A 44,749-nucleotide genomic window follows, 5' to 3' on the forward strand; every position below is an offset into this window, starting at 1 on the left:
GGGTGTCGCGGGTGATGCCCAACTCGATCATCACCTCCACCGGTGCGGTGCGCGCCCAGGTGGCGAAACCGGCATAGCTGCGCATCCCTGCCGCCACCGCCAGAATCGCCATCGCCAACAGCGCCGATAACCGATAGCGGCGCCCACGCCGATCGCGTGGATCAGGCACCGACGCCAGCACATCCATCAACGGGAAACCCAGCGCCACCGACCCGTTGACTACCGTCCAGCGTTGCAGGGTTTCCGAAATCGGTGCGGCAGGAGATACTTGGACAGCAGGCAGAGCGACTCCGGTGACGGGCTTGTGTGAGAGCTGGATCGTTACACAGTCGCTCGTGCTCCCGTCTTCGAAGCCCCAAGAACCCCAGTCGAATTCACTCGACATCGACGCAGGTAACGACTCCGTCAACGACGTTGCCGGAGCCCTGCGGTGCGTGCCTGGTCCGACATCGGTAGCGGTTCGGGCCATCCCGCCTTGCCACGGAATCCGAGGAGGCGAGGTTCGGGCCGTCCGGGTTGGGGGCTTGTCGGCTGATAGAGTCGGGTGTCGGAGTCGGCGGTCGAAGGGGAGGGCATGGCACGCGGGATCGTGGGGGGCGTTCTGGCGGCGGCGGTCGTAGCTGTTGTCGCGGCTTGTGGTGGGACGACCGAGGGGTCGCCATCGACCAGTTCCAGCGCCGCGGAAGCTCCGTTGTTCAACCCGTGCACCGGGATTCCCGATGATGTGCTGCGGTCGGCGGGGGTTGATCCGGCGACGGAGGAGAGCGGGATCGCGGGGGTGCATCAGCACGGGTGGGAGATCTGCGGTTGGAGGGGGAAAAAGTACACGATTACGGTGTATTCGACGGGGCGGTCTGTGGCGGAGTTCGAGAAGAAGCCCGGCAATGTCGACTTCCGGGACGTCACGGTTGCCGGACGCGAGGGGCGGCAGTTCAAGGTAGAGGGGGCTTCCAAGGACCTGCACTGCGATGTCCTGTTCCCTGCGTCGCAGGGCGGAGTCCTGCAACTATCGGTCTCGAACAGGGTTGGACTGGATGGTCTCGAAGAACCGTGTTCGGTTCTGTATCGGGTGGGCGAGTTGATCGTTCCGGTCTTTCCACGTTGACGAGAGGAGGGGGAAGTCGATGAGTGAGGGTGACCGGTCGCAGTGGCAGCGTTTCTCTGAACAAGCAAGGGCGGGGGAGCTTTATCTTGACGATGAGGCGGCGGCTCTACAAGCTTTGGCAGCTTGCAACCGTCGCATTGATGATCTACAGGGGTTGGCCGATCTCGCCAAGCGGTGCCAGAATGTTTCCGGCTTCGGCGATTTCGATATGGCGGATGTGCTCGCCGGAAAGTTCCGTAAGCAGGCGATAGGCACCGACAGCTCGATTGATGCGATCATCGCGAAAGACGTCGAAGTCGTGAAGGACATGCGCGACATCATGGCCATCTCCATCGCGCGTCTCCGGGGCCAGGACTACACGAATTCAGCGGCGATCACCGCGATCATCGATTCCGTGGGGGAGTAGATCGTGACGGGCATGAACGGCGGCATGTTCAGTTGGAGCGCAGGGGATATGGGCTCAGCCATGCTGGAGAGCCTGACCGACTGGATCGCTGGGGAAGAGCGGGAGCCGGGCATCAAGCCGGGCGACATTCAGGGGCGATTCAACCGGCAGCGAGACGACGTCCGCGGCAAAGCGGATGACACCGGTTTCGAGGGTGCGTTCCATCCGAAGGAAGTGCTGAGACAAGACGAGTTCGAGAAAGACGATGTCGCCACACTGCGCACCAAGGTCGACGCGATCGATCTGACAGCCGTCGGCAACCTGATCACCGCCTGGCAGGCAGTCGGCGATCGCGCTCGCGAATCGCTCGGCACCTTCACCGCCGCTATCACCCGGTTGACCGAGGACGGAGTGTGGCAAGGCGCGTCGGCCGATGCCGCCGTCGCGGGTGTGCGCGATTACGCCTCCCACGGTGCGCAACTGCCGAACGCCGCGGCGCTCACCAGCAACAAACTCGCCGAACTCAAAACAGGATTGGAACCGACGAAGCTGCTGGTCCCGCACGCGCCGGACGATCGGTCCTTCACCGACAACGCGCGTTCGTGGATCGCCGGCCGCGGCTGGCGCAGCAACTCCGAAGCGCAGGACACCGCGAAGACCGAGGCACTGCGGGTGCTGACGACGGTGTTCGCTCCGGTCGTCCGGGAATCCGACACGAACGTGCCGGTGCTTCCGCAACCGTACAACCCGGTGCAGCCCGGTGATCAACCGCCGATAACCGGACCCGGCCCTGGACCGGGCGGCCCTGGTCCAGGGCCCGGTGGCCCCGGCCCGGGCGGCACGCCAACGGAATCCAAACCGGAGGCCCCGACCGTGGATCCGGACGACTCGGATCAGACGAATCCGAGCGGAACCAACTCGACCTCGACCGATCCGGCATCCACGAATCCGGCGTCGACAACTCCGGCCTCTACTCCCACGACGAATCCGGCGGGCTTGCCCGATCGTCCCGGGCCTGGCCCGGGAACCCCGGGTCCGCCAGGTCCGGGCGGGACGCCCGCTGTGCCCTCGCCCGGTCGGTCCATCCGCGGGGTGCCGGTCACGGCCACCACCGGCGTTCCGGCCTCGGCGGCGAGTCCGGCGACTCGCGCGGCGATGAGCGGTTTGGGCGGTCTCGGAGCTCCCGGCGCGCGCGGCGGCCGATCCGAGGACGAGTCGAGCAAGGGTGTGCCCGACTACCTGATCAACCAGGAACACGGCGAGGAACTGACGGGACTGAAGGACCTGCCGAGGGCGGTGCCCCCGGTGATCGGGGAGTGACAGGAATCGCTGTTCGTCTGTGCACGAGCGTTTTTCGACAGGACGCACCGCCACGGATGACGCGGCCGAATGGGGCGAGATCATGAAAACCGTGCGACAGTGGCGGTTCACCGCGCTCGAATTCCGGACGCTGTGGGAATCCACGGGCCGCGACGTGTTGCCTTATCCGTTGCGCCACTGGTTCACCACCCGCTACCGCTCGGACAGCCTGCGCTTGCGGCAGGCGGCCGCGCTGGCGGTGCGACCGCAGCTCGACGACGACCTGGTGCGGGCGGTGCACGTGCTGTTCGCACCCGAAGCGCGCATCGAGCTGGCGGGGTATCTCGGCGCAGGCCGGGACCGTGAGCTGCGAGCCCACGCCGGCGTGCACGACGAGCACGGCGCGCTTGCCGTGCAGGAGCACAGCGTCGACGGGTATGGCGACGTGACGCTGACGTTCCTGCCCGCCGCCCGGGTGGCACGTGCAGTCGTCGATGTGCTGCCGGAATACCCTGCGGGACAGCGTGAACCGATGACGATTCCGGTCGAAGAGCTGGAGGGTCCGCTTCCCGCGGTGCGCGACGCGTGGCGGCCGACGCCGCGCGAGGAGTTCGCGAAGTTCTTCGCCAGGCCCGTCCGCGCGAGCGTGCACGTCGGCGTCTACCCGTTGGGCAGCGCCGACAACCGGCACATCAAGGGCCGCAAAGACTTCCAGATCACGGACTTCGAAGGCGACGGCCGCTACGTCACCTTCGGCTCCCGTATGGTCATCGCCAAACCCACTACCCGCGAACGCATCACGGCGACGATGCACGAGATGATCGGCCGCACCGTCGAAGAAGTCCGCGCGGGTGACCACCCGCCCCGCTGACTCCCGACGCGGGAGCCGACGGCGCTCACCTGAAGGCGGCCGCCGCGCCCGTCCTATCCCAGGTAAGGATGGCCAGGGCGGGCACGGTCTCCCGCCGTTACTCGCGTGACAGCATGGCGACGGCTTCGCGCTCGAGGTCGACGTACGGCTCGCCGCTGACGTCGACGGCCACTCGATGCAGCGTGCCACCGGTGAACTCCCACGGGGAGGTTCCGGGGTAGTCGTCGGTGACGGCCTCCGCGCTGTCGCGGCCCGCGTTCAGGCCTTCTCCCGCGATGCTGAACTTGCCCGGCTGGGTCCTGATCCGACCCTCGCCGACCTTGCGCTCGCCGTAGTAGAGGGTGAGGGTGCCTCGCGCCGTGCCGGGCGGATCCTCGCTCTCCTTGTCGAAGGAGGCGGCGAGGATGAGGTTATCACCGGTCGGCAGGTCCTCGTCGGCGCTGATCCGCTGCTCGTCGCTGCCGAGGAAGTTGTAGACGTAGTGCAGCCGGTTGTTCTTGATGTACATGGCATGTCCGCCGAACCGGCCACCGTGGGAGAACAGCACCCCGGCCGCGCCAGGGCCGGGCAGGTCGACGAGCGCGCCGATCGAATACGAGCGGTTGCGGATGTTGACCGCGACCGACTCGGGCACCTCGGCGCCGCCGGGACGGTACACGTAGCGGTTGCGCGGCGGCGCGAGCTGGGGGCGCTGGGTGGTCAGGATCTCGACGCCGGAGCGGTCGTCGAGCGGGAACGCCTGGTTGGCGCCTGCCTCGTAGAACCACAGGCCGATGAGTTCGGCGAGCTTGCCGGGTTCCTCGGCGGCGAGGTCGTGCAGCTCGGCGCGGTCCACGTCGGTGCGATACAGCTCCCAGGTGTCATCGGGGAAGTGGCTCCACCCGCTGAGGGTCGGGTGGGTGGTGACCGCTTTCCAGCCGTCGTGCCAGATGCCACGGCCGCCGAGCATCGAATAGAACTGGGTGTGTTTGGCGGTCGGGATGGTGGCCGCGTCGAAGCTGTAGCGCATGCTCACCCCCTGAATCGGCGTCTGGGCGTGGCCTTTCACCGTGTCCGGGAGCTCCACGCCGAGGCAGTCCAGCAAGGTCGGCACCAGGTCGACGGCGTGGTGGTACTGGTCGCGGGTCTCGCCGTGCGCCTTGATCCCGGCGGGCCAGGAGATGAGGCACGGATCGCAGGTGCCGCCGTTGAACGAGTACCGCTTCCACATCTTGAACGGGGTGTTGAACGCCATCGCCCACCCGTTCGGGTAGTGGTTGTAGGTCTTGGGGCTGCCCAGCTCGTCCAGTTTGGTCATGTTCTCGGCCAGGTCGTCCGGAACGCTGTTGGCGATCTTGTTCTCGTTGACCGAGCCGTCCGGTCCGCCCTCGCCGCTGGCCCCGTTGTCGGAGACCAGGACGATGATGGTGTTGTCCAGCTGCTCGATCTTCTCCAGGTAGGCGAGCAGGCGGCCGATCTGGTCGTCACAGTGCGAGAGGAAGCCCGCGTACACCTCGGCCATGCGGGCGAACAGGCGCTTCTCGTCGCTGGAGAGGCTGTCCCAGGGGCGGGTGTAGTCCAGCGGCGGGAACGGCTGACCGTCGGGCCCGCTGCGGGTCTCGGGGGTGCCGATCGGGTTGAGCGGCGGCAGCTCGGTGTTCTGCGGGACCAGTCCCATCTCCTTCTGCCTGGCCAGGGTCTGCTCACGCATCGCCTCGTAGCCCGCGTCGAACCGGCCGCGGTAGCGCTCGATCCATTCGCGCGGCACGTGGTGCGGAGCGTGCGCGCAGCCCGGCGCGTAGTAGAGGAAGACCGGACGTTCGGGCGCGATCGCCTTGACGTCGTCGATGTACTGGATGGCCCGGTCGGTGATGTCGACGCTGAAGTGGTAGCCCTGCTCGGGCGTGGCAGGCTGCTCGACGGGGTGATTGTCGTGCACCAGGTCCGGATACCACTGGTTGGTTTCCGCGCCGAGGAAGCCGTAGAAGCGCTCGAAACCGCGGCCGACCGGCCAGTTTCGCTTGGTGGACGCCAAATTCATCTCGTCCTCGGCACACAGATGCCACTTGCCGACCATGGCCGTGCTGTAGCCCCGCTCGACGAGGATTTCGGCAAGGGTGGCGCACTCCGGCGGGATGTGGCCATTGGCGCCGGGGAAGCCGACCGCGCACTCGCTGATGCAGGCCATGCCGTTGGTGGTGTGGTTGCGGCCGGTGAGCAGACAGGAGCGGGTCGGTGAGCACAGCGCGGTGGTGTGCCACTGGCTGTAGCGCAGCCCGTTCGCGGCGATCCGGTCGATGTTCGGTGTCTCGATCGGTCCGCCGTAACAGCCCATGGCGCCGAAACCGACGTCGTCGAGCACGATGTACAGCACATTCGGCGAACCGGGCGGGGCCGTCGGCTGCTCGTACGGGCCCCAGTCCGGGATCGAGTCGCGGATGTCGAGGTTGACCACACCGCGGAAAGGAATTGCCATGGTGTTCTCCTCAGCAATAGGCCGCCCCCGCACGAACGTAGGTAGCCGCGAAGACGATCGCCTCACCCGCGACGGGTGATAAGCGATGACGCCTCCCGGTGTCCGGTGCGACGCTTCAGAACACGGTCGCCCAGTCGTTCCCGATACTGACGACCAGCCAGCCGTTCGCGTCGGCCAGCTCGAGTGCCTGTTCGGCTCCCGCCACATAGTCGAACTCGCGGTCGGGGTCGTCGTGGCCCACCAGCATCCGTAGCGACGGCCGGTCCGGCTGACCGGTGAATTGCAGCATCGGGATGTCCCCGTTGGTGTTCCCAGCCGCCAGCAGCGGGCGCCGACCGATCCGGCTCCAGATCCGCACCGGCTTCTGCGGGCCATCGTCCAGGACATCCAGCTCGGCTTTGCGGACGACCGCGCCGGCTTCCCAGGCCAACGAGACGCTGCTGCCGATGACACGCTCGCGGGGAATGCCGTAGACCTCCCGGCTGATCGGTCGCATGAAGTCGCGGCCCCCGCCCGAGGCGATGTAGTTGGCGAACCCCTTGGCCGCCAAGAAGCCGAGCAGCTCGATCATCGGTGCATAGCCGCATGCCAGGTAAGCGCGGCCGAGGGTGGGGTGCCGGGCCGTACGCAGGAACCGATCGGCCAGGGATTCGAACTCCTCCACTGTCACACCGCTGAACGCGGCAAGCACACCGGAAGCGAGTACGCCCACCTCGCTGTCATCGCCGTGATAGTGCCTGGTGATCACGCCGCCCAGCCAGTCGTAGTTCTGTGTGTAGGCCGCCTGCCACGGCTGACGCGTGCGCAATGCCGGGTCCTGATCGGCCATGGCGACCAAGCGGCGCAGGATGAAATCGAGCTGGATGGGCATCGGCTTCTCGCACCACAGCGTGCCGTCGTTGTCGAAGACCGCGATCCGGTCCTCGGGCGGTACCGCGTCGGGCCCGCCCGTCACCCGGCCGACGAAATCCAGGATGGCCTGTTTGACGTCACCGTCACGCCAGCTTGGGAGAGGGTCGGCGGCCGAGACCGGGGTCTCGCGGTGTCCCGAGGCGTGCGCGACATCTTTCCGGTGCGCTGCCATGCACCGACTCCTTCCCTCCGTCCGACGGCTCTGCCCGCGACCCTCCCTCGATCGTGTGGCGGGCACATCACCCGCAGCGGGCGAGGCGCCCGGCGAAAGCGCGAATGATCACCTGCGCTCTCACCCTTGCCGGATGAGGAATTGCGCCGCCGCGGAGGTCAGACTCCGAGCAGAGGCCGGAGACCCTCGTCGAGCCATACCGTGGCGACAAGCTCACGAATCGGCAACCGCTGCACACACGAAGGAGGTCGCATGGATTCCGTGGACCTCTCGACCATCGCGGTCTTGCTGCTCGCCTTCGCGATGGCCTCCCGCAGACTCTCCGTCTTCATCACACCCGCCATCTTCTTCACCACCGCCGGACTGATCGCAGGACCCGTCTTCGGACTCATCGAACTCGACGTCGGTTCCTCGACGCTGAAGCTGCTCGTCGAGGTCACCTTGACGCTGGTGCTGTTCTCCGACGCGTCCCGGATCTCGCTGCCCCGGCTTCGCGGCGAGCACACCGTGCCGATGCGATTGCTGGCGGTCGGCCTGCCGCTGACCATCGCCGCGGGCACACTCACCGGGTTCGCGGTGCTGCCGGGCGTAGGCGTTGCCGAAGCGCTCGTGCTCGCGGTCATGGTCGCGTGCACCGACGCGGCACTCGGGCAAGCCGTGGTGACCGACGAGCGACTACCGTCCCGGATCCGGCAGGGACTCAATGTCGAGAGCGGGCTCAACGACGGACTGTGCGTGCCACTGTTCTTCATCGCCCTCGGATTGGCTCAGGCAGAAGAGGGCGCGCTCACCGCGCACGGCGCGGTCCAGATGATCCTCGAGGAGATCGGCTACGGGATCGCCGGTGGCGTCGTCGCGGGAGTGCTCGGTGCGTACACACTGCGGATCGGCTCGAAACGCGGCTGGATCGAGCCGTACTGGTTGCAGATCCTCACCGTCGCCACCGCACTGCTGAGCGCAGGCATCGCCGTCACTCTGCACGGCAGCATGTTCATCGCCGCATTCGTCGGCGGCCTGCTCTTCGGCACGCTCCGCGGCGACGTCGGCGGGCCGGTCACCGATCTGGTCGATCAAAGCGGCGAATTTCTCGACGCCGTCACCTTCCTCGTCTTCGGCGCCGCGATCCTCGGCCCCGTCCTGGACCAGCTGACCTGGCGGCTCGCGCTGTACGCGGTACTGAGTCTGACCGTCGTACGCATGCTGCCGGTGGCGCTGTCCCTGCTCGGAACCGGAGCGCGGCGGCAGACGACGCTGTTCGTCGGGTGGTTCGGCCCGCGCGGCTTGGCCACCATCGTCTTCGGCGTGCTGCTGATCCAAGAAGCGGACCTGCTGAACGAGCAGACGCTGCTGCTCGCCGCCGTCACCACCATCGGCGTGTCCGTCTACGCCCACGGCCTGACAGCCACCCCGCTGACCAACCGCTACGTCCAGTGGTACCGATCCCATCCCGACGAACGGCAACCACGTATGGAGAGCGTGCCTGCCGCGTCGCACCGCTGGCGAACACCCCGCCGAGCGGCACGATAGGCACACGCCGGGTCGGCTGAGTACCGTTTTTCAGTGTGGCGCACGCGCACCGAGGTGGTCTGTGGGATTCGGGCGGCGGCCCAGCCGGATGTGCACCCGCCACGCCCTGCCGCGGGATCCGACCAGGGGACCCCGATTCTGAATGGGATTGCATCGTCGTGCATAATCATTTGCAGACGGGCGCGGGTCGCCTGACCTGCGCGCCGGCGCGACCGGCCGGGGCCGCCGAACGCGGCGGCCCGAGACACATCCGCACGAAACCGAGGAGCACACAGACATGTCCGAGCGCGTCGTACTCGCCTATTCCGGTGGGCTTGACACCTCCGTCGCGATCAGCTGGATCGGCAAGGAGACCGGCGCCGAGGTCGTGGCCGTCGCCATCGACCTGGGCCAGGGCGGCGAGGACATGAACGTGGTGCGTCAGCGCGCGCTGGACTGTGGCGCCGTCGAGGCGATCGTGGTCGACGCCCGCGACGAGTTCGCCGACGAGTACTGCCTGCCCACCATCCAGGCCAACGCCCTGTACATGGGTCAGTACCCGCTCGTTTCCGCCATCAGCCGGCCGCTGATCGTCAAGCACCTGGTGGAGGCGGCCAAGTTCCACGGCGCCACCACCGTCGCGCACGGTTGCACCGGCAAGGGCAACGACCAGGTGCGTTTCGAGGTCGGCATCGGCGCGCTCGCCCCCGACCTGAACGTGATCGCCCCGGTCCGCGACTACGCGTGGACCCGCGAGAAGGCCATCGCCTTCGCCGAGGAGAACAGCCTCCCGATCAACGTCACCAAGAAGTCGCCGTTCTCCATCGACCAGAACGTGTGGGGCCGCGCCGTCGAGACCGGCTTCCTCGAGGACCTGTGGAACGCGCCGACCAAGGATGTCTACGACTACACCGCGGACCCGACCGTCAACTTCGAGGCGCCGGACGAACTGATCGTCACCTTCGACAAGGGTGTTCCGGTGGCCATCGACGGCCGCCCGGTGAGCGTGCTCGAGGCGATCGTCGAGCTGAACCACCGTGCGGGCCGCCAGGGCGTCGGCCGCCTGGACATGGTCGAGGACCGCCTCGTCGGCATCAAGAGCCGCGAGATCTACGAGGCGCCCGGCGCCCTCGCGCTGATCACCGCGCACCAGGCGCTGGAGAACGTCACCATCGAGCGCGAGCTGGGCCGCTACAAGCGCCAGGTGGAGCAGCGCTGGGGCGAGCTGGCCTACGACGGCCTCTGGTTCTCCCCGCTCAAGCGCGCGCTGGATGCCTTCGTGCAGGACACCCAGCAGCACGTCTCCGGCGAGATCCGGATGGTCCTGCACGGCGGCTCCGCCGTGGTCAACGGCCGCCGCTCCGAGCAGTCGCTCTACGACTTCAACCTGGCGACCTACGACGAGGGCGACACCTTCGACCAGTCGCTGGCCAAGGGCTTCGTGCAGATCCACGGCCTGTCGTCGAAGGTCGCCGCGCGGCGCGACCTGAACCAGAAGTAGGAATCGGGCCCGGTCCCGGGTCGGTGCCCGCACCGATCCGGGATTCGGCGTGTGCCCGTACCTCTCGCGCCGACGGCCGTGGTTACGGTAGTCATCGGCGGAACCTGCCGCGCGTCCTGTCCGCAAGCGCGGCTCGAGCACACCCACGCACTTTCGACCGAGGAGACGGCACACCGATGACAGAGGGCGGCAGCACACGATGACACAGGGCGGCAGCACGAACACCGGGGCCCTCTGGGGCGGACGTTTTGCGTCCGGACCGGCGGAGGCGATGGCGGCGCTGAGCAAGTCGACCCACTTCGACTGGGCGCTGGCTCCCTACGACATCCGCGCGTCCAAAGCGCACGCCCGGGTGCTGCACAAGGCGGGACTGCTGTCGGAGACCGACCTCGCCGGGATGCTGACCGGGCTCGACCAGCTGGCCGCCGACGTCGCGTCCGGCGCCTTCGGCCCCGCGGAATCCGACGAGGACGTGCACGGCGCGCTCGAACGCGGGCTGATCGAGCGCGTCGGCGCCGAACTCGGCGGGCGGCTGCGCGCGGGGCGCTCGCGCAACGACCAGGTGGCGACGCTGTTCCGGATGTGGCTGCGCGACGGCGTGCGCCGGATCGCGGCGGGCGTGCTCGACGTGGTCGACGCGCTCGTCGCGCAGGCCGCCGCCCATCCGGACGCGGTGATGCCGGGCAAGACGCACTTGCAGGCCGCGCAACCCGTGCTGCTCGCGCACCACCTGCTCGCGCACGCGCATCCGCTGCTGCGCGACATCGACCGGCTCCGCGATTTCGATCGCCGGGCCGCGGTGTCGCCGTACGGGTCCGGCGCGCTGGCCGGTTCCTCGCTCGGCCTCGACCCCGAGGCGATCGCCGCCGAGCTGGATTTCGCTGCGGCCGCGGCCAATTCGATCGACGCCACCTCCGCGCGCGATTTCGCCGCAGAGGCCGCCTTCGTGCTCGCCATGATCGGCGTCGACCTGAGCCGCATGGCCGAAGAGGTGATCATCTGGAGCACACCGGAATTCGGCTACATCACACTCGCCGACGCGTGGTCGACCGGCTCGTCGATCATGCCGCAGAAGAAGAACCCGGACGTCTCCGAGCTCACCCGCGGTAAGGCGGGGCGCCTGATCGGCAACCTCACGGGTCTGCTCGCCACCTTGAAGGCCCAGCCGCTGGCCTACAACCGCGACCTGCAAGAGGACAAGGAGCCGCTGTTCGATTCGGTGGCCCAGCTCGAGCTGCTGCTGCCCGCCATCGCGGGCCTGGTCTCCACCCTCACCTTCCACACCGACCGGATGGCCGAACTCGCCCCCGCCGGTTTCACCCTCGCCACCGACATCGCGGAATGGCTGGTGCGCCAGGGTGTTCCGTTCCGCGTCGCGCACGAGGCGGCGGGCGCCTGCGTCCGCGCCGCGGAAAGCCGCGGCGTCGGTCTCGACGAACTCACCGACGAGGAATTCGCCGCCATCGACCCGGCGCTCACCCCCCAGGTCCGCGAGGTCCTCACGGTCCAGGGCTCCATCGCCTCCCGCAACGCCCGCGGCGGCACGGCGGGCACCCAGGTCGCCGTGCAGCTCGACGAGATTCGCGCGTCGGCGGCGACAGCCCGCACCTGGCTGAACTGAGCTTGCGACCGGCGGTCGATCGGCACGCGGCCGACCGGCCGCCGGTCCGCGATAGCGGCGGGCATCCTGAGCGGGCCGCCGCCATCGCTGTTCAGAGGAAATCGGCTGTGTCGAGCTCGAAATCGAACGGGGCCGGAAGGTGTAGCGGCGCACCGAATTTGGCGACGGCCTGTTGGGTGTACTGGCCCCGTTCGGGTGCCAAGAAGACAGTTACCTCGCCGTGATGGCGGTCGACCAAGAGGTACACCGGAATCGCCGCCTGTGCGTAGGCATCGCGCTTCTCGACACGGTCGACCTCGGCATCGCGATCGCGGCCGGACGTGATCTCGAGGATCAGCACGACACCGGACGCATCCGCCCATGGCGGCTCGGCACGGAAATAGCCGCGTGGCGCAACCGCTCCGTCGACTCGGGCGCGGCCCTCGCGGTACGCGGGGATGCGCAGGCCACGCTCGTGAAAGAACTCGAGTCCGGTCGAACCGACGATCTGGTTGCGAATCGTCGCGGCGAACTCGTCGTGCTCGCCGTCGGGAACGGGTACCGCGTAGATCCTTCCGTTGATCAGTTCGACCGACACCTCCTCCGACGATGCACGCTCCAGTACCTCGAACTCCGCGAGGCTCACGTCGGCGTCCTGGATACCCATGAGCCCAGGGTAACGGGGTGGTGGGCGGTCGGAGCGCGACTCGTGCCCGGCGATGGTCGCCACGGGGACTCCTCTCGATGGGGATTGTTCTGTCTCGGAGTTGGACGAGGCGCGCGGTCGGCGGGTTCCCGCCACCTGCACGACACGCGGAGTGTTCTCACGAAGAGGTCGTGTTCGGCGACGACGCCCGTGTGATCATGCCGCCAGTACGTTGTCTGCCAGCCTCGAAGGTTTCGTGTCGGAGCGGTTCAGTCGGCGGGGGCGAATGCGCCGTCGACGCGGAGCGGAACGGCTTCGCCGGCGTCCACCTCACCGGCGATGGTGACGTCTTCGGCGAAGCCTCCATCGCGGAGTTCGCGACCGGACGAGCACTCCGCCAGGGCGGCGGCGATATCACTGGTGGCTTCGAAAGCTGCTCTGGCGATGGCCGATTCGGGTGACAGCGGTCCCGCGCCTGCGGCCTCCAACGCGGAGACGACGGCTCCGGGCCCCAGTAGGTCTTCGATGCTCGGTCGCAACGCGTCGCGTCCAGGCCACCGTTCACCTGCGGCTATCACGGAGACCGGCTGATCCACTGTGCCCCAACCCTGTCGGCGCATCCATCGGGCGACCGCGGACGCGTTGCGCAGCGATGCGGCGAGCACCGGAATTCCGGTGACGGCAGCGGAAATGGCCGAACCGTTGGGAGAAGGGAGGACCAGTCGCGGCACCGGTGGGGCGCGGCGCAGCGCCGCGGGCGATAGTGACCACGGCCGCTGCTCGGTGACTGCGCGGCGGCCGACGGCGAGCACCGCGTCATGGGCTGCGGCGAAGGCCGCCGCGCGCTCGTCGCGCCGGCGAAACGGATAGACCCGAGTGCCCGCGTCGACCGCGACGCTGACCGACGTGGTGAACGACAGTACGTCGACGACGACCACGCACGCACTCCTCGGCGCCAGCGCGACCGCCCCCGCCTCACCCCATTCGCAGCGCACACCGAAGCGCTGCTGCCCGAACCATTCCTCTCCTACCACCGACCGTTCATATCAGAGATCCACGGTGGGCGCCGTACGGCCGCAGCTGCCCGCACCTGGCTGAATTGAACGGAGGCCCGGCTGATCGCCCCCGATCGTGCGAAGCCCGCGACCGACTGGTCGCTCGACGGCGCGGATCGGATCGTGCGGGCCCCGCAATCGGGAGTCCACCTGGCGTGCCGTGCGTCCGGAAAGGCGCAGTCTCGCCGGGCCCGGCTCGCGATCAGCGAGACGAGGCGCAGCAGCTGAGCGGCCAGACCGGGAATCGCATCGGGACCGCGGAGCCGACCGGCTTGGTAGGTGAGTAGTTCGTGCCCCGCACTCGGAGATCCACCTGGCGTGCCGGCGGCCGCGCCGTCGCTCAGTGGGCTCGGCTCTCGATCAGGGAAGCGAGGTGCGGCAGGGGAGCGGCTAGATCGGGAATCGCGTCGAGATCGTCGAGCCGACCGGTTCGGTAGGTGAGCAGTTCGTGCCCACAGTTGGTCGTCCATCCGGCGCGTCGTGCGGCTGCGCTGTCGCTCAGCAGGCTCGGCTCTCGATCAGGGAGGCGAGGTGCAGCAAGGGAGCGGCCAGGTCGGAGATCGCGTCGGGATCCTCGAGCCGACCGGTTCGGTAGGTGAGCAGTTCGTGCCCCGCGAGGCTCCAGCGGGGAATGACGCCCGCGAGGTGGGCGGCGATGACCGGGGGGCCGACGAGCAGGCGAGCATAGTTCGCGTCGACGGCCATCACCCGGAAGCGATCGTCGAATTCGCGGTGGCCGGTCGTGATGGGCGCGTCGCAGAACAGCGCGCTTCCGGGCTGGGAGAGCGCCGCGACATCGACGACGGCGACCGGAGGATAGGGGCGTTCCAGCAGCATCGCCACCACGACGTACCGGTGGGTGGTGGTGGAGACGATCTCGCCGGTCCAGGCGTTGGTCTGGAAGCAGTAGTCGGCGACCGTGACCTGGCGCCCGCCGAGCTCACCGGTGAGCGTCACGCCGAGCCCTTCGGGATCGTGGCCGGGCAGCCGCGCCGTCCACGACTCGTGCGGAGAGTGCGCGAACCGCCACCCGTGCCGCGTCGCCCACTGATCGAACGTTTGACCAGCAGCCCGCCTGGTACGCGCGCGCAGCGGCAGCAATACCCCGAAAACCGCCGTCAGCAGCACGGCGACGAACACGATGAGACCGATCCGGAACGCTTCCACCACAGGTCATCACATCCCTCGGACGACGGATCTCCCCATTGTCCGCCGAATCACTAGGCTGCCGCCATGACCTTGCTGTTGCTCGCCCTGGCGATCGCGTCCGAGGTGACCGCGACCGTCTCCCTGAAGTTCTCCGAGGGATTCACCAAGCTCGTCCCTTCCATCGTGGTCGTCATCGGGTACGGCGCGGCGTTCTTCTTCCTCTCCCAGGCGCTGAAGCGTGGCATGCCCATCGGCGTCGCCTACGGCATCTGGTCCGCGGTCGGCGTCGCCGCCATCGCCGTCATCGGCGTCCTCTTCCTGAACGAACGACTCACCCTCACCCAAATCGGCGGCATCGCCCTCGTCATCCTCGGCGTCCTGGCCCTCGAACTCGGCGGCGCCCACTGACCTCGCAGTACTCGCCGACGCTTCGCAGCGCCTACCCCCGCTGCGGAGTGTGCGAACGCTCTGCGACCGGGCGGGTCAGTCCTGAACGCGCACTGTGTAACCCGCGTCGGTGAGGGCGCCGAGGACGGCGTTGCGGTGGGCCGGGCCGCGGGTCTCGAGGGTGAGCGCGACTTCGACTTCGTCGACGGCGAGCCAGGTACCGGTGCGGGAGTGCACCACGTCGACCACACTCGCGCCTGTTTCGCCGATCACGGTGAGCAGCCGGGAGAGTCCGCCGGGGCGATCCGAGATCGTCACGCGCAGCGCGAGATAGCGGCCGGCGGCGCTCAGACCGTGGTTGACGATCCGGGTCAGCAGCAGCGGATCGATGTTGCCGCCGGAGAGCACCGCGCAGACCGGTCCGCGCAGGTCGAGTTCGGTTGGGGCGTAACTCATCAGCGCGGCGACGGCGGCCGCGCCCGCCGGTTCCACGATCAGCTTCGCACGTTCCAGGCAGAGCAGCAGCGCCTCGGACAGCGACTCCTCGTCGACGGTGACGATGCGCGGCGCGTACGCGGCGACGTGCGCGAACGGCACCTCACCCGGCAGGCCCACCGCGATGCCGTCGGCCATGGTCGACATCCGCTCCGCCCGTACCGGTTTGCCCGCCGCCAGCGAATCCGGCCATGCCGCGGCCTCGGCGGCCTGCACGCCGATCACCCGCACCTCCGGCGCCAGCCGGTGCAGGGCTATCGTGATCCCGGCGAGCAGTCCGCCGCCGCCGGTCGGCACGAGCACCGTGCCCACCCGCGGGAGTTGCTCCAGAATCTCCAGTCCCACCGTCGCCTGTCCGGCCACGATATCCGGGTGGTCGAAAGGATGGATCAGCGTCGCCCCGGTCCGCGCAGCGAAATCCAGTGCGGCGTCCAGTGATTCGTCGATGGTCTCGCCGACCTGCCGCACCTGCGCGCCATAGGCCTTGGTGGCGGCCAGTTTCGGCAGCGAAGCGCCGATCGGCATGAACACCGTGCTCTCGATGCCGAGTGTGGCGGCCGCCCAAGCGACGCCCTGCGCGTGATTGCCCGCACTGGCCGCGACGACACCGCGGGCCCGGTCCGCCGACGGCAGGTTCGCGATCCGGTTGTAGGCGCCCCGCGGCTTGAACGAGCCTGTCCGCTGGAGGTTCTCGCATTTCAGCCAGACATCCGCGCCCGCACGCTCGGACAGCACCCGCGAGGCCACCACCGGCGTGCGCCGGATCACCGGCGCCAGCAGCGCCGCGGCCGATTCGATCCGCTCCAGCCCGATCAGATCCATGGGCTCATGCTGCCATCACGGGCGGATACATCCCACGACTTCGCACGGTATCGGGCAGCCAAGGCGCGCTCAGTTCGCTTTCTTCGCGAGATTGTGGGCCAGTGCGCCGAGCCGGGCCAGGCGTGCGTCGCCGAGCGGGGTGAGCTTGCCGCCGAGCCGGTTGGTGACGAACCCGAGCGACATTCCGGTGGACGGGTCCGCGAAGGCACCCGAACCGCCGAGCCCGAAATGGCCGAACGCCGAGATCGGCGCGGCTTTGGAGGGCATCATCGGCACGCCGTGGAAACCGAGACCCCACGGGATGCGGAAGGCGAGCACGTAGTCGGGCGTGAAGACTTGACGCTCCCGCATCTGATCGATGGTCTCCGCGCCGAGCAGCCGGTAGCCGTCGAGGCTGCCGCCGATCGCCAGCGCGCCGTACAGCCTGGCCAGCGCCCGCGCCGAGAAGACCCCGTTCACGCCCGGCATCACCGAATCGTGCAGCCGCGGATCCTCCATCAGCTCGGCGAAACCGCTCGGCGTCGTGTCCACGGCGGCGGCGAGGCGGCGGCTGCGCCCCATGATCCGCGCGCCGAGCTCCCAGCTCATTCCGGCGACCGTCAGTTTCGGGAAGTTGACGGCGATGCGCGTCCGCTCGGATTCCGGTACGCGGAACCACAGTTCCTCGGCGCCGAGCGGTTCGGCGATCTCGGTGCGCAGCAGGTCGGTGAAATCCGCACCCGCGACACGCTGGACCAGCTCGGCGACCAGGTGACCGAAGCTGATGCCGTGATAACCGCTGGTCGTGCGGTGCCGGGGATCGGGCGTGGCGGCGGCGAGCGCCGCGGTGACCGCGGCGTCGTCGAAGAAGCGCTCCGGCGGGCCGGGCAGCAGATTGCGCAGCCGGTGCAGGCCTGCGCGGTGACTCAGCAGCGCGCGCACGGTGATGTGTTCCTTGCCCGCCGCGGCGAATTCGGGCCAGTACTCGGCGACGGCGTGGTCGTAGTCGAGCAGTCCGCGTTCGGCGAGACGATGCAGCAGCGTGGCGGCGACGCCCTTGCCGGTGGAGTACGCCACGGCCAGGGTGTCGTGCTGCCACGGCAGACCCGGTCGCGCGAACCCGGCCCAGACGTCGACCACCGGCTCGCCGTGCAGGTAGACCGTCAGCGCGCCACCGCCGTCGCTCGGACTACGGAAGAGCCGGTCGAATTCGGCGACCAGGCCGACGAAGCGACGATCCACGAACTGCGTTGTCGGAGGTGTCGGCATCGAAGGTTCCTTTTCTGTCCCTCTCAGACTAGAGGCGGACAGATTCGACCCCGCCGGTTCCAGGCCTCGGGAACCGGCGGGGGAGAGGGGAACGTCAGGCCGCCAGGGCGGCGGTGCGCAGCGCGCGGAGGGTGTGGGCGGGTTCGGCGACATCGATGACGAGCCGGGTGAACTCGGAGCCCCTGAGCTCGACGCGCACGCCGCTGCCGTCGAAGCGGGTGTCCCAGAACTCCTTGCGGCCCTTGCCCCGGAAGGTGCCCGCCGCGATCACGCCGGGGAAGAAGGTGCCCGGCGCCCGCACCCACGGCGGCCGCAGGTCGACCTCCGCCGGGGCGACTTCGATGACGTCGCGCAGGTCGAAGGTGAGCTGGTCGCGCAGTGCCAGCAGTTTGTGCCCGCCCTGCACCCGGACCGTCACCGTCGTTCCCGTGACCTCGATCTCCACCATCGCGCACCTCGCAATCGCCCCCCGGACTTTCGTACATTCCCCAGCATGGAGTCCGCCCCTGGACTGAGGCTGTGCCGATCCTGTGATTTCCCCAAGCTTCCGGACGGGCTAGTGAGATGCCGCTACATAGATATGCGCATTGAAACATGGATGCGCGATATTCGAGGCGGAGACCGGTACGAGCCTGTCCGGCGCTCGAAAACCGGCAAGGACCGGGAGGAGGCCCGCAGCCGAATCGCGCTCGATGCCGGGTAAGAAGCCCTCGTCGAGCGACACTAACTGTGCATGATCGTTCATTTGCGGCAGCGGACCACACCCGCGGGCGCACACGGGTTGTCGGCCGATGTCCGGGATTGGCGTAGACGCTGGCTCGTGGCGTCCGGCTTCCCGGCACGGTTGGCCGAGGCAGTGAGCTCCGATCCTGGGTTCGATATGCACGCGTTGCTACAGCTTGTCGACCTGGGCTGCCCGCCCGAGCTGGCGGTGCGCATTCTGGCACCGATGCCCGAGCAGGAGACGCTACTGTGAGCACCGTGAACCCCACGACCTCCGGCGTGGCGCGCAGACAGGACGACGAGCAGTGGCTGGCTGATCTGACCGACAACGGCCCCGCCGGTCGTCATGCGGTGGCGCGGCTGCGCGAGGTGTTGCTGCGGGCCACCCGGCATCAGGTGTGGCGGCTGCGTGATCTGCTGCCAGGGGTTGGAGCAGGCGATCTGGAGGACTTGGCGCAGCAGTGTGCCAACGACGCCGTGGTCTCCGTTCTTCGCCGGCTCCCGACGTTCGAGGGGCGCAGTCGTTTCACCACGTGGGTCTACAAGTTCGGGGTGCATCACGCCGGTGTGGCGGTTCGCCGCCAGGCATGGCGGCACCGGGAAATCCTGCTGCCGGACGCGCTGACCTCGCTCGCCGACAGGTCACCGACCCCGGAAACCGTGGTGGGCGCCACCGAGCTCGCCCGCGCCGTCGAGGCCGCGATCGCCCGGGACCTCACCCCGCACCAGCGGCGCATCCTGCTGGCGCTGGTGGTCGAGCAGGTGCCGATCGATGTGCTGGCCGACCGTTTGGGCAGCACCCGCAATGCCCTCTACAAAACGTTGCACGATGCCCGCCGTCGGCTGCGATCCGCGCTCATCGCCAGCGGACATCTCGATATCAGCCCCGACCGGAGCATCTCATGACCGACCCGAAACCGGCTTCGAGCGCCGAAACGATCGCCGGCTTGTTGGCCGACACCAGCCCGTACCTGTCCTGCGACGACTGCTTCGCGATGCTCGACGAGTACGTCGAGCGCCGCCTCGCCGACCCTCGCTACGAGGATCTCGCCATGCAGGTGCACCTGGCCGGGTGCGGCGCCTGCGCCGAAGAGGCACAAGCCCTGCGCGAATTGCTCGACCAGTACCCCGACTCGTCGGAGTAGCAGCACGAACACCGCGAGGCGAAATCTTTTCCTCCGCCGGTAAGACCTTGGCAGCCGCGGCCACTAACAGATGTGGACCGGTTCAGGTCGGCAAGCAGCTCGGTGCACCCGCATCAGGGCCCCGACCAACCGGATTCATCGGCTCCCGCATCACCTTCCAAGGAGAAAAGATGACTGTGCACACCGATCGCACCCGGCCCGCGCCCTCCCTCACCGATCCCGGCTACCAGGCGTTCTGGGCGCTGCGTCTCGGTTTCGGCGTCCTGCCCATCTTGTTCGGCCTCGACAAGTTCGCCAACATCCTCACCGACGACTGGACCCGCTACCTCGCCGAGTTCTTCGACAAGCTCGTGCCCGGCGATGCGCACACGGCGATGAACCTCGTCGGCGTCGTCGAGATCGTCGCGGGCATCGCCGTCCTCGTACTCCCGCGCCTGGGTGCGCCGCTGGTCGCGGCATGGCTGGGCCTCATCATCGTCGACCTGCTGCTCGTCGGAGGGTACGGCGACATCGCCCTGCGCGACTTCGGGCTGATTGCCGCCGCACTCGTCCTGACCCGCCTGGCATGGGCCTACCCGAACGGACTGCCCACGCGGCAACCCTGAAACCCACGACGAAAAGGCCCAGCCCGCGGAATCGCCGGGCTGGGCCGAGACGTGAATCAGTGCGCGGACCGACGCCCCGCGTGGTGTGCCGCGTCGGCGATCTCCAGCACGTCCGCCAACCACGGCGTGTAACTCGCCGGATCGTCCGTCAGCGCGGCGCGCAGTTCCTCCGGCTGGATCCAGGCGTACGCGGCCACCTCGGCGGGATCGGGCCGTGGCATGCCCGCGTCCAGCAGGCCGACGATCACGTGATCCCACTCGTGCTCGACGCGGCCGGTGACGCTGTCCTGCGCCTGATAGCGGAAGACGCCGACCTCGGTGAGCGTAGTGGCCAGCCCCAGCTCCTCGGCGAGCCGGACCGCGGCCGCGGCCAGCACCGGTTCGCCAGGCGCGGGATGCCCGCAGCAGGTATTGGCCCACAGCAGGGGAAAGCGGGTCTTCACGGCGGCCCGCTGCTGGAGCAGGACCCGGCCCGCCGAGTCGAAGAGCAACACGGAGAACGCGCGATGGAGTCGCCCGGGCGCTTGGTGCGCCTCCGAGACCGGGCACGCGCCGACCGCGCGGCCCGCCTCGTCCACGAGCTCGACGGGCAGGGCCTCGCGGTCGGTCAGCGGCTGGGCGAGGGTCTCGGTCACCTCCCCACCTTATCGGCGGCGATGAGCAGGTATTGGAAGCTGCCCTCCCGGTAGGCGGTGAGGAACGGCTTCTCCACACCCGTCGCGAGCTCGGACTTCGTGCGCAGATCCCAGTACGGGATGGTGGCCGCCGTGAGGTCGACCACGTCGATCGGCACCAGGCCGTTCTCGGCCATCGCGCGGAAGTACTCGCTGCGCGGATGGATCATGCAGCCGTAGTGCGCGTCGATCCAGCTGACCGAGGAGGAGCGCCCTCCGGTCACGTCGTTGGAGCAGCCGGTGATGCAGACGTAGCGCCCGCCGGGCTCCAGCAACCGGGAGAACTCGCGGAACAGATCGAACAGGTCGACGTACATGGTCGTCTCGTTGGTCCAGATCCCGCGCATCACGCCGCTGTCGAAGCCGGTGTCGAGCATGTTGCGGAAATGGAACCGCACCTTGTCCGCGACGCCGCGGTGCTGCGCCTGGTCGTTGGCGAAGCCGACCTGGTATTCGGAGATGGTCACGCCGTCCACCTGGCAGCCGAAGCGCTGGTTGGCCATGAAACTGGTGCCGCCGCGGCCGGATCCGCCGTCCATCAGCCGGTCGCCGGGGCGGACGTCGCCGAGGTGGTCGAGCAGCAGGTCGGCCTGCGCGGTCTCGAGCCGGTGCAGTTCCTCGACGATCCGTTCCTGACGGGTGTTCTCGGGGCCCTCCAGTACCGAGAGATCGGGATCGCCGATGCCGTAGTGGTGGTGGTAGAGCCCGTCGACCTCGCCGAGCACGGTGTTGACCCGGTCGTCGTTGGGGTTGTTGTTCCAGTACGCCGCAACGGATTTCTGATAGTTGGTGCGCAGCACGGCCTCGGCCTGGGGGTTGAGCATGGTCATGCGTGATCATCCTCTCTCGTTGCGGTACTGGCTATTCGGCATCTTTGTAGCGACGGCTGTCGGCATGCCAGGCGCGATTGCCGCCCATCCACGCCCACAGACCGACGAGGAAGCGGCGCAGTTCCGGCGAACCGCCGGCGGCCAGCGGCGCGGCCTCGCGTTCGAAGCGGTGCACGAGTTCGTCGTGGACCGCCGCGGTGTGCAGCACCGCCTCCCTGCGGGAACATCGCTCCTCGGCGGCGAGCACCGTGGGGAGGTTGAATTCCCTTCCGTTGGAAAGGTCTTCGCGTGCCATCGAATACAGATCGTTGACCATCTGGGCGGCCAGCGCCGCGGTTGTCGTGACGCGCCGCACGGCGGGATGGGTGTATTCCGCAGCGGGGACCTCGTAACCGCCGAGTGTGTCGATGGGCGCCATGCACGGCAGGAAGCTGTGTGGCTGGCGGTTGGTGAGGTATTCCCAGACCGGTGGCATCCGGCCCGCGCCTCGCCAGCCCGCCTCGGCACCCAGCGCGATGAACCAGCCGCCGATCTCGGTGCGCAGCCTGGCCAGTTGCGCCGGGGTGGAGTACTGGGCCAGGTGCTCGAACGAGGTGCGGAAGGCCCGCAGGATCGGATCGGCCTGCAACGCCCGCTCCAATTGCGGGGCGTAGCGCGCGGGCAGATGAGCGGGATCCATGACGGCCATGCAGAGTTCGAGCCGCGGGCCCAGCTCGGCTTCCGGACTGGACGGGGTGCCGTCCGGTGCGCGGTCGTCGGCGTCCGGCTCACAGTAGTAGTCGTCCACTGACCATTCCGAGACCGCGCATTTGGCCGCGGCCAGCAGCTGGTCGGCGTTGGAACAGTCGGGGTGGGCGAGCATGATGAGCCGTCCGAAGTCGGCCTTGCGCAACTCGTCGAGCCTGCCCTCGTAGAGCCCGATGTCCTCGGCCCACGCCAGCAGGCCCTCGTTCACCGCCTCCGCCAGCGCGGGATCGTCGCGCAGCGGCGGCGGACAGTACAGCGGCGGAATGCGTGATCCGCTGCCTACCTGTGTCGAGGCGGTGCCGAGCCCGGACGGGCCCGGTGGCGCGCTCGGCGGCGTGGGCGGCGCGTCCGCGGCGGGCCGTACCGCCGTGGACGCTGTACCCAATCCGGTGGGCCCCGAGGGAATTCGGGTGCGCAGCGACCCCGTCGCGGCCTCCGCTCCGGCGAGAGTGACATCCCCGTTGCTCTCCGGTGCGGCGACCCGGTCGGCGACCGGCACCGCCGGGCCGGACGGAATCGGCGGGCCGGACGGAATCGGCGGGCGTCGCGACTCCGCCGGACCGGCCCCCTGCGCCGGGCCGACGGAGGTCGCGACGTTCCCCTCCGGCGGGCTTGCCGGGGGCTCGACGACGCCGTCCGTGACCGGAGCGGCGCCGGGTTGGGACGGGCCGATCGTCACGGCCTCCGGCGCCAGATACGGCGTGGTCGGTTCGGCGGCGTGATCGGCAGGCGCGGGCAGCCGCAGTGCGGCGGCCCCCAAGCCCCGCGGGCCGAGCAGCCGGACCGGCGTCGGGCCGGCCGCTCGTGAGGGCGGACTCGAATCATTGGGCGGCGCGGGAGCTTCCGTTGCCGCATCGGTGAACAGGTCGGCGGGCGCCGGGCTGTCCGGGTTGGTGAGCAGCGCCGCGATGTCGGCCGCCAGCTCGTGCGTGGCGGCGGGCGCGGCGGCGCGGGAGAGCACCGACATCGGTCATCACCCCGGCTAGTCCGCCTGCCGTGCGACCAGGACATTGTCGAGCACCCCGAGGGCGTCCGGGACCAGCACGGCGGCCGAGTAGTAGCAGCTGACCAGGTACGAGATGATCGACTGGTCGTCGATGCCCTTGAAGCGCACGTTCAGACTCGGCTCGAATTCGTCCGGAATCCCGGTCTGGTGCAGTCCGATCACGCCCTGGTCCTTTTCGCCGAGGCGCATGGCGAGGATCGAGGTGGTCCCGTTCTCGCTGACGGGGATCTTGCCGCACGGGTAGATCGGCACGCCGCGCCACGCGGGCACCCGATGTCCGTCGACGTCCACCGGGTCGGGGTAGATCCCGCGCTTGGTGCATTCGCGGCCGAACGCGGCGATCGCTTTCGGGTGCGCCAGAAACATTTTCGTGCTGCGGCGCATGCTCAGCAGCTCGTCCATGTCGTCCGGGGTCGGCGGGCCGGACTCGGTGTAGATGCGCTGCTTGAGATCGCAGTTGTGCAGCAGCCCGAAATCGGGATTGTTCACCAGATCGTGTTCCCGGCGTTCGTAGAGCGCCTCGACGGTCAAGCGCAGCTGCTGTTCGACCTGATTCATCGGATCGTTGAACAGATCGGCGACGCGGGAATGCACCCGCAGCACGCTCTGCGCCAGGCTGAGCTCGTATTCGCGCGGGGAGGCGTCGTAGTCGACGAAGGTGCCTTCCAGCAACGGCTCGCCGGCATGACCCGAGGAGATCTCGATGTCGGCCTCGCCCTTGGAATTCTGCCGATGAGCGGGCGCCGCGGCGACGCGTTCGAGTTGCTCGCGCAATGCCGGTGCGTTCTCGACCATTTCGTCGAGAGTTTGCCGGGGGAGTATCAGTATGGTCGTCTTGGTGACCGTCTTGACCGTCACCGGCCAGATCGCGGAGGAATCGATCAGGGTTTCGGAACCGAAATAGTCACCGGCGCCGAGCATGCCGACCTTGGTTTGCTCGCCGAATTCGCCCGCACCGATCTTGGCCAGCTTGCCGTGCACGATCAGGATGACCTGATTCATCGGATTGCCGAATTCCGCGACGACTGTGCCTGGTTCGAGGTCGCGCTGTTCGAAGCGCTGCGCGAGCGCGGCCAGCGTTTCCTCGTTGTCGAATCCGCGCAATTGCGGAAGTTCTTGCAGCTCCAGTGGAATCACCCTGGCCTGGCCGCCGTCGACGACGAATTCGACCTCACCGTTGCCGACGGTGTGGGTCAGGCGCCGGTTCACCCGGTAGATACCGCCGTTGACCTGCACCCAGGGCAGCGTGCGGGTGAGCCAGCGCGAGCTGATGCCCTGCATCTGCGGTTCGGATTTGGTGGTGTGCGCCAGCTGATGGGCGGCGCCCGTGCTCAGGGTCTTGCGACCGTTGGTTTCCGCTTGGACTGGCATTTCTATGGTCATGCGTGGTCCTCACCTCGAGGGGTCACCGGGACAGGTCGATGGTGTTTCTTGGGCACGACGGATCAGCAGACCGGAAAGGCCTGCGAGAAAACGAGTCGATCGGGGTGGAAAAGAGTTACGCGACAATGCGTTCCAGACGGCATAGATGCTAGGTGGCGGAAGTGTTGCGGCGCAGCAGAATTCGCAGAATCGCCCCATATCGGATTCGGATGGTTACGACATGCGTTCGATCCGGATAACGGCAGGTAACGTCTCGGGATGAATCGCGGATTCGCCGAACTCTCGCCGGTGGCTGGCTATCTTGTTGTCCCATGTTCACCTGGGTCTACGGGTTGCCTATCTGGCTGACATTCCTCATCATCACCGGCAGCGCAGTGCTGTTGACGGCCGCGGGCATCCTCGTATCGCGCAACTACGTCCTCCGGATCTTCGGGCCCGAGCCCGGCAAGAACGACACCGTCACGATGGTGCTCACCGTCGGCGGCGTCTTCTACGGACTGCTACTAGGCCTGATCGCGGCCGCGACCTACGAGTCCTATGACACGGCGCAGAGCCTGGTCGCCGACGAGGCCGCGTCGCTGGGCACGCTCTACCGCGAGGTGAGCGCGTATCCCGAACCGCAGCGCAGTCTGCTCCAGAAGGATCTGGTCGACTACGCCGACAACGTGCTGACCGAGGCGTGGCCAGCGCTGCGCGAGGGTCGCGAGCCTATGGGCGGCACGGCGCTGGTGACCCGGTTCCAGGTGAACCTGCTCGCCTTCGAGCCGAAGACCACCGCGCAGGAGATCGTGCATGCCGCCACCATCGAACAGTTCGCGCGCTTCGACTCCGATCGAAGGCACCGGATCAACGCCACCGCGGGCGGCCTGCCCGACGTGCTGTGGTGGGTCATCCTGGTCGGCGGCGCGATCAACGTGGTGCTGCTGTGCATGTTCAGCCTGAACCGCGACGCGCACCTGCTACTGGGCGGACTGTTCGCCTTCTTCCTCGGCGCGATGATCTTCCTGATCGCCGCCATGGACTATCCGTTCCGCGGTGATCTCAGTATCAGTCCCGACCCGTTCGAGAGCATGTACATCAACGTCATGGGCCGGTGACCGCCCTCATCCGACATGGAACCTGTCACAGCCGACACATGGGGGACACCCGATGTGGGAAGCTCGTCTATACGCATAGACGGCATGCTTCTCGGGGGCCGGAAGGGTGTCTCTTCGCGCCGAGCGAGTGCGCGGAGGTCGTGTGCCACATTGCAGGGTAGGGCCAGGAGCGATGGTGAACTTCGGTAAGGAATTGGTGGGTTCGGTGCAGCGGTTGATGGCGACCGCGCAGAACGGCCTGGAGGTGATCCGCTTCGGCGGTCTCACCCATGATGTCGAGTCGTCGCCCTACGAGGTGGTCGAGCGCCGCAGGATGTATCGCCTGCGGCATTACTTCCCCGACGACGCGACGCCGGGCCGTCCCGTCGCGGTGCTGGTGCCGCCGCTCATGGTCAACGCCGACATCTGGGACGTGAACGCGGAAGGCGGCGCCGTGGGCATCCTGCACCGCGGCGGAATAGATTGCTGGGTGGTCGATTTCGGTTCTCCGGCGAGCGAGGAGGGCGGCTGGGAGCGTGACCTCGCCGACCATGTCCTCGCGGTGAGCAGCGCCATCGACACGGTGTGCGAGGCGACCGGCGCCAGTGTGCACCTGATGGGCTACTCGCAGGGCGGCATGTTCGCCTATCAGACCACCGCCTACCGCTACGGCAAGGGCGTGGCGAGCATCGTGACCTTCGGCAGCCCGGTCGACATCGTCGCGGGGATCCCGTTCGGCCTGCCGTACGGGCTGGTCTCGGATGTGGCCGACTTCCTGGCCGACCACGTGGTCACCCGGCTGCCCATCACCGACTCGATGGTGCGTCTCGGCTTCCAGATGCTCGACCCGGTCAAGACCGCGAAGTCCAGGGTCGACTTCCTGCGCCAGCTGCACGACCGCGAGGCGCTGCTGCCCAAGGAGCGCCAGCGCCGCTTCCTGAACAGCGACGGCTGGGTCGCCTACGCCGGGCCCGCGGCCGCCGATCTGCTCAAGCAGTTCGTCGCGCACAACCGGATGATGCTTGGCGGGTTCGTGATTCGCGACCAGCCGATCTCGCTGGCCGAGCTGAAGTGCCCCATTCTCGCCTTCGTCGGCGAGGTGGACGACATCGGCCAGCCCGCCGCGGTGCGCGGCATCGTGCGCGCGGCGCCGAACGCGGAAGTGTTCGAGGCCAGCCTGGTCGCGGGCCACTTCGGTCTGGTGGCGGGCAGCATGGCCACCAAACACACCTGGCCGCTGGTACGGCAGTGGGTGGAGTGGATGGACGGCGGCAAGCCGCTGCCCGCGGAGATCTTCCGGATGACCGAGCACGTGCCGACCAACCGGCCGCGCTCGGCGGCCACCCGCGTGGTGCACACGGCGGGGACGCTGGCGGAGGCGGGCGCCGGGGTCGGCAAGGCGCTGGAAGGCATCGCGAACAACACCGTGCGCGGCTCGATCGAGCTGGCGGGCGAGGCGGCGCGGGCGCTGCCCCGGCTGACCCGGCTGGGGATGATCCAGCCCAACACCCGCATCTCGCTCGGCAAGCTGCTCGCCGAGCAGGCCAAGCGGGCGCCGCTGCGCGAGTGCTTCCTCTTCGACGATCGCGTGCACACCAACGCCGCGGTGCACGTCCGCATCGACAACGTGGTGCGCGGCCTCATCTCGGTAGGCATCCGGCCCGCGACCCGGGTCGGCGTGGTGATGGAGACCCGTCCGAGCGCCCTGGTGACGGTGGCGGCGCTGTCGCGTCTCGGCGCGGTGGCCGTGCTGCTCGCACCAGGCAGCGAGCTGGGCAGGGCGATCGAGCTGACCGGCGCCGAGACGGTGATCGCGGACCCGGAGAACCTGCGCATCGCGGCGGCGACCGGCGCGCGGGTGCTGGTGCTCGGCGGCGGCGACGCGCGCGGACTGGATATCCCGGTGAGCGGCAATGTGATCGACCTGGAGCAGATCGATCCCACTCAGGTACAGGTGCCCGCCTGGTACCGCCCGGATCCCGGCCTGGCGCGTGAACTCGCCTTCGTGCTGGTGACCGGCACCGGCGATCGGCTGGAGACCAAGTACATCACCAACCACCGCTGGGCGCTGTCGGCCTTCGGCACCGCGACCAGCGCCGACCTGGACCGCAAAGACACCGTGTACTGCCTCGCGCCGCTGCACCATTCGTCGGGTCTGCTGGTCAGCCTCGGCGGCGCCATCGCGGGCGGCAGCCGCATCGCGCTGGCCAGGTCGCTGGACCCGGCCCAGTTCGCCGAGGAGGTGCATCGCTACGGCGTCACGGTGGTGACCTACACCTGGACGATGCTGCGCGACATCCTCGACGCCGGCGTGTTCCCGGCCGGGCACCGGCATCCGATCCGGCTGTTCATCGGCTCCGGTATGCCCGCCGGACTGTGGCGGCGCACCACCGAACAGTTCGAGCCCGCGCGGGTGCTGGAGTTCTACGCCTCCATCGAGGGCGACGTGGTGCTGGCCAATGTGACCGGTGCGAAGGCGGGCTGCAAGGGCCGCCCGGTGCCGGGCACCGCCAAAGTCGAACTGGTGGCCTACGACCCGATCGCGGGCCGCATCCTGGTCGACGAATCCGGGTTCGCCCGCCGCTGCGCGGACAACGAGGTCGGCCTGATGATCGGCAGGGCCTCGGAGGGCGTCGACATCTCCGCGGGCGGCCTGCGCGGCGTGTTCGGCGCGAGCGACTCGTGGATGCCGACCGAGAATCTGTTCCGCCGCGACAGCGACGGCGACTTCTGGCTGGTCGACCGCAAGGACACGGTGATCCAGACCGCGCGCGGCCCGGTGTTCGGCCAGCCGATCGTGGACGTGCTCAACGACATCACCGCGGTCGACATGGAGGTGGCCTACGGTCTGCCGGTCGGCGACCACTGCCTCGCGGTGGCGGCGGTGTCGGTGCGGAAGGGCTTCACCCTCGAGCTGAAGGACGTCACCGAGGCGGTGCACGCTCTCGATCCCGATCAGCGACCGGACCTGGTGTACGTGGTCGACGAGATCCCGCGCAGCGCCAGCTACCGCCCGTCGACCCGCGCGGTGCAGGCGGCAGGGCGGCCGGAGCCGGGGCCGCTCACCTGGTGGTACGACCGGAAAACCGAGAACTACGAGGTGCTCACCGAGACCGAGGCCGCCGACCTCCTCGGCCACTGAGCCGGAACGCGTTGTAGATCCGTCGGATTGGCCCCCGGCACGCGCACCCGGACAATTCGCGCACGGGCGTCGGCTGGCATAGTTTGTGCCGGGGTCAGCCCGCGCGGCGCCGGAGGCCGCACCCGACGTCCGACAACCGTTCAGGGGTATTTGGTGAGTGAGAGCCTCATCTATCGCAATCGCGCCGTGTACGAGCTGCTGATGCGCGGACTGTACGGCCGCCACTACGCGGCCAGGTACGGCGCGATCGCCGGGCTGGTGCCCGACGGGGCCGAGGTGGTCGATGTGTGCTGCGGTCCGGCGACGCTGTACACCCGCTACCTGCGCGCCAAATCGGTCGCCTACACCGGGCTGGATTTGAACGAGCGTTTCGTCGCCGGTGTCTCCCGCGCCGGCGGCCGCGGACTGGTCTGGAACATGCGTTCGGACGCGCTGCTGCCGGAGGCGGATTACGTGGTGATGCAGGCCAGTCTCTACCACTTCCTACCCGAGCCGGGCCCGGTGCTGGACCGGATGCTCGCGGCGGCGCGCAAGTCGGTCATCGTCGCCGAACCGATCCGCAACCTGGCGACCAGCCGCAACCGGGTCCTGTCCACCGTCGGCCGCCGCTTCACCAACGCGGGCGACGGCCGTCAGGCGCATCGCTTCACCGAGGCCACCCTCGACGAGTTCTTCCGCCGCTACGAGCCGCGCGTCGCGCAGCGAGCGCTGATCGCGGGCGGCCGCGAGAAACTGTACGTGCTGTCCGCCTGAGTGTCCCGGCATCGCGTCGGGCCGAGGTGACACTCGGCCCGCGTCGCGCGGCGGGTCAGACGGTGAAGGCGGTGACCGCGTCGATCACCCTGCCCACCTGGTCGTCGCGCAGATCCGGCCACAGCGGAAGACGCACAACGGTTCCGGAGAACTCGGCGCTGCGCACGCACGGCTGCGGCGTGCGGCCGAGCTTCAGGCCCGCGGGACTGGAGTCCAGCGGCACATAGTGGAACGGGGCCGAGATGCCGAGCCCGGCGAGATGGCCGATCAGGTCGTCGCGGCGCTGCTCGGTGGGCGTGCGCAGGTAGTACAGGTGCGCGGTGTGCGCGCGGTCGTCGGGCACCGTCATGAGCTGGACGTCGTTGCGCGCCGCCCAGTCGGCCAGTCCCGCGGCGTAGGCGTCCCACACCCGGTGCCTGCCGGATTGGATCGTGTCGAACTCGTCGAGCTGCGCGTCGAGCACCGCGGCGTTGAGCTCGCTGGGCAGGTAGCTGGAGCCGATGTCCTGCCAGGAGTACTTGTCCACCGCGCCGCGCAGGAACCGGGCGCGGTCGGTGCCCTTCTCCCGGATGATCTCCGCGCGGGCCATCAGGATCTCGTCGGTGAGCAGCAGCGCGCCGCCCTCGCCGCAGTGCACATTCTTGGTGTCGTGGAAGCTGAGCGTGCCCAGCGTGCCGATCGTGCCGAGTGGGCGTCCGCGATAGCTGCCGCCGAGCCCGTGCGCGTTGTCCTCGACGACGGCGAACCCGTGCTGCGCGGCGAGCGCGAGCAGCCCGTCCATGTCCGCGGCCACACCGCCGTAGTGGATGACCACCACGGCCTTGGTGCGCTCGGTGACCGCGGCGGCCACCGATTCCGGGTCCAGGTTGCCGCTCTCCGGGTCGATGTCGGCGAAGACGCAGGTCGCGCCGCGCAACGCCATCGAGGTGGCCGTCGAGGTGAAAGCGAAGCTCGGGACGATCACCTCGTCCTGGGGGCCGAGTTCGAGCAGCAGACCGGCCATCTCCAGCGCGGAGGTGCAGGAGGTGGTCAGCAGCGCGTGCGGCGCCCCGGTGATGGTCTTCAGCTTCGCGGTGGCCGACGCGGTGAACTGCCCGTCGCCATGGCTGTGGTCGGAGGCCAGCACGGCCTCGAGGTTGGCCAGTTCCCGGCGCGCCCGGAACGGGCGGCTGAAGATGACGCGGTCAGTGCTCAACCCGGTCGGTCCCCCTGCTCGTGGTCGTGGTCAGTTCCCGTGCCTCGGGCGCAGGCGCGGTCACGTCCTCCGCGATCGTCGGTTGCGCCGGGCGCGGCGTCGGTGAGTCGACGGTGAGGTACAGCGGCTTGCCCACCAGGATGTGCAGGGCGACCCCGAGATATTCGGCGATGAGGCCGAGCGAGAACAGGATCGCTCCGGAACACAGCAGCAGCACCACGATGGTGGAGGCCCAGCCCTCCGGCGCCCAGCCGTCCATGGTCAGCGCCTCGTACACGACGACAGCGGCCATCACCACGCCGGCCAGCGCCAGCGTCACGCCGAGCATGCTGACCAGGCGCAGGCCGCGGGTTCCGCTGCACAGCACCATCTTCCAGAACAGCGAGAACAGCCTGCGGTAGTTGTAGCCGGATTCCTCGCGGCCCTCGGCGCGCAGCACCACCGGCTCCTGCGCGACCGTGCCGACCACCCAGGTGAGCGCCACGTCGAGGTACACGCCGTTGGAGGCGACCTCGGCGAGCTGGCGGCCGATGTCGCCGCGGATCAGACGGTAGCTCTCGAACCGGGTCGAGTCGGGGAAGGCGAACAGGGTCGCGAGCACGATCTTGGCTCCGCGCGAGGTGAGGTTGCGCAGGAAACCGTGCGGGCGGGTGTTGGTCGGCTTGGAATAGACCAGGTCCGCGCGCTTGGTCAGCGCGGCGTCGAGGAACGCGCCGATGAAGCGCGGATCGTGCTGACCGTCCTCGTCCATGGTGACGATCCAGTCGCCTCGCGCGGCCGACATTCCGGCGATGGTGGCGGCGTCCTGACCGAAATTGCGGCTCAGCCAGACGGTGCGCACCGCGGGATAGGTCCGCTCCAGCTCCTGAAGGACGACATCGGAGCGATCGGGCCCGTTGTCGTGCACCAGAATGATTTCCTCGACCACGAACGCGATGCCGCCGGGCGTCTGGGAGCCCGCGGTGAGCGCGTGCAACTCGGCGGACAGTGCGCCGATGGTGTTCTCGCCCCGATACACCGGCACCACAACGGAAATGCCGTGCGGCCGGTCGACGCCGGGACGTCCGTTCGCGACGATGTCGGAGCGGAGCGGGCGAGGGGAGGGAATCGGCATCAGCTGGATCAACTTTCGATGACGGTGCGTGCCGGTACTGCCCGCTGGACAGCGGAGCCCGAGCCGCGGTGAACTCTAGCACGACGCGTCCGGGGCCTTCCGGTGCTGCTCATGCCAGACGGCGCTTCGTTCATCGGACCATCATCAACACCTCGGCGGCCGATGCCAAGCGCTGCGGTGGGCTGTAGGGTTTGGAACTCGTGACCGACAGTGCAGTACTCGACTCGCGGCCGCACTCGCGACGGGACGTATACCGGTGGGGCGCTATCACCGTGATCGGGGTGATCGCGGGGTACGCGGCGGTCCTGCTGGCCAACGTCCGCCACTACTTCACCGACGACACCGAATCGCAGTACACCGCGCTGTGGATCGGCCTGGGCCGGGCGTTGCGCGACGGTCAGTTCCCGGTGATGGTGCCCGAGCAGTGGATGTCGGGCAACAACACGATGGACGACGCGGGCCTGTTCAATCCGCCGCAGCTGCTGATCGATCTGATCGCGCCCTCGGTGGACAACGTGGCGCTGTACGCGACCGTCGTCAAGCTGATCTTCTCCATCATCGCCGCGACGGGCGTCTACCGGATCTGCCTTGTCTACGGCGCCCGCCCGGCCTGGTCGGCGGTGGCGGGTGTGGCGTTCCCGCTCTCGGGCTTCTTCCTGTTCTTCGATCAGGCCAGCTGGATGACGGCGCTCACCGGCACCGCGTGGATGGTGCACGCGTGGGCGTCGGCGGTGCACTACACCCGAGGGCCGGGCGCGAGCGACGAGCCCGGCTCGCGTCGCCGCCGCATCGCGGGCGGGCCGATCCCGGTCTTCGTCTTCCTGTACCTGACGATCTCCACCCAGTACATCTTCCCGGCCGTCGAGGCCGCGCTGATGCTGCTCGCGGTGGCGGTCGGCGAGCTTGTGTACCAACGCAAGTGGCAGCCCGTCGCGCGGCTGACGGCCGTCTCCGCGTGCGCGGGCCTGGCCGGTCTGCTGACCTTCCTGCCCAGCATGCTCTCGGCCAAGGTGACCTGGCGCGGCACCGCGCAGATCAACAACGATCAATTCCTGACCGTGCCGTGGTCGGAGTCGCTCAACGCCAGCCTGCCCAGTTCGCTGCCCGCCTTCACCTCCTGGTGGGGCTACGTGCAGCCGATGCCGCTGACCTACATCGCGTGGTTCCTGATCCCCGCGCTGGCGTTCATCGACTGGAAGCGGGCGCGGGAGTCGTGGCGCGAGCTGAGCGCCGTCGCGCTGTTCGCCCTCATCATGCTGATGTGGACCGCCGGGCCCGGCTCGATCGGTCCGCTGCGCTGGCCGGTGCGGGTGCTGCCGATGCTCGCCATCGGCCTGCTGGTGCTGGTGTGCGTGCTGCTCGGCCGCTACGGCACCTTCCAGAACTGGAAGAACCGGGGCATCGCGGCCGGTGTGCTGATCCTCGCGCTGTGGGTGCGGTCCTTCTCCGCCGACCCGCATCACGCGCTCTGGCACGTGGTCGCGGCGCTCGGCATCGCGGCGGTGGGCGCCGGGGTGGTGTGGCTCGCCCGCGACCGCGGCATCGCCGCCGCGGCTGCGCTGACCATCGTCGCCATGTTCCCGATCGCCTACTTCCAGGTGAGTGCCGCGCAGCCGACGCCGATGCCGTGGAACCTGCCCGCCGACCGCGCCGAAGCGATGGCGAAGTTCCCCGATTTCACCGGCACCACCCTCCAACTCGGCGAGCGCGGCCTGCTGCAACCCGCCGACCGGGACATCGACGCCGCCTACGGTTCGCTGGTCTTCGGCAACTACGCCAGGACGCTGGAGCTGAAGTACGTCAACGGCTACACGCCCACCGGCCACTTCTACTTCGGTGAGCTGCTGTGCATGCGCTGGGACAGCAGCGTCTGCCCGGACGCCTACCGCAGGATGTTCGCGCCGGAGCAGAGCACCGGACGCCCGCTGGTCGACCTGATGAAGCTCGACAGGGTGGTGTTGCAGCGCGCGCTGTTCCCCGACGCACGCGAGCAGGCCGCGCCCGAAGGCTGGAAGTGGGTGGACTACCCGGGCCACGAGCGCTACATCGCGGTGCTGGAGCGCGTCGACGGGCCCGTCTCCACGGTGAACGGCCGGGTCTCGGACGCGAAGAACGTGACCGCCACGTCGATCTCGGAGACCGACACCACCAGCCGCGTGCGGGTGAGCTCCGAGCAGGGCGGACGCGTCGTCTTCGCCCGGCTCGGCTGGCCGGGGTACCGGGTCACCTTGGACGGTAAGCAGATTCCGATCACCACCGTCGCCAAGTCGTTCGTCGCCGTCGACGTCCCCGCGGGCACCCAGAACGCCGAATTGGTGCTGACCTGGCGTCCCCCGGGCTGGAAGATCGGCATCGCGACCACGGTGGCCGGGCTCGCAGGTCTCGGCCTGTTGCAGTGGATGTACGTGCGGTCCCGGCGGCGCGACGACGACACCGGCGTCGAGGAGCGGCCGACGGGCGAGCCGGAGCGGGAACTCGTGGACGTGGTTTCGTGAGCGAGCGTCGGCGAGTGAACCATCGGCGCAGTGCGCTCTCGCGTACGACGGAGCCGAGCGTCAGCGAGGTGGAGTCGTGAGCGCGCGCGGCGAGGTGGGGGCGTGAGCACGGACCAGCGTGCGAACGCGGCCACCGGGGCGGCCGAACCGCCCGCGTCGGGGCTGCTGCTGCGGCTGGTGCGCAGGCAGGAGGTCGCCTTCGCCCTGATCGGCGCGTTCAACACGGTCTTCGGCATGGCGCTGACGGTGGCCTGGCTGACCGTGCTGCCCGACGCGGGCTGGGCGCCGCTCGCCGCGGTGCCGCTGGCCTACGCCCTCGGGATCACCGTCGCGTTCGTGCTGCATCGCACCCTGGTGTTCCGGGTGCGCGGCCACGTGCTGCGCGATTTCGCGGGCTTCGTCGCGGTGAACTCGGGTGGTCTCGCGCTGAACACGGCGCTGCTCTACCTGGCTGTCACGGTGTTGCACCTGCCCGCGCAGCTGTCGGCGGTGGTCGTGATGGGCCTGGTCGCGGTGGCGAGTTACTTCGGGCACCGGCACATCTCGTTCCGCCGTCGCCCGGTCGTCGAGGGCGACGGCTCGGTCGGGTAGGTTCACGATCATGCCGGAGGAAACCGCGTTGGACGCCACGCTGCTGAGCCTGCTCGCCTGCCCGCAGGACAAGGGCCCGCTGCTGCTGGTCCGCGACGCCGCGGGCGCCGCGCTGCTCTACAACCCGCGACTGCGCCGCGCGTACCCGATCGAGAACGGCATTCCGGTGCTGCTGATCGATGAGGCGCGCGATGTCACCGACGCCGAGCACGAGGCGTTCACCGCCTGAGCGCACGGAACGGGTCTGCGCCCGGGCGCTGGCGGTAGGTCAGCGCACCGCGCGGACCGCCCCGGATTCGCTTGCGGCCGTGCCGATATCGCCGGTCAGATAACGCTGCAAGGTCGGGCCGACGGCGGCGACGAGCTCCGGGATCGGCATCGACGCCATCGGTTCGACGCCGATGATCTTGCGGGCCACCAGCACGCCCATCATCTGCGAGGCGGCCAGCGCGACCCTGGCGCGGCCGTCGTCCTCCGGGGTGGCGATCCGCTGACGGACCCGCTCGAGCACGACTTCCAGCACGAATGTCCGGGCCAGGGCCGGTTCGCCGCCGGTGAGCATGCTGCGCACCATCGCGACGATGCCGGGCCCGGCGGGGGAATCCCAGACGCCGACCACCGCGGCGAGCATCGTCGCGCCGAGCCGGTCCAGCGGCGCGGTCTCCAGAATGCGCAGGGTCGCCTCCGGGTCCACCGGAAGCTCGACCACCGCCGCGAACAACTGCTGTTTGGTGCCGAAATAGTGGTGCACCAGCGCCGGGTCGACGCCCGCGTCGGCCGCGACGGCGCGGATCGAGGTCTTGTCGAAACCGGCCTCGGCGAATCGGGCGCGGGCGGCGGCGAGGATCGCCTCCCGCGCGCCGGATCTGCCCGGTCGCCGCCCCGAACGCCCTTGCCGTTCGGCGACACCGCGTTTCGCCGAAGCGCGTTCGCCCGTGCTCATGTGGTCCGCCGCCGTAGGGTCGCCGCGCCGAGCGCCAGCGACACGATGGCGAAGGCGGCGACGATGGCGATATCGCGCCACATCTGCGCGGTCGCCTCCGGATGGGTCGAAACCTGTTGCAGCGCATCGACCGCGTAGCTCAGCGGCATCAGGTCGCTGATCGGTTGCAGCCAGCCGGGCAGCTGGTCGCGCGGAACGAGCAAGCCGCACAGGAAGATCTGTGGCGCGACGACCACCGGCATGAACTGCACCGCCTGGAACTCGGTGCGGGCGAAGGCGCTTGCCAGCAGACCGAGCGCGACGCCGCAGATGGCGTCGACGACCGCGATCAGCACCACCCATGCCGGATCGCCCGCCGCCTCGAGGTCTAGCAGCCCGAACGACACCAGGCAGGCGACGGTCGCTTGCGCGGCCGCGGCCAGCGAGAAGGCGGTGCCGTAGCCGCCGAGCAGATCCAGTTTGGACAGCGGCGTGGTCAGCAGCCGTTCGAGGGTGCCCGAGGTGCGTTCGCGCTGCATGGCGATCGCGGTGATCAGGAACATCACGATGAACGGCAGGATGCCGAGCATGCTGATGCCCACCCGGTCGAACAACGTCAGCGGCTGGTGCGGCGCGGTCGGGGCCTCGGCATAGATGAAATACAGCAGCGTCATGAGCAGCGCGGGGACCACCAGGATCATGGCGACGGTGCGATGGTCGTTGCGCAGCTGGCGCAGGATGCGGGTGGTGGTCGCGGCGTAGGGGCGCAGCGTCCACCGGGGTGCGCTCGGGTGCAGGGCGGTGGTGGTCATGCCGCTTGTCCCATCGTGATGAGGGTGAGGAAGGCCTTCTCGAGGTTCTGTTCGCCGGTCTGTTCGCGCAGCTCGTCGGGGCTGAGCTGGGCGAGCACCTTGCCCTCGCGCATGAGGAGCAGCTGGTCGCAGTGCTCGGCCTCGTCCATGACGTGGCTGGAGACCAGCAGCGTCGTTCCGTTCGCGGCCAGCTCGTGGAACTGCTTCCACAGGTCCACCCGCAGGACCGGGTCGAGCCCGACGGTCGGTTCGTCGAGGACGAGCAGATCCGGCTGGGCGACCAGCGCGCAGGCCAGCGACGCCCTGGTCTGCTGCCCGCCGGAGAGCTCGTCGCCGCGCTGGCCCGCGTGGTCGAGCAGGCCGACGGCGGCGATGGCGATGTCGGTGTCGTCGCGGTCGCGGCCGTACAGCGCGGCGTAGTAGGCGACGTTGTCGCGCACGCTGAGGTCGGGGTAGATGCTCGGCGCCTGGGTGACGTAGCCGATGCGCCTGCGCAGCTCGGCCGCGCCCGCGGGCAGGCCGAGCGCGGTGATCTCGCCGGACGCCACGATCTGGGTGCCGACGATGCTGCGCATCAGGGTGGTCTTGCCGCAGCCGGACGGCCCAAGCAGCCCGGTGATCGAGCCGCGCGGGATGGTCAGCGAAATATCGTGCAGGACTTCGCGTTTGCCGCGCTGGACGGTCAGGTTCTCGACCTCGACCGCGGCGGAAGACGGGGGATGAGACATGTCGGCCTCAATTCATCGAGTGTTGAATTCACTGTACGATGAATTTACCGCTCGGTATCCGCCCGCGGCAAGAGGTGGCGTGTCAATGCCCGTGGCGATGCGTCGGACGCCCGGCCGCCCCTCCGGGCTCCACGACGACGAACTGGCCCATCATGCCGAGGTCCTCGTGCCAGAGCAGGTGGCAGTGATACATGTACGGCGTGTCCGGATCGGCGGGCCCGTCGAAGCGCACCGCGAGGCGCACCGTGTCGTTCGGCGCGAGGAAGACGGTGTCCTTGGGGCCGGACAGGTGCGGCGGCGGTGCGCTCTCGCCGACCGCGAGCACCTGGAACTGCACGTCGTGGATGTGGAAGTTGTGCGGCATGCCGTCGCGGTTGTGCACGATCCAGGTCTCGGTGGTGCCGCGGGTGACGGCGAAATCGATGCGGTCCATCGCCATCGGCGCGCCGTTGATGCCGCTCAGGTCGAGTTCGAAGCGCCGTTCCGTCACCGAGTCGGCGCCGTCCGGGGTGGACGCGGGCGCCAGCGTGGCGGGCAGCGCGGGGGAGGGGCGCAGCGTCGTCGCCGCGCGCAGTTGCAGGATGTCGAAGGTGTCGCCGCCGCCGCCGAAGCGTTGCGTCCAGAAATCGAGACCGGCGTCCAACTTGTTGCTGCGCAACACGGTTCGCTCGCCCGGGCGCATTCGCACCACGATCTCCGCGCGCTCGCCCGGCGAGAGCGGCAGCTGGTGCATGCTGGCGGGGCGGTCGAGCAGGCCGCCGTCGGTGCCGATGAGAGCGAAGGCGCGTGCGTCGTCGAAGCCGAAGGTGTAGACGCGCGCGGTGGAGGCGTTGAGCAGCCGCAGCCGGATCAGTTCGTCGCCGACCTCGCGGTACGGGGTCAGCGTGCCGTTGACCATCGTCTGCTCGCCGAGGAAACCGACATCGCGGAACATGCTGTGCGCGCCGTCGAGAGCGGCGCCGCGGAAGGTCACGTCCTGCACGATGACCGGCAGGTCGTCGACGCCGTAATTCCTTGGTAGCGACAGGCTTTCGGTCGACTCGTCATCCAGGAGGAACATCCCGGCCAGCCCGCGGCGCACATGGTCCTCCGTCTCGCCGTGCGGATGCGGGTGGTACCAGAGCGTCGCGGCCGGCTGGTCCGCCGTCCACTCGGGCGTCCACGTCGCGCCGGCCTCGACCATCTGGTGGGGGCCGCCGTCCATGGCCGCCGGGAGATGCATGCCGTGCCAGTGCACCGTCGACGCCTCGGGCAGCCCGTTGCGGACGCGGACCCTGACCTGTTCACCGCGCCGGGCGCGCAGCGTCGGCCCGAGGTAATCGCCGTTGAAACCCCAGGTCGGCGTCACCTGTCCGGGCCGGAATTCCCGGCTGCCCGTGCGCATGTCGAGCTCGAACAGGCGCGTCCCGTCGGGCTCGAGGCGGGACTCGGCCAGCGGCGGTACGGCGAGCTCGTTGCGAAACTCGGTGCGGCCGACGGTGGAGACCTCCGCGTCGACGTAGACCCAGCCGACGCAGCCGCTCACCGCGGCGAGTATCACCGCGACGAGCGATGCGAGTACCAGGAAGAGCCGCCGCCACCGGCGCGGTCGGGAAACCGAAGACATGCACCGACGGTAGGAATTTCGCGGTGGCGGCGACATCGGGGACGGCCCCCATTTCGACCCTGGATGGACCCCGGAAAAGACCACGCGCCGCTGTGCGCATGCCGTGTGACTCAGTTCACAACCAGGGCTGTCACGTCCGGCGCGGGTCGTCTGTCCCATGGTCGTCACCCACCAGCGACCCAGCGATCGGAGCAACCGCCATGAACACCGAACACCGCATCGTCATCCTCGGCGCGGGCTACACGGGCATGCTGGCCGCCGTGCGGCTGGCGCGGCGCACCCGCCGCCTGCCCGTGCGCATCACCTTGGTCAATCCGTCCGCGCGGTTCACCGAGCGGCTGCGCATGCACCAGGTCGCCGCGGGGCAGGAGCTGGCCGACTACCGAATCCCCGAGATCCTCGCGGGCACGGGCATCGAATTCGTCCAGGGCTGGGCCACTTCCGTGGACCCCGAGGCGCGATCGGTCACTGTCGACGACGATCGCGTGCTGCCCTACGACGAACTCGTCTACGCCCTCGGCAGCGCCACCGACACCGAGCGAGTGCCCGGCGTCGCCGAACACGCCTGGGCCCTGAACGATCCGCGCGTCGCGCATCGCTTCGCCGGACGTCTCGCGGAGGTGGCCGCGCAGCGCGGTGCGGTCGCGGTCTGCGGTGGCGGGCTCACCGGTATCGAGGCCGCCGCCGAGATCGCCGATCAGCACCCCGGTCTGCGCGTCACCCTGATCAGCACCGGGGAGCCCGGCGCGATGATGGGCGAGCGGGCCCGCGCCTATCTGCACCGCGCGCTGGACCGGCTCGGCGTCACCCGAAACGTCGGCCAGGCGGTCACCAAGGTGCTGCCCGACGCCGTCGAATTGGCCGACGGCACACTGGTTCCCGCTGATCTGACGCTGTGGACCGCGGGCGTCCGCGTCGCGCCACTTGCCGCGCGGGCGGGTATCGCGACCGACGAGCGCGGGCTGATCATCGTCGATCGGACGCTGAAGTCGGTATCGCATCCGACTATTCGCGCCATCGGCGACGCCGCGGCGGTGCGTCAACCCTGGGGCGTGATCCACGGCACCTGCCAGAGCGGCATGCCCACGGCCGCCCACACTGCCGACACGATCGCGAAAGAGTTGCGCGGCAAGAAAATTCGCCCGTTCCGGTTCGGCTACTTCCACCAGCCGGTCAGCCTCGGCCGCCGCGACGGGGTCATCCAGTTCACCCGTGCCGACGACACCCCGGGGCGGTTCCACCTCACTGGACGCGCCGCGGCGCTCTACAAGGAGACCGTCAGCAGCACGCCGCCGAAGGCCTTCCGGCTCAGCAAGAAGATGACCGTCGCGGTACAGCTCTCGCACGGCGGCCGCGCCACCCGCGTAAAAGACTGACCGGTTTGCCGACTCGGTCCCTTACCGAGGAGCATGGACTGATGCCCGAGACGCCGGAACCCGATCCGTTCATCGAACATCGGCGGCTGCTGTTCGCCACCGCCTATCGGATGCTCGGCACCGTCACCGACGCGGAGGACGTCCTACAGGACGCCTGGCTGAAGTGGAACGAAGCCGATCGGTCCGCGGTGCGCCACCCCAAGTCCTACCTGGTGCGCACCGTGACGAATCTGTCCCTGAACCGGCTCACCTCGGCCAGGGCCACCCGCGAGACCTACGTGGGACCATGGCTGCCCGAACCACTGCTCACCACACCCGATTTCGCGGAGGATGCCGAGCTGGCCGACACCGTCTCCACTGCGATGCTGGTGGTGCTCGAAACCCTCACCCCGGTCGAGCGCGCGGTATTCCTGCTGCGCGAGGTGTTCGGCTACAGCCACGCAGAGATCGCCGACACCCTGGACCGGCCCGAGGCCACCATCCGGCAGATCGCGCACCGCGCCCGCACCCACGTGCAGTCCCGCCGCCCGCGCTTCGACACCGACACCGCCGAACGCGCGCAGGTCACCCAGCGGTTCATGGCGGCCTGCGCGGGCGGCGACCTGAACGCGCTGATGGATCTGCTCGCCCCCGAGGTGACGTGCTGGTCCGACGGCGGCGGCGTGGTCACCGCGGCCCGCCGTCCGCTGCACGGCCCCGATCACGTCGCGCGCTGGATCCTCGGTGTGCTGGCCAAGCCCGAGTCGGCGGGCATCGTGCTCGAGCCCACCCACATCAACGGCGAACTCGGCGCGCTCGCCCGCATCGGCGAAGTCCCGGTCGCGGCGTTCACCTACGACCTGGTGGACGGCCGCATCGAGAACCTGCGCTTCCAGGTGAACCCGGGGAAGTTGAAGGGACTGTCCATGGGCGCATCGACGTTGGGTTGATGGGCGCGTCCGTGTGCTGGATCGATGAGCGCCGGATGCTGGGTCGTTGCCTTGATGGCTGGACCGTTGGGTCGGTGATCGGCGGTGCGCTGCGTTTCGTGGGCGCGCAGGCGCTGAGTCGACGAGTAACTCAGCGCCGGGGCGATCAACACCGGGCCCGATCGACGAGCGGCGGCCGAGCGGCTGACGGCGCGGCCGGGGAGAATGGCCGCGTGCCTGTCGATGATCTCGTGGTCGAACCGCCCGCCGCCGCCCGTCGCCTGCTCGGCGCGACGCTGCGGTCGGGGCCCGTGGCCGTCCGGATCGTCGAGGTCGAGGCGTACGGCGGCGACCCGGCCGGGCCGTGGCCGGACCCGGCCTCGCACTCCGGGCGCGGACGGACCGCGCGCAACGCGGTGATGTTCGGTCCCGCGGGGTTCCTCTACGTGTATCTCAGCTACGGCATGCACACCTGCATCAATGTGACCAGTGGACCCGACGGCGCGGCCAGTGCGGTGCTGGTGCGGGCCGGTGAGGTGATCGATGGCCTGGGGGTCGCACGTGGGCGTAGGCCCGCGGCCCGCTCCGACACCGACCTCGGCCGGGGCCCGGGGAACCTGGGGACCGTCCTCGGCATCACCCTGGACGACTACGGCACGCCGCTGTTCGATCCGGCCTCGCCGATCCGGCTGGAGCTGGACGGCGTCATCGACGCTGCCCAGATCGCCAGCGGCCCGCGCGTCGGAGTCAGCGTGGCCGCCGATCGGCCGTGGCGGTTCTGGTTGCCGTCCTCGCCCGCGGTCTCGGCGTACCGGCGGAGTCCGCGCGCGCCACTCGCCGCCGCCCCCGCTGTCGTCCCCGGAGCGGGTGGACACGTTCGGCGGAACACTCGAGGCGGTGCGATGAATTAGGCGCGCGTCCCCCGTCTTATCGGGAGAACGCGCCGCGCCCGGCGCGACCGAACCGAAGGACACGGACATGACCGCCATCACCGCCCCCGCCCCGACCACCACCCGCCCGGGCACGATCCGCAATCGCGTGCTGTGGACCCTGCAAATCCTGCTCGGCCTGTTCTTCGTCATCGCCTCGGGAATCCCGAAGTTCGTCGCCCAGGCGGACGCCGTGCGGGTCTTCGACGCGATCGGCTTCGGCGACTGGTTCATGTACTTCACCGGCCTCGTCGAGGTGGCGGGCGGCCTCGGCCTGCTGATCGGGCGGCTGGCAGGCGCCGCCGCGGCCGGACTGTCGATCACCATGGTCTTCGCCGCGGCCACCCAGGCCTTCGTCCTGGACGCGCCCTCTTATGCCGTCTTCCCGCTGGTGCTGGCCGCGATGTTCGCCTGGCTCGCGTGGGAGCGCCGTGACGGTCTCGTCGCGCTGCGGGATCGCTTGTCCCGCTGAACGATTCGACGTCCACCCGGTGGTCGGAAGGCGCGCCCTTCCGGTCGCCGGGTCGTCGCGTGTGCGGCGTCCCCGGAGCGCTGAGCGCAAGGCGGTGGCGGTTCTGGCCCGCTCAGCATGTCCGCGAGCTCGCCGCAGCGCAGGCGTGCGGGCTGATTTCGGTCCAACAGGCGGTGCGGGACCCGCGCGGCGGAAATTCCCTGGCTCTGCGGCGGCGCCGCGCGGAGAATCGCCCCCGGTACCTGCGCATCGGCGCAGGACAGCGGTGCGGAAAGATGGGACGGCGTGAGCGGCGACATCATCGACGAACTGACCTGGCGCGGACTGATCGCGCAGTCCACCGACCTCGACGCCCTGCGCGCGGCGCTGGCCGACGGGCCGTTGACGCTGTATGCCGGTTTCGACCCGACCGCGGCCAGCCTGCACGCCGGACACCTGGTCCCTCTGCTGGCGCTGAAGCGCTTCCAGCGCGCCGGACACCGGCCGATCGTTCTGGCCGGCGGCGCGACCGGCCTGATCGGCGACCCGCGCGACGTCGGCGAACGCGCCATGAACTCGACCGACACGGTGGCCGAGTGGGCGCAGCGGATCCGGTCGCAGCTGGAGCGGTTCGTCGACCTGGACGACTCGCCCACCGGCGCGATCATCGCCAACAACATGGACTGGACCGGACAGCTCACCGCCGTCGACTTCCTGCGCGATATCGGCAAGCACTTCTCGGTCAACGTCATGCTGGCCCGCGACACCATCAAGCGCCGCCTGGACGGCGAGGGCATCTCGTACACCGAGTTCAGCTACATGCTGCTGCAGGCCAACGACTACCTGCAGCTGCGGCGCACCCACGGGTGCCGGTTGCAGGTCGGCGGCTCGGATCAGTGGGGCAACATCATCGCCGGCGTCGAACTGAACCGGCGGGTGGACGGCGAGGCGGTGCACGCGCTCACCGTGCCGCTGGTGACCTCGGCCGACGGCAAGAAGTTCGGCAAGTCCACCGGCGGCGGCAGCCTCTGGCTCGATCCGGAGATGACCAGCCCGTACGCCTGGTACCAGTACTTCGTCAACACCGCCGACGCCGACGTCGTCCGGTACCTGCGGTGGTTCACCTTCCTCGGCCGCGAGGAACTGGCCGAGCTGGAAAAGGCGACGGCGGAACGTCCGCATGCGCGGGAAGCCCAGCGCAGGCTGGCCGCCGAGATGACCAACCTGGTGCACGGGGAGGAACACACCCGCGCCGTCCAGCTGGCGAGCCAGGCCCTCTTCGGTCGCGGTGAACTGCGCGAGCTGGACGAGGCGACGCTGTCCGCCGCGCTGCAGGAAGCCGCGATCGACGGCGCCGTGGCCGAGGTCGCGCCCGGTCAGGTGGACACCATCGTCGATCTGCTGGTCGCCACCGGCCTGTCCGAAAGCCGCGGCGCGGCCCGTCGCGCGGTGAACGAGGGCGGTGCTTCGGTCAACAACCAGAAGATCTCCGACCTCGAATGGACCCCGGACGAGGGCGACTACCTGCACGGACGCTGGTTGGTGGTGCGCCGAGGCAAGCGCAATATCGCGGGCGTCAGGCGTGCGACCGCTTGATGATCTTGGTGTCTTGGGTCACATTCGTGTGGCCCAAGCCGTTTGTCGGCCCCATCGCAAGCTCCTGACCTGCGGAATTACATCCGTGTAGTGCGGATTTGACGCCGCGTTCCCCGCCGCGTAACTTATTCAACGTCAGAGCGACACGGACACCGACCCGGAGCCGAGACGCCAAGCCGAGAGGCTGGGCGAGGACCGGGACACGAGGTAGGACGAGGAGCGCCTGGCGGCCCGCAAGGACCAGGACGATCGAGCAGACTTGACTCTGCGAGGGAGGCCGGTTAGGCTGGGAAAGTTGCCTCTCAGAAGCACCGGGTAAGACTGGCGCGGACGG

The 44,749-nt window shown here is 69.0% G+C and carries 41 protein-coding genes and 1 pseudogene (1 of these 42 only partly in view); 23 read left to right on the plus strand and 19 right to left on the minus strand.

What is annotated here, in order from left to right; all coding sequences use genetic code 11:
- Positions 1-283 (minus strand): annotated as a pseudogene (locus AC3ERS_RS26410) (ISAs1 family transposase); its annotated part reaches 899 nt to the left of the window's first position; the annotation flags it as partial.
- A gap of 291 nt (positions 284-574) precedes the next feature.
- Between AC3ERS_RS26410 and AC3ERS_RS26415 the strand changes: the two are divergent.
- The 4 genes from AC3ERS_RS26415 to AC3ERS_RS26430 all read left to right on the plus strand — a co-directional run bounded on the left by AC3ERS_RS26415 (position 575) and on the right by AC3ERS_RS26430 (position 3,660).
- Complete coding sequence (locus tag AC3ERS_RS26415; RefSeq protein ID WP_431970778.1) at positions 575-1,105, plus strand: DUF3558 domain-containing protein; 531 nt, start codon at positions 575-577, stop codon at positions 1,103-1,105.
- A gap of 19 nt (positions 1,106-1,124) precedes the next feature.
- A complete protein-coding gene (locus AC3ERS_RS26420) occupies positions 1,125-1,511 on the plus strand; it encodes a hypothetical protein (RefSeq protein ID WP_431970779.1) in 387 nt (128 codons plus the stop codon).
- A 3-nt stretch (positions 1,512-1,514) separates the two neighbouring features.
- A complete protein-coding gene (locus AC3ERS_RS26425) occupies positions 1,515-2,810 on the plus strand; it encodes a hypothetical protein (protein ID WP_431970780.1) in 1,296 nt (431 codons plus the stop codon).
- Between the two features lie 82 nt (positions 2,811-2,892).
- Positions 2,893-3,660, plus strand: a complete 768-nt coding sequence (locus AC3ERS_RS26430) for an ESX secretion-associated protein EspG (RefSeq protein ID WP_431970781.1) — start codon at positions 2,893-2,895, stop codon at positions 3,658-3,660.
- A 97-nt stretch (positions 3,661-3,757) separates the two neighbouring features.
- Here AC3ERS_RS26430 and AC3ERS_RS26435 read toward each other — a convergent pair whose 3' ends face one another.
- Both AC3ERS_RS26435 and AC3ERS_RS26440 read right to left on the minus strand, forming a co-directional pair.
- Positions 3,758-6,115 (minus strand): arylsulfatase, encoded by a 2,358-nt coding sequence (locus tag AC3ERS_RS26435; RefSeq protein WP_431970782.1) that lies wholly within the window; start codon positions 6,113-6,115, stop codon positions 3,758-3,760.
- 115 nt (positions 6,116-6,230) lie between these two features.
- Positions 6,231-7,199, minus strand: a complete 969-nt coding sequence (locus AC3ERS_RS26440; RefSeq protein ID WP_431970783.1) for an HAD family hydrolase — start codon at positions 7,197-7,199, stop codon at positions 6,231-6,233.
- 252 nt (positions 7,200-7,451) lie between these two features.
- On the opposite strand from AC3ERS_RS26440, the gene AC3ERS_RS26445 reads away from it, so the two are divergent.
- From AC3ERS_RS26445 to argH, 3 genes are all read left to right on the plus strand, one after another.
- Complete coding sequence (locus AC3ERS_RS26445; protein ID WP_431970784.1) at positions 7,452-8,726, plus strand: cation:proton antiporter; 1,275 nt, start codon at positions 7,452-7,454, stop codon at positions 8,724-8,726.
- A gap of 277 nt (positions 8,727-9,003) precedes the next feature.
- Positions 9,004-10,206, plus strand: coding sequence for an argininosuccinate synthase (locus AC3ERS_RS26450; protein ID WP_431970785.1), 1,203 nt, complete (start codon positions 9,004-9,006; stop codon positions 10,204-10,206).
- A gap of 199 nt (positions 10,207-10,405) precedes the next feature.
- Positions 10,406-11,827 (plus strand): argininosuccinate lyase, encoded by a 1,422-nt coding sequence (argH, locus tag AC3ERS_RS26455; RefSeq protein WP_431970786.1) that lies wholly within the window; start codon positions 10,406-10,408, stop codon positions 11,825-11,827.
- A 91-nt stretch (positions 11,828-11,918) separates the two neighbouring features.
- Here argH and AC3ERS_RS26460 read toward each other — a convergent pair whose 3' ends face one another.
- The 3 genes from AC3ERS_RS26460 to AC3ERS_RS26470 all read right to left on the minus strand — a co-directional run bounded on the left by AC3ERS_RS26460 (position 11,919) and on the right by AC3ERS_RS26470 (position 14,677).
- The gene (locus AC3ERS_RS26460; protein WP_431970787.1) at positions 11,919-12,473 is read right to left on the minus strand and encodes a Uma2 family endonuclease; all 555 of its coding nucleotides are present in this window, start codon (positions 12,471-12,473) and stop codon (positions 11,919-11,921) included.
- A 248-nt stretch (positions 12,474-12,721) separates the two neighbouring features.
- Entirely contained in the window at positions 12,722-13,486 is a 765-nt protein-coding gene (locus AC3ERS_RS26465; RefSeq protein ID WP_431970788.1) for a 2-phosphosulfolactate phosphatase, read from the minus strand.
- A gap of 519 nt (positions 13,487-14,005) precedes the next feature.
- Positions 14,006-14,677 carry a hypothetical protein gene (locus AC3ERS_RS26470; protein WP_431970789.1) on the minus strand — a complete coding sequence of 224 codons (672 nt, stop codon included), beginning with the start codon at positions 14,675-14,677 and terminating at the stop codon, positions 14,006-14,008.
- 63 nt (positions 14,678-14,740) lie between these two features.
- Between AC3ERS_RS26470 and AC3ERS_RS26475 the strand changes: the two genes are divergently transcribed.
- A complete protein-coding gene (locus tag AC3ERS_RS26475) occupies positions 14,741-15,064 on the plus strand; it encodes a DMT family transporter (RefSeq protein ID WP_431970790.1) in 324 nt (107 codons plus the stop codon).
- 75 nt (positions 15,065-15,139) lie between these two features.
- Here AC3ERS_RS26475 and ilvA read toward each other — a convergent pair whose 3' ends face one another.
- From ilvA to AC3ERS_RS26490, 3 genes are all read right to left on the minus strand, one after another.
- Entirely contained in the window at positions 15,140-16,360 is a 1,221-nt protein-coding gene (ilvA, locus tag AC3ERS_RS26480; protein ID WP_431970791.1) for a threonine ammonia-lyase, read from the minus strand.
- A gap of 69 nt (positions 16,361-16,429) precedes the next feature.
- Entirely contained in the window at positions 16,430-17,608 is a 1,179-nt protein-coding gene (locus AC3ERS_RS26485) for a serine hydrolase domain-containing protein (protein ID WP_431970792.1), read from the minus strand.
- A 94-nt stretch (positions 17,609-17,702) separates the two neighbouring features.
- Positions 17,703-18,056 (minus strand): hypothetical protein, encoded by a 354-nt coding sequence (locus tag AC3ERS_RS26490; protein ID WP_431970793.1) that lies wholly within the window; start codon positions 18,054-18,056, stop codon positions 17,703-17,705.
- A gap of 285 nt (positions 18,057-18,341) precedes the next feature.
- On the opposite strand from AC3ERS_RS26490, the gene AC3ERS_RS26495 reads away from it, so the two are divergent.
- The 4 genes from AC3ERS_RS26495 (at position 18,342) to AC3ERS_RS26510 (ending at position 20,081) form a co-directional block, all read left to right on the plus strand.
- A complete protein-coding gene (locus AC3ERS_RS26495; RefSeq protein ID WP_431970794.1) occupies positions 18,342-18,584 on the plus strand; it encodes a hypothetical protein in 243 nt (80 codons plus the stop codon).
- Between the two features lie 5 nt (positions 18,585-18,589).
- Positions 18,590-19,237: an RNA polymerase sigma factor gene (locus tag AC3ERS_RS26500; protein ID WP_431970795.1), complete on the plus strand. Its 648-nt coding sequence runs from the start codon at positions 18,590-18,592 to the stop codon at positions 19,235-19,237.
- A complete protein-coding gene (locus AC3ERS_RS26505) occupies positions 19,234-19,476 on the plus strand; it encodes an anti-sigma factor (RefSeq protein WP_431970796.1) in 243 nt (80 codons plus the stop codon). The genes AC3ERS_RS26500 and AC3ERS_RS26505 overlap by 4 nt, the downstream gene beginning before the upstream one ends.
- A gap of 170 nt (positions 19,477-19,646) precedes the next feature.
- On the plus strand, positions 19,647-20,081 hold the full coding sequence (locus AC3ERS_RS26510) for a DoxX family membrane protein (RefSeq protein ID WP_431970797.1): 435 nt from the start codon (positions 19,647-19,649) through the stop codon (positions 20,079-20,081).
- 56 nt (positions 20,082-20,137) lie between these two features.
- On the opposite strand, the gene idi is transcribed toward AC3ERS_RS26510, so the two are convergent.
- From idi to AC3ERS_RS26530, 4 genes are read right to left on the minus strand one after another with little or no spacing between them, the layout of a single operon-like run.
- Entirely contained in the window at positions 20,138-20,716 is a 579-nt protein-coding gene (gene idi / locus AC3ERS_RS26515; RefSeq protein ID WP_431970799.1) for an isopentenyl-diphosphate Delta-isomerase, read from the minus strand.
- Positions 20,713-21,585 (minus strand): geranyl diphosphate 2-C-methyltransferase, encoded by an 873-nt coding sequence (locus AC3ERS_RS26520; protein ID WP_431970800.1) that lies wholly within the window; start codon positions 21,583-21,585, stop codon positions 20,713-20,715. The genes idi and AC3ERS_RS26520 overlap by 4 nt, the downstream gene beginning before the upstream one ends.
- A gap of 31 nt (positions 21,586-21,616) precedes the next feature.
- The gene (locus AC3ERS_RS26525) at positions 21,617-23,299 is read right to left on the minus strand and encodes a family 2 encapsulin nanocompartment cargo protein terpene cyclase (protein ID WP_431970801.1); all 1,683 of its coding nucleotides are present in this window, start codon (positions 23,297-23,299) and stop codon (positions 21,617-21,619) included.
- A gap of 15 nt (positions 23,300-23,314) precedes the next feature.
- Positions 23,315-24,721: a family 2B encapsulin nanocompartment shell protein gene (locus tag AC3ERS_RS26530; protein ID WP_431970802.1), complete on the minus strand. Its 1,407-nt coding sequence runs from the start codon at positions 24,719-24,721 to the stop codon at positions 23,315-23,317.
- A gap of 311 nt (positions 24,722-25,032) precedes the next feature.
- Between AC3ERS_RS26530 and AC3ERS_RS26535 the strand changes: the two genes are divergently transcribed.
- The 3 genes from AC3ERS_RS26535 to AC3ERS_RS26545 all read left to right on the plus strand — a co-directional run bounded on the left by AC3ERS_RS26535 (position 25,033) and on the right by AC3ERS_RS26545 (position 29,692).
- Positions 25,033-25,818 carry a bestrophin-like domain gene (locus tag AC3ERS_RS26535; RefSeq protein ID WP_431970803.1) on the plus strand — a complete coding sequence of 262 codons (786 nt, stop codon included), beginning with the start codon at positions 25,033-25,035 and terminating at the stop codon, positions 25,816-25,818.
- 172 nt (positions 25,819-25,990) lie between these two features.
- Positions 25,991-28,939, plus strand: a complete 2,949-nt coding sequence (locus AC3ERS_RS26540; RefSeq protein WP_431970804.1) for an acyl-CoA synthetase — start codon at positions 25,991-25,993, stop codon at positions 28,937-28,939.
- A gap of 153 nt (positions 28,940-29,092) precedes the next feature.
- Complete coding sequence (locus AC3ERS_RS26545) at positions 29,093-29,692, plus strand: methionine biosynthesis protein MetW (protein ID WP_431970805.1); 600 nt, start codon at positions 29,093-29,095, stop codon at positions 29,690-29,692.
- 55 nt (positions 29,693-29,747) lie between these two features.
- Here the strand turns inward: AC3ERS_RS26545 and rffA are convergent, their stop codons facing one another.
- Both rffA and AC3ERS_RS26555 read right to left on the minus strand, forming a co-directional pair.
- Positions 29,748-30,887 carry a dTDP-4-amino-4,6-dideoxygalactose transaminase gene (gene rffA, locus AC3ERS_RS26550; RefSeq protein ID WP_431970806.1) on the minus strand — a complete coding sequence of 380 codons (1,140 nt, stop codon included), beginning with the start codon at positions 30,885-30,887 and terminating at the stop codon, positions 29,748-29,750.
- Positions 30,877-32,001 (minus strand): glycosyltransferase family 2 protein, encoded by a 1,125-nt coding sequence (locus AC3ERS_RS26555; RefSeq protein ID WP_431970807.1) that lies wholly within the window; start codon positions 31,999-32,001, stop codon positions 30,877-30,879. Before AC3ERS_RS26555 ends, rffA begins: the two co-directional genes overlap by 11 nt.
- Positions 32,002-32,201: 200 nt before the next feature.
- Here AC3ERS_RS26555 and AC3ERS_RS26560 point away from each other — a divergent pair, with 200 nt between their 5' ends.
- From AC3ERS_RS26560 to AC3ERS_RS26570, 3 genes are all read left to right on the plus strand, one after another.
- Positions 32,202-34,496 (plus strand): hypothetical protein, encoded by a 2,295-nt coding sequence (locus AC3ERS_RS26560; protein ID WP_431970808.1) that lies wholly within the window; start codon positions 32,202-32,204, stop codon positions 34,494-34,496.
- Between the two features lie 102 nt (positions 34,497-34,598).
- Positions 34,599-35,087 carry a GtrA family protein gene (locus AC3ERS_RS26565; protein ID WP_431970809.1) on the plus strand — a complete coding sequence of 163 codons (489 nt, stop codon included), beginning with the start codon at positions 34,599-34,601 and terminating at the stop codon, positions 35,085-35,087.
- Between the two features lie 10 nt (positions 35,088-35,097).
- A complete protein-coding gene (locus AC3ERS_RS26570; RefSeq protein ID WP_357410849.1) occupies positions 35,098-35,316 on the plus strand; it encodes a Trm112 family protein in 219 nt (72 codons plus the stop codon).
- A 39-nt stretch (positions 35,317-35,355) separates the two neighbouring features.
- Here AC3ERS_RS26570 and AC3ERS_RS26575 read toward each other — a convergent pair whose 3' ends face one another.
- The 4 genes from AC3ERS_RS26575 to AC3ERS_RS26590 form a co-directional block, all read right to left on the minus strand.
- Positions 35,356-36,030, minus strand: a complete 675-nt coding sequence (locus tag AC3ERS_RS26575; RefSeq protein ID WP_431970810.1) for a TetR/AcrR family transcriptional regulator — start codon at positions 36,028-36,030, stop codon at positions 35,356-35,358.
- Positions 36,027-36,821 carry an ABC transporter permease gene (locus AC3ERS_RS26580; RefSeq protein ID WP_431970811.1) on the minus strand — a complete coding sequence of 265 codons (795 nt, stop codon included), beginning with the start codon at positions 36,819-36,821 and terminating at the stop codon, positions 36,027-36,029. Before AC3ERS_RS26580 ends, AC3ERS_RS26575 begins: the two co-directional genes overlap by 4 nt.
- On the minus strand, positions 36,818-37,549 hold the full coding sequence (locus AC3ERS_RS26585) for an ABC transporter ATP-binding protein (protein WP_431970812.1): 732 nt from the start codon (positions 37,547-37,549) through the stop codon (positions 36,818-36,820). The genes AC3ERS_RS26580 and AC3ERS_RS26585 overlap by 4 nt, the downstream gene beginning before the upstream one ends.
- An 82-nt stretch (positions 37,550-37,631) precedes the next feature.
- On the minus strand, positions 37,632-39,155 hold the full coding sequence (locus AC3ERS_RS26590) for a multicopper oxidase family protein (protein WP_431970813.1): 1,524 nt from the start codon (positions 39,153-39,155) through the stop codon (positions 37,632-37,634).
- 200 nt (positions 39,156-39,355) lie between these two features.
- On the opposite strand from AC3ERS_RS26590, the gene AC3ERS_RS26595 reads away from it, so the two are divergent.
- From AC3ERS_RS26595 to tyrS, 5 genes are all read left to right on the plus strand, one after another.
- Positions 39,356-40,531 (plus strand): NAD(P)/FAD-dependent oxidoreductase, encoded by a 1,176-nt coding sequence (locus AC3ERS_RS26595; protein ID WP_431970814.1) that lies wholly within the window; start codon positions 39,356-39,358, stop codon positions 40,529-40,531.
- Positions 40,532-40,572: 41 nt separating this feature from the next.
- On the plus strand, positions 40,573-41,460 hold the full coding sequence (locus AC3ERS_RS26600; RefSeq protein ID WP_431970815.1) for an RNA polymerase sigma-70 factor: 888 nt from the start codon (positions 40,573-40,575) through the stop codon (positions 41,458-41,460).
- Positions 41,461-41,672: 212 nt separating this feature from the next.
- Positions 41,673-42,350 carry a DNA-3-methyladenine glycosylase gene (locus AC3ERS_RS26605; RefSeq protein WP_431970817.1) on the plus strand — a complete coding sequence of 226 codons (678 nt, stop codon included), beginning with the start codon at positions 41,673-41,675 and terminating at the stop codon, positions 42,348-42,350.
- Positions 42,351-42,417: 67 nt separating this feature from the next.
- Positions 42,418-42,840 (plus strand): DoxX family protein, encoded by a 423-nt coding sequence (locus AC3ERS_RS26610; RefSeq protein WP_431970818.1) that lies wholly within the window; start codon positions 42,418-42,420, stop codon positions 42,838-42,840.
- A 285-nt stretch (positions 42,841-43,125) separates the two neighbouring features.
- The gene (gene tyrS / locus AC3ERS_RS26615; RefSeq protein ID WP_431970819.1) at positions 43,126-44,415 is read left to right on the plus strand and encodes a tyrosine--tRNA ligase; all 1,290 of its coding nucleotides are present in this window, start codon (positions 43,126-43,128) and stop codon (positions 44,413-44,415) included.
- Positions 44,416-44,749: the final 334 nt, after the last annotated feature.

This window comes from Nocardia sp. bgisy134 (assembly GCF_057708325.1).

Bases quoted from the DNA above. Each gene is read 5' to 3' on its own strand.
- AC3ERS_RS26475 (WP_431970790.1), top strand. From the start codon at position 14,741: ATGACCTTGCTGTTGCTCGCCCTGGCGATCGCGTCCGAGGTGACCGCG.
- AC3ERS_RS26495 (WP_431970794.1), top strand. From the start codon at position 18,342: ATGATCGTTCATTTGCGGCAGCGGACCACACCCGCGGGCGCACACGGG.
- AC3ERS_RS26440 (WP_431970783.1), bottom strand. From the start codon at position 7,199: ATGGCAGCGCACCGGAAAGATGTCGCGCACGCCTCGGGACACCGCGAG.
- AC3ERS_RS26540 (WP_431970804.1), top strand. From the start codon at position 25,991: ATGGTGAACTTCGGTAAGGAATTGGTGGGTTCGGTGCAGCGGTTGATG.
- AC3ERS_RS26510 (WP_431970797.1), top strand. From the start codon at position 19,647: ATGACTGTGCACACCGATCGCACCCGGCCCGCGCCCTCCCTCACCGAT.
- ilvA (WP_431970791.1), bottom strand. From the start codon at position 16,360: ATGGATCTGATCGGGCTGGAGCGGATCGAATCGGCCGCGGCGCTGCTG.
- AC3ERS_RS26450 (WP_431970785.1), top strand. From the start codon at position 9,004: ATGTCCGAGCGCGTCGTACTCGCCTATTCCGGTGGGCTTGACACCTCC.
- AC3ERS_RS26590 (WP_431970813.1), bottom strand. From the start codon at position 39,155: ATGTCTTCGGTTTCCCGACCGCGCCGGTGGCGGCGGCTCTTCCTGGTA.
- AC3ERS_RS26435 (WP_431970782.1), bottom strand. From the start codon at position 6,115: ATGGCAATTCCTTTCCGCGGTGTGGTCAACCTCGACATCCGCGACTCG.
- AC3ERS_RS26485 (WP_431970792.1), bottom strand. From the start codon at position 17,608: ATGCCGACACCTCCGACAACGCAGTTCGTGGATCGTCGCTTCGTCGGC.
- AC3ERS_RS26445 (WP_431970784.1), top strand. From the start codon at position 7,452: ATGGATTCCGTGGACCTCTCGACCATCGCGGTCTTGCTGCTCGCCTTC.
- argH (WP_431970786.1), top strand. From the start codon at position 10,406: ATGACACAGGGCGGCAGCACGAACACCGGGGCCCTCTGGGGCGGACGT.
- AC3ERS_RS26595 (WP_431970814.1), top strand. From the start codon at position 39,356: ATGAACACCGAACACCGCATCGTCATCCTCGGCGCGGGCTACACGGGC.
- AC3ERS_RS26555 (WP_431970807.1), bottom strand. From the start codon at position 32,001: ATGCCGATTCCCTCCCCTCGCCCGCTCCGCTCCGACATCGTCGCGAAC.
- AC3ERS_RS26580 (WP_431970811.1), bottom strand. From the start codon at position 36,821: ATGACCACCACCGCCCTGCACCCGAGCGCACCCCGGTGGACGCTGCGC.
- AC3ERS_RS26535 (WP_431970803.1), top strand. From the start codon at position 25,033: ATGTTCACCTGGGTCTACGGGTTGCCTATCTGGCTGACATTCCTCATC.
- AC3ERS_RS26585 (WP_431970812.1), bottom strand. From the start codon at position 37,549: ATGTCTCATCCCCCGTCTTCCGCCGCGGTCGAGGTCGAGAACCTGACC.
- AC3ERS_RS26420 (WP_431970779.1), top strand. From the start codon at position 1,125: ATGAGTGAGGGTGACCGGTCGCAGTGGCAGCGTTTCTCTGAACAAGCA.
- AC3ERS_RS26575 (WP_431970810.1), bottom strand. From the start codon at position 36,030: ATGAGCACGGGCGAACGCGCTTCGGCGAAACGCGGTGTCGCCGAACGG.
- AC3ERS_RS26490 (WP_431970793.1), bottom strand. From the start codon at position 18,056: ATGGTGGAGATCGAGGTCACGGGAACGACGGTGACGGTCCGGGTGCAG.
- AC3ERS_RS26570 (WP_357410849.1), top strand. From the start codon at position 35,098: ATGCCGGAGGAAACCGCGTTGGACGCCACGCTGCTGAGCCTGCTCGCC.
- AC3ERS_RS26430 (WP_431970781.1), top strand. From the start codon at position 2,893: ATGAAAACCGTGCGACAGTGGCGGTTCACCGCGCTCGAATTCCGGACG.
- AC3ERS_RS26525 (WP_431970801.1), bottom strand. From the start codon at position 23,299: ATGTCGGTGCTCTCCCGCGCCGCCGCGCCCGCCGCCACGCACGAGCTG.
- AC3ERS_RS26530 (WP_431970802.1), bottom strand. From the start codon at position 24,721: ATGACCATAGAAATGCCAGTCCAAGCGGAAACCAACGGTCGCAAGACC.
- AC3ERS_RS26600 (WP_431970815.1), top strand. From the start codon at position 40,573: ATGCCCGAGACGCCGGAACCCGATCCGTTCATCGAACATCGGCGGCTG.
- AC3ERS_RS26610 (WP_431970818.1), top strand. From the start codon at position 42,418: ATGACCGCCATCACCGCCCCCGCCCCGACCACCACCCGCCCGGGCACG.
- AC3ERS_RS26415 (WP_431970778.1), top strand. From the start codon at position 575: ATGGCACGCGGGATCGTGGGGGGCGTTCTGGCGGCGGCGGTCGTAGCT.
- AC3ERS_RS26505 (WP_431970796.1), top strand. From the start codon at position 19,234: ATGACCGACCCGAAACCGGCTTCGAGCGCCGAAACGATCGCCGGCTTG.
- AC3ERS_RS26520 (WP_431970800.1), bottom strand. From the start codon at position 21,585: ATGACCATGCTCAACCCCCAGGCCGAGGCCGTGCTGCGCACCAACTAT.
- AC3ERS_RS26460 (WP_431970787.1), bottom strand. From the start codon at position 12,473: ATGGGTATCCAGGACGCCGACGTGAGCCTCGCGGAGTTCGAGGTACTG.